Genomic DNA, 57,671 nt, shown 5'->3' with positions numbered 1-57,671 from the left:
TATAAGTTTTAAATTTAAAGCCAGCAAAAGTGGAAGTTACACTAGTTTAGGTAGTGATTGGGCTGTTACTTATAAAGGGGTTGATGGTAGTACTATAACTAAATCCATTCCTACATTTAATTATACTGTAAGTAATTTAGATATAGGATTTGATCTTACAAGAAATATAACAGGTTATAGTGGTCAGACTCAGCTTGGGCAAACGTTGCAAATGAATTATTCTATAAGCCCTAAAAATATTTCTGTAACTAATACTAGAAAGAAAAAGCAAGTAGTACTTTTAGTTGATTCGTCTTATAGTCAAAAAGATAATATTAGAAACTTTTTAAGTAAATTTAATAGTATTACGGATGTATCATTTTCATTAGTTACTTATGATACTGGTGCCGTATTAGCTAATTTTGGGACGGAAACTCAACCTAATTATTTTGTCGGAGCAACAAACTCAACACTGCTAAGTAAAATTAATAGTATTACTAACTCTACCGGAAGTAATTTAGGAGAAGGATTAAGAAAAGCACTTTTTGCGCTTAATAACACCCAAGATGTTAATAGAAGAATAGTTATTTTTGGAGAGAATAATCCAAACTATTATTCATATACTAAAGCAGAAGATGGAACAGTAGATTATTATGAGGAATTAGATAATAATATGGGGAGTCTAACAGAAGGTCAAGTTAATGCTTTAACTTATGGAACGGATGTAACTAAATCTGAAGAATATGCTAAGTTAATAACTCAAAAAATAGTAGATACAAAAAATTTAGCTATTTCAGTAATATCTTCAGGAGATGATACAAATGATGATGTACTAAAGGAAGTATCGTCTATTGCTTCAACAGAGTTTAATAAACTATCTGCGGGTGAAGATATTACAAAATTAAGTAATGTTATTAATTCAGATCTTATAATAAGTGCCAGAGTATACGAAGTGCTTCCAGGAGGAATTAACTTTGAAGGTAGTGCTAATACTTTGAATAGAGGTATAAAGATTTTTTATAACTATGACAATACTAATAAATGCTATGTTGGAATACCGGTTGGAGTTTCAGTTAATATGATACCAAATCAAGTTGGAAGTTTTAATTTAAATAATTCTAAGCTTTATTATACTGATATAGAGGGAATTGAATTAAATAAATCTTTTAGTGACTTAGTTTTAAATATAGGAAGCAGCTATGATATAAAGCAGGGAATGTTCTTTAAACAACAATCTGATAAAGGAAGCTTAGGATTAGGAGAAAGTTATATTACTAATTATAATAGTCAAGACAGGGCTATAGGAATTAATTCGAGTTTAGGTATGGGTGCATTAATAAAAACTAATGGACAAAGTACCACAGTATCTATAGATGTTAATTCATCAAATTTAAGTGATATAAATATATCTAATATTAGTACTATCGTATATAAGGTTAATAAAGATAATACTCTAACATCCATTAGTTTAACACCAACTATAACTAACAATGGTAAGATAGCAACTCTGACATTTTCAATACCAGTTGGAACACTTGAAGAAACTTACTATTTAATAAATTATAACTATAGGATAGGTACTACATTAACTGAGGAGGAATTTAATTCTAAATATGCAGATGGTCTTCCTATATATAATAAATGTTATATAGGAACTAGTAAATCAGACACGTATAACTATTCAATAGTGGGATTGCCAGATCTATTTTAAACGAGAAAAGTGAGTTTTAAGATATTATTACCATAAATTAGAGATAGAGTTTGTAAGTTTGTCAGACCTATGTTCAACGTTAAATAATTCATAATCTCTACAATAAAGAAATCAGTAAGTATAGCACACTCCGCTAAATGAAGATTTAGTGGAGCTTTTTGGAATTTATCCTTAATGTATAATTGAGGGTATATGTTTACTTTGTAATTATTAATTATATCACAGTAAAATTGTTTAGGATATATTTCGCATAAGTACTAAAATAATACTAAATGGATTTATAAGGTATATCTTATTCGTACATCTTTTTGTTTACAAAAGCTACTAAGCAAAATGGATAAAAGAATATTTTGGTTTTTAATGGGTGTAATGGTGGCATTATGAATTAATGGATTCATAGATTAAGATATAATATAGATGACTTTTAGATAAAATATTTTTGAAGATTATGTAAAAAAACATAGGATTGTCCTTCCAAAATTATTCTGGATTTTAGAAATAAAAAGTTGATGGCTTATCTTTAAAGTTATTTTATATGTGTTAACTAAATCTTTTAGCTAAATAAAAGCTTTACTAATAGAAAAGTTGTATTATCATAAAAATGGAACTAGTGAACTCTACGAATAAAAATCACGTTTTAGATTCGGTGGAATCAAAATCTATATATAGCATGTTTTGGTGGCTGGAATTAACAACTATCTAAAATCAAGACCAGCTAATAATAGTCAAGTTAATTTTCAAAAAAATAGTTTTTGGAAAAAGAGTATGGCAAACAAACCGTTTTAAAACACGAACGGTTACAGAAATTGGAATAAAATTAAGCGACTTTGTTTAAAGAGTTATTTTCTAGGAACATTTGCTTATGTATTTTGGGATCTCTTTGCTCAAACGGAGTTTGATTTCGGAGAACAGCAAAAATGTAGTTTATAATTTTATGCATTATAGCGACTAAGGCGATTTTAGGCTTTTTGCCTTTAAGGTTTATTTGATAATAATCTAATAGGACTTTATTTATAGGAACTCCATTACGATTGTTACGGATTGAAGCTAGTGCAACAGAATATAATGCTCTTCGACCGATTCGAGTTCCTCTTTTTGAAATTTTATTATCATCGCCTTTAAAATTACCTGATTGATTAACTGAGCTATCAATACCAAAGAAAGCTACAAGATGTTTGGGCTTAAGAAAACCATCAATATCACCTATTTCAGCTATTATAGTAATAGCAGTTAATTGCCCTATGCTTATGAATTGAATCAATTAGTTCAATATTAGCTCTAATAGATTCAGGAAAAGTTTCAGACTGTATAAAATTGTTAATTTTCTGTAGCAATGTATCAATCTCTGATTGAATAGTTTTTATTAATGTTATAGAGCTGGCTATTTTGACGGCTAAACCGTCTAACGGTAAGCCAATTATTTTAGCTTCATTAGCAACCTTAAATAATTTGGAATATGTATTTTCCGACCAGATAATGCCCTTTTTAGAGCTATTAAGGAAAATCTTAATTATATTTTCCTTAGGTGCCTCTAAAATTGATTGTGGCGTTGGATATTGACTTAAAAGCTCAATTGAACTTTTAGATGTTGAATCTGAAAATATAGTATTATAGCCAGGAAAAATAACTCTTAAATCAGCGGATAATTTTTTCTTAAAAGTAGAGCTAGTATCTGTAAGTTTGTAATACTCTCTTACAAGATTTTTCAGAAGAAAAATATCAAGGCTAAGTTGTTGTGATAACTTAATGTTTTGAAATTTTCCTATTGTTGCAATAGATAAAGCGTCTTTTTTATCATTTTTCACTTTTCTTATGTCACCATTTTTGTTAGACTTAGTAACGAGTGGATTGATAACAAATGTGTTATCGAAATATTTATTAAGATAGTGGAAAAGAGATAAATGGTACACGCCAGTGGACTCCATGAAAATTGCAGTTTTCATGTTAAACTCTTCTTCCACTTTTTTTATTTCATTAACTAAGTGGTTGAAGCCATTGAGATCATGCTTTATTTTAAATGACTTCTTATAAATATCACCATTCGGTGCGAGTATTGCAGTATATGAAAAATCAGCTGAAACATCAATTCCTATTACAGGACTATAAAAAAAATTAGACATTGTATATATCTCCTTAAATTAAATTTTAGATATAGAATAGAACTTCCACTCTGTCAGATAGCTTATAACCTTGTTTGTGACACGGGTAATTCCCGAAGGGAAACCCAACCAGCTAAACATAGAATTCTACCTGATGAAATGATACGCTTTTTTACGGGTATAGGTTCTAAAAGACCTCCCAGGAGGTTTACATCTATCTTCTATTCAGGAGTATTATACTAGACTATATAAAACTTGGTTAGATTCCTTTAAGGAATTTAAATAAAAAACTATTTAAGATATGAAATGCATATTCCCTATCGGGGCGTAGGCAAAGTAATAAATTAGAATATTAAAAATAATAAGAGGTGTAATGTTCGTTAGAAAGATAAATAGTTTTCTATCAAATGTTACAACTAGATTATACAAGGAGGTATTATATTGAAACCAATAACCAAACTAGAAAAAAAGATAAAATATGTTTACAAAGACATACGTCAAATGACTAAAGTTAGTGAACTCATTAATTATATCCCAGAACAATTAATTGAAAGGTCAGCTCTCTTGCTACTTATTTTATGGGTATTATCACCATTAATTGTTATACTTTCTAATAATTTTGTAAATGATGTAGAGAAAACATATATACTTATGTTCAAACAACTATATTGGTATGAAATACTTCAAACAATTGGTTTTCTTGGCTGTATTTTAGGAGTTATCACTTTTTCAAAAAGTATTTTACAAGCAAAAGTAGAAAAAGTATCTTTACAGAACTATATTAAAAGTAACCTATTTCATCTATTTTTGTTTATGATGCTTATTTGGAGCATAATATCGTGTTTGAATTCAGATAATATTAATATTTCGCTTAATGGTACATTGTATAGAAAAGAAGGTATCATTACATATTTCACTTACTGCGGAATTTTTTGTTGTGGATATGTAGTAAGAAATAGACGATTAATAAAGATTATTTTCGAAATTTTTACTTTATGTGCAGTGGCATTATCGATATTGACTCTTGTTGATTCTAAGGAGTTAAATAATACATTAGGATTAACCTCTGATTCGTCTATCTTTTGTCAATTTAATCATTATGCATATTACTTGTGTATGTCTATAATGAGTGCATCGTTGCTATTTATTACAGAGAAAAAATCAATTCAAAAGCTGATTTTTAGAATCATAATATTTTCTGTTATCACAGCTGCCTTAATTAAAAATGGATCTTTTGGACCTTACATTGCTGTTATAGTAGGATTGATTTTTAGCATTATTTTTTCAATTCTGCTAGACAGAAAAGTTTTAAAGCGAGTAGCAATAGTTACAAGTGTTTTCGTAGCTATTACGCTAGGTATGAACATTTCAAATAGTCATACTTACAAGGATTTTTGGACATTAGGCGGAGATATATTTAAAATAGCAGAGAAATCTCCAGATGCTAATAAAGCAGGAACGGGTAGATGGATTCTTTGGGTGAATGGAGTTAGATTCATTTCTGAAAGACCTTTATTTGGTTATGGAGCAGATAATCTTGGGGATCAATATGCTAAAGTTAAAATTAATACGGATCGTGCACATAACGAGATTATTCAATTTGCTGCAAGTCTAGGTATTCCAGCTGCACTTTTATATATTGCAGCACTAGCAACTTATTTTATGTTTTTTATAAAGAAAAGGAAACAATTTTTGAGGCTAGATATCTGTATATTATGCATAGTAATTGCTTATTTAGCGTCATCAATGTTTGGTAATACTATGTATTATACAAGTCCATTTTTCTTTATGATATTAGGAATTTCAAGCGGAAGACAAAAGTTGCTTTTAAAAAGTTTTTCTAGCTATTCAAGAGAATCTGAGAATTTATTTTTAATAAAATCTTAATATCCCTTTACTAAATAATAATGATAGCAACATTGATATTGATTTTTTAAATAAAAAACTTCACTTAATTAAATGATGAGTGAAGTTTCTTATTTTAAGCAAATAGTTTATAGGATATAATATTAAAGAAAGAAAATGTAAATGAGTGGATATGTTTAGTAGGAAAGAAGGAGATTATTATTAAAAAGAAGCTGCCAATTGGAATAGATGATTTTAAAACGTTAATAGAAAATGATTATTATTTTGTAGATAAGAGCTTACTTATAAAAGAATTTATAAATAATTCTGCTAATATAATTTTAACTCCTAGACCAAGAAGATTCGGCAAGACTTTAAATATGAGTATGATTAAATACTTCTTTGATATAAATACTAAAGATGAGTCTAGAACATTATTTGATGAATTAAATATAAAAAAAGATAAGCAAATTATGGAGTTACAAGGAAAACAGCCGGTTATTTTTATAACGCTTAAGGATACTAAATTTGCTAATTTTAGAGATTTTACATCAGCAATAAGAGGTCTTATGTCAGAAGTGTATAAAGAATATATATATGTTTTAGACAGTGATAATCTGTTAGATGCAGATAAAGAAGATTTCAACAAAATACTCTATAGTAAAGGTGATATTCCGCTGTTAACAAATTCAATAAAAAATTTAAGCAGGTATCTATGCAAATATCATGATAAAAAAGTAATATTACTTATAGATGAGTATGATGTGCCAATACAAGAAGCATATATAAATGGATATTATGATGAGGTAATATTATTTATGAGAAATTTATTAGGTTCGGTGCTTAAAGGTAATTTATATATAGAAAAAGCATTGCTTACTGGAATACTTCGGGTAGCCAAAGAAAGTATTTTTTCAGGACTTAATAATTTGGAGGTAGATACAATAATCAGAAACAAATTTAGTGATAAGTTTGGCTTCTTGGAAAATGAGATAGATGAGATTTTATCATATTATGAAAATAACAATGTTAATATAGATAAGAATATGATTAAAGAATGGTACAATGGATATATTTTTGGAAACAATATCATATACAATCCATGGTCAGTACTAAATTATATTGATAATCGGGAAGAGGGATTTAAACCTTACTGGATTAATAGTAGTGAAAATGCTTTAGTTAAGAAAATTCTTTCAAATGGAAACGAGGAAATAAAGAAAGAATTTGAATATTTAATAGAAAATAAAACTATTGAAAAAGTTATAGATGATAATGTAATTATGGGAGAGATTGAAGGATCTAGTGAGAGCGTATGGAGTTTTTTACTTATGACAGGATATTTAAAGGCTGTCAAAAAAGAAAATATAGAAGGTATTTTAAAGTGTGATTTAGCAATTCCCAATAAAGAGGTTTATATATATTTTAAGAATATGATATTAAAGTGGTTTGATGATAGCTTAAGTATGTTAAAGTATAGGACTATGCTTAATGCTTTGGTAAATGGAGATATAAGAAACTTTGGAGCATTATTTAAAGGTTTTGTCATAAATAATGTAAGTTATTTTGATGTCTCAGGAAAGGAACCAGAAAAGGTTTATCATGCGTTTGTTCTTGGAATGTTAGTGTCACTTTCTGATAATTATGAAGTAAAATCAAATAAAGAAAGTGGGTATGGAAGGTATGATGTAATGATAATACCAAAGGATGCTTCAAAATATGGGATAGTAATAGAGTTTAAAAAGATAGATGAATTCTTAAGCGATACAATAGAAGAAGCAACCAAAGAAGCTTTAGAGCAAATAGAGAACAAAAAATATGCACAAGAGCTTTTAAGCAGAGGGATAAATAATATTATAAAACTTGCCATCGTATTTAAAAATAAAGAAGTGGAAATAACTCAAGGCAGTTAAAAATTTTATGAACTACTTGTTAGTCAAAATACACATTTTTTAATAAAATCTTAATTTCCCTTTACTAAATAATAATGTATAATAACCATATGTTATAAATTAATTAATATGTCGAAACATATGGGAGGAAAAATATGAATACAGTTACTTATTTAATTGATATATTCTTGCATCTTGATAAATATCTAGGATTCATAATAAACAATTATGGATTTGAAACATATTTGCTACTATTTTTCATAATATTTTTGGAAACAGGATTAGTAGTAACTCCATTTTTGCCAGGAGATTCGTTAATATTCGCCGCTGCTGCTTTTGCTGCTATGGGAATGCTTAATATATATGCGTTACTAGGACTTTTAATGGTTGCAGCAATCTTAGGAGACACAGTTAATTATGAAATAGGAAGAATTTTTGGCGATAAACTTATTAATATTGCTGGCGGGAAACTTATTAAGAAAGAACACTTAGATAAAACTAATAAATTCTATGAAAAGCATGGTGGAAAAACAATAATATTTGCAAGATTTATCCCAATAGTCCGTACGCTAGCACCATTTGTAGCTGGAATAGGAAAGATGCAATATAGGCACTTTATTTCGTTTAATGCAATAGGCGGAATTCTATGGGTATTAGTAGTTTCAGCACTAGGATTTTTCTTTGGAAACATTCCAGTAGTTAAAAAGAACTTTGAATTTGTAATTATAGCAATCATATTTATATCTATCGTACCAGTTATCGTTGAATTCTTAAGAAGCAAGATGAAAAAGACTAATCAAACAGTATAAAAAAAGCCTAATTAGGGAGTGGAAAGACTCTTTAATTAGGCTTTTGCTTTAAAATGTATTAGTATGTAAGATACTCATTGATTAACTCAATTATGGAAATATGTTACATAATTTGGTTAAAAGCTGAATATAATGGCTCTTACATGATAATACTTCTAAGAATAATAAAAAATTACTGGAGGTAATCATATAATGATTAGAAAGTCAATTCCTTTAATAATAATACTGTGTGTGTTTACAGCTTTATTATTATCTGCCACATTTTATAAAATAGAGAAATCAATAACCTCATCAACTGAAAATAAAAATATTAATACTGATATTCCTACTAAAACTTCTGATGTCAATAATGAAATAAAGCCAGTTTCTAAAAGTGAAAGTTCTAATAAGAGTGTACCTACTAATACATTAGCAAATGAAACGCAAGTTGTTAAAGAGCAAAAGGCTAACAGTGAAATTAGAAAAACTGATATTGATACATCTGATTATTTGAGTAGCTTACAATGCATTAGTTATAAATTGAAACAAGGAGAAACTTTGACTGATATTGCTAGAAAATATGAAAGTACTTGCAATCTAAACAGTACAATTAAGATGATAAAATCAATAAATAAAATTGATGATGTAAATAATATAAATTCTCAAACTATTGTAAATATACCAGAGAATGCACTTAAACGTGGAACAATGTATACAGTAGTGGCAGGTGATACATGGTATAAAGTAGCCAGTGAATATTATCCTAAATACACTACTGAATCTGTAATGAAGTTTCTAGTATATATAAATAATTTACCTAATAATGATTTGCCTTTAGGAGAAAAGATTTTTTTACCAGCTTTATAGAATATTAGAAATATGAATTATTTGTTTATTTATATCATGTATTAAGATTAGCAGTTACTAAGTATAAACCTTTACAGAATTAAATGTCCTAGTAAAGGTTTATACTTATCTTTAAATAGAAATGGCCCAAAATAGAGAATTTAATATATTGCAATATTTATAATAAATTGTTATATACATTTATACCAGAAAGCACATACATTTTTGTGGAACAGGCATTTGAAATTGAGCTGATGAAAGTTATTGATGAGAGGTTGTTACATTTACTGCTTGTCACATTGAATAATGGGAGCATGCAGTTATAGATTAATAATTACATATTAAAATCATACATTATCAGAAAGAAGGATATACTTTTGTGGAGTGTTGCATTGAGAATGTGGCTTTTGGAGTTTCTTCATTAGAACTTGTTCCATTGTTGCTTGTCCTTAGGAACTAAGGATCATGCAGGAATGGGTACAATTTCTAATGTTAGAAATCCAAAGTCATATTCTCTAGCAACCGGAACAAAAGTGTATCCTTCTTTCGGTTATATCTATTTTCTAATTAAATGCGTTATATATTGCAGCAATTCCTTTTTCAAAATCATCATTTTCTATACCAACTAATATGTTCATCTCACTAGAACCTTGGTCTATCATTCTAATGTTGATTTCAGCATTTGAAAGAGCTGTAAATATCTTAGCAGCAGTGCCTCTTTGTTTAGCCATTCCACGTCCAACAGTAGCAATCATAGCTAAATTTGGATGGATTTCTATACTGTCTGGGTTGCATGCTCTTTTAATTTCTTCCACAACAACATCCTTTTTGTTCTTCAATTGAGTGTCTTGAATTACAAAGCATACTGTATCTATTCCAGAAGGCATATTTTCAAATGAAATATTATGCTGTTCAAGTATTGATAAAATTTTTCTACAGAAACCAAGCTCTGAATTCATTGATGCTTTAGATATTGAAATAACTGTGAAATCTTTTTTACCAGCTATACCTGTTACAGTTGTTGGTTTCATTGAGCCATCTGTATTTTTTACGATAAAAGTACCTTCGTCTTGAGGTTTGTTTGTATTTTTTATATTTATTGGAATTCCAACTTCTCTTACTGGGAATATTGCATCTTCATGTAATACAGAAGCACCCATATAAGAAAGTTCTCTAAGTTCTGAATAAGTTATTTTGCTTATTGGTTTTGGATTATCTATTATTCTAGGATCTGCCATTAAAAATCCTGAAACATCTGTCCAATTCTCATAAAGATCAGCATTGATGCTTGAAGCAACTAAAGCTCCTGTTACATCAGAACCACCTCTTGAGAATGTGATTATATTTCCGTCTTTATCTGCTCCATAAAAGCCAGGAATTACAGCCTTAGAAATTTTAGATAATTTATAATGAAGGGCTGAATCTGTCGCCTTAGAATCTAAGGAACCGTCGCTATTAAAAACCATAACGTCTTTAGCATCAACAAATTGAAAGCCAAGATAGTTAGCAAGTATTAATCCGTTTAAGTATTCACCTCTACTTGCAGCATAATCACTTGAAGCCCCTTCTTCAAGATCTTTTTTTATGATGTTTAAATGTTCTGTAATATCAAAGTCTAAATTTAAATCTTTAACGATATTACAATATCTATCTGTTATATGATTAAAAACATCATCAAAAGATATTCCAGTAGAAACGTGAGCGTGGCAAAGATATAATAAATCAGTAATCTTTGAATCTTTAGAATTTCTTTTTCCAGGTGCAGATGGTACTACATATCTTCTTTCTGGATTTGAAAAGATTATTTCTTTAACTTTTTTAAATTGAGTTGCATCTGCTAGTGAACTTCCACCAAATTTTGTTACAATTGTGTTCATAATTATAGCCCCCATATATATGTATTTTTACATATAAGATTGTAGCAATTTATCTAAAAATGTTCAAGCTAATTATTAATAACGTTTGACAGAGTAAATATTGATTTGTATAATAAAAATACCAAGTGAAACTTGATTATTTCTTGTTTTTCATTGAAATTCAACGTTGAATAAATCAAGAAAAACAAAGTAGAAATAAGAGTATGTTAACAATATGGTACTGGTAATTTAATATAAAAATATTTTAATTATCAGGAGTTATATAGATAAGCCAATTATAAGTTATATTTATACTATGAAATATATCCTGACTAGAAATGGGTAATATACTTTTGTGGAATGTTTCATTGGTAATTTTGATGGATGTGATTCTTAATTAAAATTCCAAATCTATGATTTGGTCAATTGAAATTACTCAGTGAACGAAGTGAGTCGAGTTTCCTTTGAACTATTCCAAATGTGCTAGTTCAAAGCTTGTTCTTTGAGGCTAGCACTTTGGGTGCAACTTTGTAGCCTTAGAATCACCCATCAGAATTACCTAGAAACTGGAACAAAAGTATGTTATTCATTTCGGCGAGTTACATGCATAAGTTCAGGTCTTAGTTGGGCTATCTATATGTATTACAAATTTATATATACTTTGACAACGGAGTCATAGAATTAATAATTCAGATTGATTTCGTTTTTTTGTTATAAGTTATAAAATAATTTTCTGCAGAAGTTATTTTTTATATTTATCAATTTGATAAATATAAGCTTTAATTTTTAAAGAATATGGTATTAATTTCTTTAAAAATTAAAGTTTTTACCACAAAAATACTTACTTTTTTAAAAAATCTATTGATTTGTTAGAAATGGTGGTATATAATTTACTTATTAAATGAATTGAGCAAAGGCGTTCAATAGATGGTATACCGCTTCTATTGTGCGTCTTTTTTTAGAAAAAAAGGGGGTTTGTAAAATGGCAAAGTACACAAAGGAAGATATCATTAACTTAGTAAAGGAAAATGGAGTTAAATTTATAAGACTTCAATTTACAGATATCTTTGGAACATTAAAAAACGTAGCAATTACAGACAGACAGTTAGAAAAAGCATTAAATAATGAATGTATGTTTGATGGATCATCTATTGATGGTTTCGTTAGAATTGAAGAATCTGACATGAATTTAAGACCGAACTTAGATAGTTTTGTAATTTTCCCATGGAGACCGCAACAAGGCAAGGTTGCAAGATTAATCTGTGACGTTTATAAACCAGATGGAAAGCCATTTGAAGGTGATCCAAGATATATCTTAAAGAGAGCTATAGCAGATGCAGCTGAACTTGGATATACAATGAATGTTGGACCTGAATGTGAATTTTTCTTATTTGAAACTGATGAAAATGGTAATGCAACAACAAACACTCAAGATAAAGGTGGGTACTTTGATTTAGCACCTACAGATTTGGGAGAAAATGCAAGACGTGACATGACTTTAGCATTAGAAGAAATGGGATTTGAGATTGAAGCATCTCACCATGAAGTTGCTGAAGGTCAAAATGAAATTGACTTTAAATATGGTGATGCATTAACTACAGCTGATAGTATTATGACATTCAAGCTAGTTGTTAAGTCTATTGCACAAAGACACGGATTACATGCATCATTTATGCCAAAGCCAATTTTCGGAATTAATGGTTCAGGAATGCATGTTAATATGTCATTATTCAAGGATGGAAAGAATGTCTTTGTTGATGAAAATGATAAGAATGGCTTAAGTCCAATAGCTTATAACTTTATAGCAGGATTATTAAAGAATATAAAAGGTCTTGCAGCTGTTACTAACCCATTAGTTAATTCATACAAGAGATTAGTACCAGGATATGAAGCACCAGTTTATTTAGCTTGGTCTTGTAAAAACAGAACAGCATTAATAAGAGTACCAGCAGCTAGAGGCGCAGGAACTAGAGTTGAGCTTAGATGTCCAGATCCAAGTTCTAACCCATATTTAGTATTAGCAGCTCTATTACAAGCAGGATTAGATGGTATTAAAAACAATCTACAACCACCAGCAGAAGTTGAAGCAAATATTTTTGCTATGACTGATGAGGAAAGAAAAGCTAACGGAATTGATAACTTACCTAATAACTTATATGAAGCAGTTCAATTCATGAGAGAGAGTGAGTTAGCTAAGTCAGCTTTAGGAGATCATGTATACAACAATTATCTTGAAGGTAAAGCAGCTGAGTGGGATGATTATAGAACTAAAGTACATGACTGGGAATTAGAAAACTATCTTAATAGATATTAATTTAGTAATACCAATTATTATTAATTAAGGTGGGGATTGCAATGGCTCAAGATGGAAGAATTATTATAGCTTTAAGCAATATTGAGACAGCAAAAAAATTAAAGAGTTTACTAATGCAGGAAGGCTATGAAATCATAGCATTATGTGCTTCAGGAAATGAATTAATTAGATTAGTTATGCAACATTCCCCAGACCTAGTCTTAGTAGGATATAAATTCAAGGATATGAGTTTACTAGATGTTTATGAAACACTAGTAGATGTAACTAGTTTTTTAGCTATCGTAAATGAGCCTTATAAATCATTTATAGAAGAAGATACTGATATATATTGTATTGGTACCAAAATCTCTAATGTTCTCTTAACTAATGCTATAAATTTAATTTTTCAAAGCAAAAAGAGAATCAAGAAGCTAAGGGATCAAGTTGAAAAGTTAGAACATACTCTAGAAGATAGAAAGCTTATCGAAAAGGCTAAGGGTCAACTCATGAAAACTTCAGGACTTACGGAGAATGAAGCTTTTAGATATATGCAGAAGATAAGTATGGATTCTGGGAAAAGAATGAAAGATATTGCGAGTTTAATATTAAGTGAAAATGAATAACTTGTAAAATTTAGCAAATACGCGAGTAATTATATTTCAAAAAAGGATGTATTTACTCGTTGTTTGCTACACATAAATGCAATATGATTGTTTTAAGGATAAATAGGTGCCTGATAGATAAATATTTAGGAAGGTACAAATGAATATATTATTATCTCAAGGGGGAATTTTAATGGAAAGAAATAATCCGAATGCACAGGGGTTATATAATCCATGTTTTGAACATGATGCTTGTGGAATTGGGACTATAGTAAACATTGATGGTGAGAAATCTCATGAAATATTATCAGATTGTTTAACTATCCTAGAAAAGCTAGAGCATAGAGGTGGTACAGGCGCTGATGAACATACAGGAGATGGAGCAGGAATATTATTTAATATACCACACAAATTCTTTCAGGAAGAATTGAAATCAAAAGGTATGACTCTCGGAAACGAAGGGGATTACGCTGTTGCTATGGTATTTTTACCACAAGAAGAAAAGGCAAGAAAAGAAGCTATGAGCCTTTTTGAAGATATATCAAAGGAAGAAGGACTTGAACTAATTGGGTGGAGAGAAGTTCAAACAAACCCTTCAATACTTGGAAAAGCATCGCTAGAAGCAATGCCTGCAATAATGCAAGCTTTTGTAAGAAGACCAAATGGAATAAAACCAGGAAAAGATTTCGAAAGAAATTTATATATTGTTAGAAGAAATATAGAAAAAAGAGCAGGATGGATAAGTAAATTCCTAAATGAAACTTTCTACATAGCGTCTTTTTCATCAAAGACAATAGTATATAAAGGGATGTTACTATCTACACAGCTTAGAGAATTTTATAAAGATTTAGAAGATGAAAGAGTTGAAACATCTTTGGCATTAGTACATTCAAGATATAGTACTAATACATTCCCAAGTTGGGAAAGAGCTCATCCTAATAGATTTATGATTCACAATGGTGAAATTAATACACTTCGTGGAAATGTTAATAAGGTTTATTCTAGAGAAACAAATGTTAAATCTAGAGCACTTGGAAAAGATTTAAACAGAGTGTTACCTATCATAAATAAAGAAGGATCAGACTCTGCGATATTTGATAACAATTTAGAATTCTTATATATGAATGGAATGGATTTAACTAGAGCTATTATGATGGCAATTCCAGAACCATGGTATAAGAGTAAAACTATGAGTAAAGAAATGAAAGCTTTTTATGAATATAATGCTACACTAATGGAACCATGGGATGGTCCAGCAGCTATCGTATTTACAGATGGCGAAAAAGTTGGTGCAGTTTTAGATAGAAATGGTTTAAGACCATCAAGATATTATATAACTAAAGATAGAAGACTTATTCTTTCTTCAGAAGTTGGTGCATTGGATATACCAGCTGAAATTGTTGAAAAGAAAGATAGATTAATGCCAGGTAGAATGTTACTTGTAGATACAGTTAAGAAAGAAGTTATAGATGACGAAGAATTAAAAAATTCTTATGCTAATCAATATCCTTATGGAGAATGGTTAAAAGAAAATCTGATTACTTTAGATAAAATGAATGAAAGTAAGAAGTTCAAGATTGAATATGATAAGGAAACTAGAAAGAAATTAGAAAAAGCTTTTGGATATACTTATGAGGAAGTAAAAACAACAATGCTTCCAATGGCTGAAACTGGAGCTGAACCATTAGCGGCTATGGGTGTAGACGTTCCTTTAGCAGTATTATCAAAGAATTCTCAACCGTTATTTAATTACTTCAAGCAGTTATTTGCACAAGTAACTAATCCTCCTATTGATGCTATTAGAGAAGAAATAGTTACAGCTTCTAATGTTTATCTTGGACCAGAGGGTAATATATTAGAAGATAAAGCATCAAATTGTGAGTTGATTAAACTCGATTCACCAATAATTAATGATGAAGAATTAGCTAAAATAAAGGCTTATAATAAAGGAAACTTAAAATCAAAAGTAATTGATATTGTATTTGATAAAGGTGGCTCTTTAGAGGAAGCATTAAATGAAACGTTTGAAAAAGCTCAAGATGCTTATGAAAAGGGATATACTATATTTATATTATCTGATAGAAATATAAGTGAGGCAAAAGTTCCTATTCCGTCATTACTTGCAGTATCAGCACTTCATCAATATTTGGTTAAAAAAGGAACAAGAACTTCAGTTGCTCTAATACTTGAAAGTGGAGAGCCTAGAGAGATTCACCATTTTGCTACATTGCTTGGATTTGGTGCTTCTGCTATAAATCCATATATGGCTTATGAAAGCTTAAGAGGATTAATTGAAGAAGGATTACTTGATTTAGAATATGATAAAGCTGTTTACAACTATAATAAAGCAGTGCTTAAAGGTATAATTAAAATACTTTCAAAAATGGGTATTTCAACAATACAATCTTATCAAGGAGCACAAATTTTTGAAGCTATAGGAATTGGAAAAGAAGTTATTGATAAATACTTTACTAATACTATAAGCAGAATCGATGGAATTGGACTCGCTGAAATTCAAAAAGAAGCAGAGATAAACCACAAAAATGGATTTAAAGAAAAAACTTATGCAGCAGACTTTTCGTTAGATTCTCCAGGATATGAAAAGCTTAGATCAGGAGAAGATAGTGGAGAAGAGCATTTATATAATCCATTAACTATTCATAAACTTCAAGAAGCTACTAAAACATCAAATTATGAATTATTTAAAGAATATACTTCTTTAATTGATGATGAAAAAGCTGAAATCACTTTAAGAGGATTATTAGAATTTAACTATAATTCTAAGGCAATTCCACTTGAAGAAGTTGAGCCAGTTTCAGAAATTGTTAAGAGATTTAAGACAGGAGCAATGTCTTATGGATCAATTTCTAAAGAAGCTCATGAAGCACTTGCTATTGCCATGAACAGAATTGGCGGTAAGTCTAACACTGGTGAAGGTGGAGAAGATAAGGATAGATGGACTAAAGATGCAAATGGGGATTCAAGAAGATCTTCAATAAAGCAAATTGCATCTGGTAGATTTGGAGTAACTTCAGAGTATTTAGTAAATGCAGATGAACTTCAAATAAAACTAGCACAAGGAGCAAAACCTGGTGAAGGTGGTCAATTACCTGGAACTAAGGTTTACCCATGGATTGCTAAAACTAGACATTCAACTACAGGGGTTGGTCTTATATCACCACCACCTCATCATGATATTTACTCAATAGAAGATTTAGCTCAATTAATATATGATTTAAAGAATTCAAACACTGGAGCTAGAGTATCTGTTAAGTTAGTTTCAGAATGTGGAGTTGGAACTGTTGCAGCTGGTGTTGCTAAAGGTGGAGCAGAAGTAATATTAATTTCAGGGTATGATGGAGGAACAGGTGCATCACCTAAAAACTCAATCAAAAATGCCGGACTTCCTTGGGAACTTGGACTAGCTGAAGCTCACCAAACATTACTTCTTAACGATTTAAGAGAAAGAGTTAGAGTTGAAGTAGACGGTAAACTTATGAGTGGACGTGATGTTGCTATAGCTGCCCTTCTTGGAGCAGAAGAATTTGGCTTTGCAACTGCACCATTAGTAACTTTAGGTTGTGTTATGATGAGAGTTTGTAATCTAGATACTTGTCCAGTTGGAGTTGCAACTCAAAATGAAGAGCTTAGAAAGAGATTTAAAGGAAAACCAGAATATGTAGTTAACTTTATGTACTTTATAGCTCAAGAACTAAGAGAAATTATGGCAAGTCTTGGATTTAGAAATATTGATGAAATGGTTGGTAGAGTAGACAAACTTAAGCAGAGAGAAAATATTCATGGCTGGAAAGCTAAGAATGTTGATTTAAGCTCAATACTTTACACTCCAGATAAGTATAAAGGAAAAGTTGTTAAGTTTGATGAAACTAAGAAATACGACTTTAAATTAGAAAGAGTGCTAGATCAAAAAGTATTCTTAAGCCAATTTAAAGACGCTATAGAAAAGAAAGAAAAAGTAAACTTTGAAATTGATATAACTAATACTGATAGAACACTTGGAACTATTCTTGGATCTGAAATAACAAGAGTAAATGGTTCAGATGGATTAACAGAAGATTCTATTACTATTAAGTGTAATGGAGCTGCAGGTCAAAGTTTTGGTTCATTCATTCCAAGTGGATTAACCTTTGAAGTTGAAGGAGATGCTAATGATTACTTAGGTAAGGGATTATCAGGTGGTAAAATTATAGTATATCCTCCAAAGAAATCAACATTTGTAGCAGAAGATAATATCTTGATTGGAAATGTTGCTTTATATGGTGCAACTTCAGGAAAAGTATTTATAAATGGTATTGCAGGTGAAAGATTCTGCGTTAGAAATTCAGGAGCGACTGCTGTTGTTGAAGGAGTTGGAGCTCACGGATTAGAGTACATGACAGGTGGTAAGGTTGTTGTTTTAGGTAAAACAGGAATTAACTTTGCTGCTGGTATGAGTGGCGGAATTGCTTACATTTATGAAGAGGATCCAAACTTTAGAATAAACTTAAATGAAGAAATGATTCTATTAGAAGAGTTAAGCTTAGAAGATGAAGAAGAATTAAAGAACTTAATTGAAGAACATGTGAAAGTTACAGGCTCTCCTAAAGGAAATAAAATATTATACAACTTTGAGACAGAAAAATCTAAATTCCACAAAATAATTCCAAAGGATTATAAGAGAGTATTGGAAACTGTTGAAAAGCATAAGAATCTTGGATGTGATGAGGATGAAGCATTAATTAAAACTTTCCAAGAAATTAAAGGAAATTAGGAGGGTTAGAAAAATGGGTAAACCAACGGGATTTTTAGAGTATGATAGAGAAGTAGGTAAAAATAGAGAACCTAAAGAAAGAATAAAAGACTATAAAGAATTTCATTTAAGTCTTCCAGCAGAAAAGCAAAGTATTCAAGGTGCAAGGTGTATGGACTGTGGTGTTCCATTCTGCCAATCAGGAGTATTATTCTCAGGTATGGTATCTGGTTGTCCACTTCATAACCTAATTCCTGAATGGAATGACTTAGTGTATAGAGGAAAATGGGATTTAGCTTATGAAAGATTAGATAAGACTAATCCATTCCCAGAATTTACAGGAAGAGTATGTCCAGCTCCATGTGAAGCTGGATGTACAGCAGGATTAAATGGGCCTTCAGTTGCTATAAAGGAAAATGAAAGAGCTATAATTGATACTGCTTTTAAAAATGGAATAGTTAAAGCTAATCCTCCAGCTAAGAGAACTGGAAAGAAAGTTGCTGTAATAGGATCAGGTCCAGCAGGACTTGCAGCAGCAGATACATTAAATAAATGTGGTCATAAAGTTACTGTTTTTGAAAGAAGTGACAGACCAGGTGGATTATTAATGTATGGTATTCCAAATATGAAGCTTGATAAAGAAGTTATATTAAGAAGAATAAATCTTATGGCGGAGGAAGGTATTAGATTTGTAACTAACGCTAATATTGGTGAAAATTATGATGCAAATGAAATATTAGATGAATATGATGCAGTAGTACTTGCAACTGGTGCATCTGAGCCTAGGGATCTTGTAGCAAAAGGTAGAGATGGAGTTAAAGGCGTACATTTTGCAGTAGATTTCTTAAAAGCTAATACAAAAAGTCTTCTAGATTCAAATCATGATGATAATAATTATATTTCAGCAAAAGATAAAAATGTAATTGTAATTGGTGGTGGAGATACAGGAACAGATTGTGTTGGAACTTCACTTAGACATGGATGTAAATCATTAGTTCAATTTGAAATAATGGGTGAACCTCTTAAAGAAAGAGGAGCTAATAATCCATGGCCAGAGTGGCCTAAAGTTCTTAAGGTTGATTATGGCCAAGAAGAATTTATAGACCTTTATGGCAAAGATCCAAGAGAATATTTAACTACAGTTACAGGTCTTAATACAGATAAAGATGGAAATCTTGAAAGTGTTGATACTGTAAAAGTTGAATGGAAGAAAGACGAAAATGGAAGATTTGGTCCAGTGCCAGTTGAAGGATCAGAAAAAACTTATCAAGCCGAACTTGTATTGCTTGCAATGGGCTTCACAGGTTCACAAAATTACATTAAAGAAGCTTTTGGTGTTGAATCAGATGCAAGAAGTAACATAAAAGCAAATGAAAAAGATTTTAAAACTAATGTACACAAAGTATTTTCAACAGGTGATGCTAGACGTGGACAATCATTAGTTGTTACAGCTATAAATGAAGGAATAAGAGCAGGAATATCTGTTAATGAATTCTTAAGAAAATAGCATATTGAAATGGGAGTGATATTCTAAGTATTTAGAAGTATCACTCCTATTTTTTATGTAAAATTAGATTTTCAATTTAGAAATAGTAGATAACAATAAGCAAGTACTTGGATTATATGAAGAATATTTTATAACCAACATGTTTATAGATGGTATATATATTGCAAAAATAATCCTTCATGATAATTATAAAAATATTTCAAGAGTCTTAGTCGTAATTGTGAAATGTGCATTGTGAACTGTGAATTGTGAATCGAAATATATATTAGGAAAGTAACGCCACACTCAGTATAGATTCGCATGAAATATATATTTTAATTAATAATTAAGAATATTTTCATGAATTTATATTAACTAGATATATATAATATAGAGGTGAATATTTTTTATTCTTTAGGAATTTATATTGAAGATAAATCTTCAGACATTATGCAAATTGAGGGGATAAATTATGAAAAAGGGTTGATTTAGAGATATATGTTTTAAAAGAGAATAAAATTGTAAAGAGAAATTGATTGGAGGATGTTAATGAGAATTTTTAGTAATGATCGTAAGCAAGTAAGATCTGGTTGGAAGATAATACTTGTTTTCGTATGTTTCTTTGTATCTACAACTATAATGTCGGTTGTCTTCAGTAATATATATAGTGCATTTGTTTTTATGACTAATCCAGCATTGCTGTTAAAGCAAGATGAGGGTATAAGTTATATTACTGAGCAGCTCTTAAGTATGTCTTCTTTTCCAGGCGCATTTTTAAATTTGATACAATGTATACTAATGATATTCTTTGTAGTTTTATTCTGGAAAGTTCTAGATAGAAAAAAAGTGAAAGATATTGGATTAATTAATATAAGAAAAGGATGGAAAGATTTATTTTATGGCTTATTATTTGGCGCAATATCATTTACTATAGTTGCAATTATATTGTTATGTACTAAATCAGTTGAACTAGTGAATGGTTTTAATAATCCAAACTTTTCAAGGACATTATTTTTACAGCTTATTGTTTTTATATTTGTTGGCATTAATGAAGAACTTTTTGCTAGAGGGTATTGCATGACTGTTTTAAAACAAACTAAAATAGCATGGATTCCTATTTTAGGATCATCCATAATTTTTTCACTAATGCATTCATTAAATCATGGAATCAGTTTACTTGCATACGTGAATTTGTTTTTATTCGGGATTTTTATGGGATATTTATTCATAAAGACTAAAAATATATGGATGTGCATAGGGTATCATATAACTTGGAATTATTTTCAGGGTGACATTTTTGGATTTTTGGTAAGTGGAAATGTTACAGATTCTATATACACCATAAGAACTATTAATTCAAATATAATTAATGGGGGAAGCTTTGGACCAGAAGGAGGAATAGTTGTTACAGCATTGCTTATAGTAACAATTTTAATAACATATAAATTCATACCTTATAGAGCATAAAATGCGTAAAAAATCTACACATATGAAAAGAGTGCGAAGCACAATACGGAACTTAAAAAATGAAAAGAGTGCGAAGCACAATACGGAACTTAAAAAATGAAAAGAGTGCGAAGCACAATACGGAACTTAACCAAAGTCGACTACGATTTTGTTATGTACATTGTAAATTTTATATTCATAAGGTATACTTAAGATATGCTTTTAACTAAATGAGAAACTAAGTAATATAGAGGTTGAGTGTAATGAACAGAGAATTTAAAAGATATATGTATATTATAGGAACAATTTGTATAATATTTTTAGTAGGATCATTAATTCTACATATTCTTCCATGGCTTCTGATAGCAGGAGTAATAATATATATTGTTATGAAGATAGTGGGATTTTTTAAAGAAAAAAAGAGAAAGAAGAATTTAAATAACTATTATAATAATGATAGAGATAAGGAAGTCTACAGCACTCCTGTAGATGACTATACAACTGGAGAAATTATTGATGTTGAATATGAAGATGTAGACAAAAAAGAAAAATAATATTTTTATATTAAAGCTCAGTTTTGGTAACTGAGCTTTTTTGCTGTCTAAATAATTACGCATAACTTAGTTAGAAAATTATAATTTTGATAAAAAAATTTGTTAGAACCCTTTATATATTTCTTTTTTTGCGTATATATTAATTGGAAGGATAAATATGCACCGATAAAAAGAGCAGCTATGCACTACTGAAAAGAGCAGCTATGCTGCAATGTGGAACTTTTATGCATATAAGAACGTTTTTTTGAATTAATTAGTGGTATATGAGTATGAAAGTGGATTGATGAGAATGAGAGAAAGAAAGTATGCACATTGAAAAAGAGCAGCTATGCTGTATATAAGAATCTTTTTTTGATTAACTTGATAAGATGTAAATATGAGGGGTAATGATGAATATGAGAGAAAGAAGATACGCACATTGAAAAGAGCAGCTATGCACCTATAGAAAGAGCAGCTATGCTGCAATGTGGAACTTTTCTGCATATAAGAACATTTTTTGGAATTAATTTGTTAAGAAATAAATATGAGGGGAAATGATAAATATGAGAGAAAGAAGATACGTAAAATTTAGAGTTGATATGTATGATGACACAAAATTTAAAATAATAGATAGAATGTCTAATAGAGATCTTATTCACTATGTCTGGAATAGGATGGTTGTTTTAGCTGGAAAGGTAAATCAAGAGGGAGAATTATATATGTCAAGAAATATTCCGTATACAGTAGAGACCTTATCAATAGAATTTAATAGAGATATCAGTGGAGTAAAAGCTGCATTAGATGTTTTAATGAATTTAGAAATGATTGAAATCGTAGATAATAATATATACAAGGTGAAAAATTTTGTGAAGCATCAAAATATCAAAGTTAAGGAAAAAGCTGAAATTGTAAAAAAGGAAAATAATACAGAAATTCTAGAAAAGACTGATATGGATAAAAATAAGAATATAGAAGTAAACTTGAAGAATGTGCTTCCTATAAAAGAAAAACAAGAAATTAGCATTAAAGAGAATAAAGATAATGGAGTAATGCTTTTAAAAGCAAATACCAAAAAATCAAACAATGAAAATAAAGGCAATAATAATAGCAATATGACGGAAGCAAAGAAGGACGAGAGTGATCAACATAATAATTCTCCTGTAATTTTTGAAGTTGAAAAAAATAAAAGTAAGAAGAAGAAAAGAGTAAACAAAAAGAAAAATGAGAGTGATATAGAATCTTATGATGAAGATGTTTCTGATAATATTACAGATAGAGGAAATAAAGATAATGATATCTTTTGGTTTAGTGAAGGCGAAATTACCTTAGGAGAAGGAGAAACTATAATATCTGAGTGGTCTTTTGAGTAATTACAATATATTAAAATTTACAATGTACAATTACGACTAAAACTCCAGCAATATTTTTAGAATTATTATGAAGAATTACTTTTTAATATATATTTCATTGGAAAAACATATATTAAAATTGAGTTTAGATATTCTATCTTAATCTAGCGCTTGGCTTACTATAAGTTTAAATGTAAATTTATTATTAAAACATATATAATAATGCTAATTGTTTGAAAATAGGGCGTTAATATTGTATAATTATTTATAGAAATTAAGATGTCTAAAAGGAAAAAGAAAGTTAGTTTCTAAAGATTTTTAAAGTAAATATAAGCAATATAGGAGGCAATAAATATGGAAAAAATAAAAATGTCAACTCCGTTAGTTGAAATGGATGGAGATGAAATGACAAGAATTATTTGGGGCGCAATAAAAGAGGAATTATTAAATCCTTTTATCGAATTAAATACAGAATATTATGATCTTGGATTAGAGTATAGAAATCAAACTGACGATCAAGTTACTGTAGATGCTGCAGAAGCTATCAAAAAGTATAAAGTTGGTGTGAAATGTGCAACTATTACACCAAATGCAGCAAGAGTTAAAGAGTATAATTTAAAAGAAATGTGGAAAAGTCCTAATGGAACTATAAGAGCAATATTAGATGGAACAGTATTTAGGGCACCAATTATAGTAGAACCAGTTAAGCCATATGTTAGAACATGGAAAAAGCCTATTACGATAGCAAGACATGCTTATGGGGATGTATATAGGGATGTTGAAATGAAAATAGAAGGTAAAGGTAAATGTGAACTTGTATTTACCTCTGAGACTGGCGAAGAAAAAAGAGAGTTAGTACATAACTTTGCAGGTGATGGAGTAGTTCTTGGGATGCATAACCTTAATAAGTCTATTGAAAGTTTTGCAAGAGCTTGTTTTAATTTTGCACTAGATACTAAACAAGATTTATGGTTTGCAACTAAGGATACAATTTCAAAGAAATATGATCATACATTTAAGGATATTTTTCAAGATATTTTTGATGATGAATATAAAATTAAGTTTGATGAGGCGGGCATTGAATATTTCTATACGTTAATTGATGATGTTGTTGCTAGAGTTGTTAAATCAGAAGGTGGAATTATTTGGGCTTGTAAAAACTATGATGGAGACGTAATGAGTGATATGGTTGCTACCGCATTTGGTTCACTTGCAATGATGACATCAGTATTAGTTTCTCCAGAAGGAAACTACGAATATGAAGCAGCTCATGGAACTGTTCAAAGGCATTATTATAAGCACTTAAAAGGTGAAGAAACATCAACAAATTCAATTGCAACCATATTTGCATGGTCTGGAGCCTTAAAGAAAAGAGGAGAATTAGATAATAATTCAGCTTTAGTGGATTTTGCAGATAAATTGGAAAAGGCTTCAATAAAGACAATTGAAGATGGAATAATGACTAAAGACTTATCGTTACTTGCTGAGCATGATAACATTCAAACATTAAATACATTTGACTTTATTAAAGCTATAAGAAAGACATTAGAGGAAATACTTTAATCTTATTTTGTGTGATTTAATATTTAAGAATGAGTGCACACAATGTTATATCTGTGTTTTAATAATAGATTTATATTTAAAGTCTAGCACAACAAGTGCTAAGTTATGTTGAAAATTTAGAAACTTAACTAATATATATAAAGTATAAATGAAAATAGGCTGTGCAAGATAGAATGTTTTTCTATTTTGGATAGTCTATTTTTTATATTCATTTTGAATAAAATGAATATAAAAAATATAGGAAACTTAGTTGATAACATTATGTATATATATGTTGCAATTTAGAATGTACATTTTACAATTCACAATAATTCTAAAAAAATTTTGCAATATTTTTAGAGTTATAATGAAGAATTATTTTGGTAATATATATTGAAATATAAAGCTTATGTTTAAGAATTCTAGTTAATAAAGTTTTTGAATAAGAGTAGATTCTATATATTTAGCTAATAAAATATATGATTCTATAGTAAGAATTCTTATTTTTTATGAAAAAGTCATTTAAATTATTGAAGTTCATAGAATCAAATAATATATTAATAATTATAAATTTATTAAAATAATTAAGTAAATTTAACAAAAAAAGCAAAAATGTAATAATAAAACGTTACCAATTGATGAAAGCATAATTTTTAAAAAAAGTCATTGAAAATCATTTTCAATGAGAGTGAAAAGTGCTATTATTATTTATAGAGAAGTTAATTAAAATCATTATCAATTGATTGTGACTTTAATTGGCGATAAAATATAAGGAATTATACATAAATAATTTATGCAAAAATTAGTGAATCTAATTAAGGGGGAAGCATTATGCCATTAATATTAGCTAATAAGGGAAATGAAATGAATATTAAAAAGATTACTGGAAATGACGAAACAAAAAGATTTTTAAACAGTTTAGGGTTTGTTACAGGTGAAACAGTTAAAATTATTTCTGAACTTGGAGGAAATCTAATAATAAATGTTAAGGATAGCAGAGTTGCATTAGATAAAAGAATGGCAAGTAGAATTATAGTTTAGGAGGATTTTTATAATGAACACATTAAAGGAGATTAAATGTGGACAAACTGTTAAGGTTAAAAAGGTTGATGGTTTAGGACCAGTCCGTAGACGTATTATGGATATGGGAATAACAAGAGGGTGTGAAGTGTATGTTCGTAAAGTGGCACCACTTGGAGATCCAATAGAAGTAACAGTTCGTGGATATGAATTATCACTTCGTAAAGCTGATGCAGAAATGATACTTGTAGAGTAATTCAATACAAAAAAATATATACCATAGTTCAATTTAATAAAGAAAGGTATATATAGTGATGAGGAGGAATAGAAATGTCAATTAAAATAGGGCTTGCAGGTAACCCTAATTGTGGAAAGACAACTATGTTTAATGAACTTACAGGTTCATCACAATATGTTGGTAACTGGCCAGGGGTAACTGTTGAAAAAAAGGGTGGTAAGTTAAAAGGACATAAGGAAGTTGAAATTGTCGATTTACCAGGAGTTTATTCTCTATCACCATATACACTTGAAGAAGTTGTAACACGTAATTTTATGATAAATGATAGACCAGACGCAGTAATCAATATTGTGGATGCATCTAATATTGAAAGAAATTTATATTTAACAACTCAGATTTTGGAATTAGGAATCCCTACCGTTATAGCACTTAACATGATGGATATTGTAGAGAGAAATGGGGATAAAATAGATATTAATAAATTATCAAAAACTTTAGGGTGTCCAGTAGTAGAAACTTCTGCACTTAAAGGAAATGGAGTTAAAGCAGCGGCGGAAAAGGCTATCGAAATAGCTAATTCAAAGAAAAAGCCGAATTTTCAAGTGCCTTTTTCAAAAGAAGCTAGGGATGCTTTCGATGAGATAGAAAAAATTGTCCAAGGTAATATACAAAGTAAAGATACTAATATTAATTGGCTTTCTATAAAATTATTTGAGCGCGATAAAAACATAATAGATAATTTGAAACTTCCAGAAAACATATTAAGTGATATAGAAGCAGTAATACAGAAATATGAAAATGAACTTGATGACGATAGTGAAAGTATTGTTACTTCAGATAGATATGCATTTATAGGAGATGTAGTTTCAAGTGCGATTAAAAAGAGCAGCAATGGAAAAGAAACAACATCAGACAAAATTGATAAAATTGTTACAAATCGTTTCTTGGCATTGCCAATTTTTGTGGTTATTATGTACGCAGTATATTATATTGCAATAACAATAGGGACAATAGGAACTGATTGGATTAATGATACGTTATTTGGAGAGATAATTCAAGGAAGTGCTTCAGATTGGATGGCGAGTGCAAATGTAGCTGACTGGTTACAAGGATTAGTCATTAATGGAATAATTAGTGGAGTAGGTTCGGTAATTGGATTTGTACCACAGATTATACTTTTATTCTTATTCTTATCTGTACTTGAGGACTGCGGATATATGGCCCGTGTAGCATTTATTATGGATAGAATTTTCCGTAAGTTTGGTCTTTCAGGGAAGTCATTTATACCAATGCTTATTAGCTCTGGTTGTGGTGTACCTGGTATTATGGCAACACGTACAATGGAAAACGAGAGAGATAGAAAAATGACGATTATGTTAACTACATTTATTCCTTGTAGTGCTAAGTTGCCAATTATAGCTTTAATTGCATCAGCATTCTTTAATGATTCAGCGTGGGTAGCTCCATCAGCATATTTCTTGGGAATAATAATGATTGTTGTTTGTGGAATTATATTAAAGAAAACAAAATTATTTTCTGGAGATCCTTCACCATTTGTTATGGAATTACCACAATATCATATACCAAGCGCAAAAAGTGTAGTCATTCATATGTGGGATAGAGTAAAAGCATTTATAGCAAAAGCCGGAACAATAATTTTAGTTTCTTGTGCAGCAGTATGGTTCTTACAATCATTTAATTGGTCATTCGAAATGGTAGACGCAGATAATAGTATATTAGCAAGCCTAGGAAATATTATTGCACCTATATTTGCACCACTTGGCTTTGGAAATTGGCAATCATCAGTTTCAACAGTTACAGGACTTGTTGCAAAGGAAAATCTTGTTGGAACATTTGGGGTTTTATATGGAATAGCAGATGCATCTGAAACTGATCCAACATTAATTAATAATGTTGGTGCAATGTTTACAGCAGCAAGCGGGTTTGCATTTATGGCATTCAATTTACTTTGTGCTCCTTGTTTCGCGGCAATTGGTACAATAAGACGTGAAATGGGAAATTGGAAATGGACATTTATTACTATAGGATTCCAGACAGCAACTGCATATATAGTGGCACTTGTTATTAACCAAGTTGGTAATTATATATTGGGAGTTGGAAGTTTAGTTGGAGCTGTAGTTTCAATTATAATTGCAGTAGCTGTAGTATTTATAGTTATAGCAACAGGAAGAAAAGGATCAAAAGAAAAAGTAGTTAATGCTAATTTAAGTTATACAAAATAATGTTTATACAACTAGATTTAAGTATAACGGTTTACTTAGATTAAGATTTGAGGAGTGATAATTATGGTGGCAACAATTATATTAGCTGGTATAATATTTGGATTTATGGCATTTGTGATAGGGAAGCAAATAAAAAAAGCTAAAAATGGAGAAAGTGGCTGCGGATGTGGATGCTCCGGTTGTTCATCAGCTAATGCATGCCACGGAATAAAAATAAAGCAAAAATAAAATGCTAATAATTAAATATGTTGCAATTAGAAACCTATATTTTAGTATTAAATGAGAAATTGGCTTATTAATATATTAAATGTAAATATTGCGGCATATATGTTAAGTAGTTGTTTAAGGCAACTACTTTTTTTATTCTCCAGATTCTAAAGTCTCCTATGATTTTGTTCTTTTCTTGAAGTTTATATTTGTGGAGAGAAAACTGTGGGTACTGTGTTCTATGTTAATGGAATTTTTTTGAATAAATGTATTGACAAAGTGAATAATATAAACTATAGTATAAATCATATAAATCCTATTGAAATAATAGGGATTGAAACACATATCAGTATAACCAATAAAATAATACGAATTATTGATGTTGTTATAAATTCTTTAATTGAGATTTAGATAGGCAATTATAACTAAAAGCCTACTAAACATATATGATAAATAATGGATTTGAAAGGGGCAAATGTTATGAAGAAGAGAAGAATATTAAGTGTTACGCTTTCTATAGCTTTAATAATGGGGGCTTTTATAGGTTGTGGAAAGCAAGAAGCTAATAGTGAAAATTCGGACAGTAAAAAACCTGTAGAGCTTTTGAATGTATCATATGATCCAACAAGAGAATTATATACAAAATTTAATGATAGTTTTATAAAATATTGGAAGGATAAAACTGGACAAGATGTAACAATAAATCAATCTCATGGAGGCTCTGGTGCACAGGCACAATCAGTAATTGGTGGATTAGAGGCTGATATTGTAACCTTAGCACTAGGCTATGATATAGATGCTATAAGTCAAGCTGGTCTTGTAAATAGTGATTGGCAAAGTAAATTTAAAGAAAATAGTTCGCCATATACATCTACTATAGTTTTTCTTGTTAGAAAAGGAAATCCTAAGAATATAAAAGACTGGGATGATTTAACGAGGGATGGAGTTTCGATAGTAACACCAAATCCAAAAACATCAGGAGGAGCTAGATGGAACTACTTAGCAGCTTGGGCCTATGCATCGAAAAAGTATAATGGTGATGAAAAGGCTATAAAAGATTTTATGTCAAAGTTATATTCAAATGTAACAGTATTGGATTCAGGAGCTAGGGGAGCAACAACAAGTTTTGTTGAGAGAGGATTAGGAGATGTACTTATAGCATGGGAAAATGAAGCACTTTTATCACTTAATCAACTTGGAAAAGATCAGTATGAAATAGTAGTGCCATCATTAAGTATTTTAGCAGAACCTCCTGTTGCTGTAGTTGATAAAGTTGTTGATAAAAAAGGAACTAGGGAAGTTGCAGAGGGATATTTAGATTATTTATATACTAAAGAAGGACAAGAAATAGCAGCAGAAAATTATTACAGACCTAGAGATAAAGAAGTTGCTGAAAAGTATAAGAGCACATTTCCAGAAGTTAATTTAGTTACAGTAGACGGTGAATTTGGAGGATGGGCGAAAGCTCAGGAAACTCATTTCTCAGATGGAGGAACATTCGACCAAATTTATATTCCTAAAAAATAATGATTCAATAGTTAAATAATTTAATATTAATTTTATAATCATAGATACAAATTTTGGTGATTTCGAAATATAAATAATATTTTACAAAATAACAATTTCAAAAACTTACTGGATAAAATTTAACATTTTCATTTAGTAAGTTTGATTTTTGTTAAAAATTAATATTTTTGAGTTAATTTTATTGACAAAAACATAAAATTCCCTTATAGTATATTTCATATAAAGTTTATAAAATTAGTAGGAAATAAAAAACTTTATATATGATTAGCTAAACAGTGCAATCATCACATAAAGCATTATTTTATATAATAATTGAGATAAAGTTTTAATAATGTATGATTTAATTAGGTTTCTATACGAAAGTATGAAGTGGATCTTAGATTAATAAAACTTTAAGTGTAAATTTATTACTGCAACGTATACTAAAACTTGTTATTTTCTAGGATGTCATTTGTTTAAAATCCTACTAAACATATATGAATATTGATTTTTTATATATGAGCAATAAATATTTATGAAAAAAGATTGGGGAGAATATTGTGAAAAAAACTGGGATGTTATGTTTGCTGCTTTCTATTACGCTAATTACTGGGGCTTTTGTCGGCTGTGGAAAGCAAGGAACTAATGGCGATAATAGTAAGAAACCAGTGGAGCTCTTGAATGTATCATATGATCCTACAAGAGAATTATACACTAAGTTTAATGAAAGTTTCATAAAGTACTGGAAAGAAAAAACTGGACAAGATGTAACAATAGATCAATCTCATGGAGGATCTGGTTCACAAGCGCAGGCAGTTATGGGGGGATTAGATGCTGATATTGTAACCTTAGCATTGGGATATGATATTGATGCCATAAGCAAAGCTGGTCTCTTGAATAGTGATTGGCAAAGTAGTTTTAAAGAAAATAGTGCACCATATACTTCAACTATTGTTTTTCTTGTTAGAAAAGGAAATCCAAAGAATATAAAAGATTGGGATGACTTAACAAAGAATGGTGTTTCAATTGTAACACCAAACCCAAAAACTTCAGGTGGAGCTAGATGGAATTACTTAGCGGCCTGGGCTTATGCATCAAAAAAATATAATGGTGATGAAAATTCTATAAAAGAGTTTATGTCCAAGTTATATTCGAATGTAGTTGTATTAGATTCAGGATCAAGAGGAGCAACTACTAGTTTTGTTAGAAGAGGATTAGGTGATGTTCTTATAGCTTGGGAGAATGAAGCTATGTTATCACTACAACAGCTTGGAAAAGATAATTATGAAATAGTTACTCCATCATTAAGTATTTTAACAGAGCCATCAGTTGCAGTAGTAGATGAAGTTGCTGATAAAAGAGGTACTAAAGATGTCGCTGAAGGATACTTGAACTACTTATACACTAAAGAAGGACAAGAACTAGTAGCTCAAAACTATTATAGACCGAGGGATAAAGACGTTGCTGAGGAATATAAAGATACATTTCCTAAATTGGATCTTGTAAAAATAGATGATTCACTATTTGGAGGATGGAAAAAAGCTCAAGAGACTCATTTTTCAGATGGGGGAACATTTGACCAAATTTATATTCCTAAAAACTGAGAATATTAGAGTATAAAGTTAAAATTGATTCAGTGGTGGATGCCAAAAAGAATTTTAGTTGAACTTATACAATCAAGGAGAATCAAATCTGGGAGATTGCCAGTTTTATATCTAACTTAGATAAGAGGAAGATAAAAGTGGCTAGGTATCAGAGAAGTTTTTTAATATGGTAATTATTTTTTTAGAGTGGGGGATGAATATGAGCAAGACAAAAAGAGTTATTCCTGGATTTAGACTGACAATGGGTTTTTCTCTTGTTTACCTAAGCCTTATAGTTTTAATTCCTTTATCAGCTTTAGTCATAAAGTCAGGGGGAATGGGATTAGATAAATTTCTTAGTACAGTATTAAATGCTAGAACATTACACGGATACTTGGTGAGTTTTGGGGCTGCATTTATAGCAGCGATAATAAATAGCGTATTCGGGGTTATCTTGGCGTGGGTTTTAGTTAGATACGATTTTCCATTTAAAAGATTTATAGACGGAATAATTGATTTACCATTTGCACTACCAACAGCTGTTGCAGGTATCTCACTTACTACCTTATATTCTGAGAATGGTTGGATAGGAAAAATACTTTATTCATTTGGAATAAAATCATCATTTTCTATTTTAGGAATTGTTATAGCCTTAACATTTATAGGAATTCCATTTGTTGTAAGAACAATTCAGCCAGTTCTTGAAGATTTAGACGGACAATATGAAGAAGCGGCAGCAATGCTTGGAGCTAGTAGATTAAGAACTTTTTGCAAAGTAATATTTCCAGAAATATCAGCACCATTATTAACTGGATTTGGTTTAGCATTTGCAAGAGGTGTTGGTGAGTATGGAAGTGTAGTTTTTATCGCAGGAAATCTTCCAATGAAAACAGAAATTGCACCTCTTTTAATTATGTCAAGATTGGAGCAATACGACTATAGTGGTGCTACGGCTATAGCTTTAGTTATGTTAGGTGCTTCATTCTTAATATTATTCGTTATAAATGGAATTCAACTATACAATAGTAAATTAAAGCAGATATGAGGTGAATAGTAAGTGAAAAAAACATCAATGAATAGAAGTGAAAATAAATTCTTAAAATACGGTTTGATAGGTATAAGCATATTTTTTCTTATACTAATGCTTATTATTCCACTGATATCTATAATTTCTGAAGCTTTGGCTAAAGGGTTTGGTGCATATATTAAAGCAATTTCAGAGGGATATACTCTTAAAGCTATGAACCTTACATTAATATCTACGTTAATAGCAACAATCATGAATACTATATTTGGTATATGCATTGCGTGGGCTATAACAAAATTTAAATTTAGAGGGAAGAACCTGCTAGGAACTTTAATTGATCTGCCATTTGCAATATCACCTGTTATTGCAGGATTAATATTCGTATTAACATTTGGAAAAGGGAGTTTTTTAGAAAATATTTTAGTTCAAAATAATATAAAAATAGTGTTTGCTGTACCAGGGATAATATTAGCAACAATATTTGTAACCTTTCCGTTTGTAGCGAGAGAAATAATACCTTTAATGAACGCTCAGGGAACTGATGAAGAAGAAGCAGCAGCGATGATGGGAGCTAATGGATTTAATATATTTAGAAAAATAACTCTTCCTAATATTAAATGGGGACTTATATATGGAGTAATACTTTGTGCAGCAAGAGCAATGGGAGAATTTGGGGCAGTATCAGTGGTATCTGGTCATATTAGAGGAAAGACAAATACTCTTCCATTACACATTGAAATTTTATATAACGAATATCAATTCTCAGCAGCTTTCGCAGTTGCTTCTATATTGGTAATTATTGCAGTTATGGTATTGATATTACGTAATATTGTGGAATGGAAAACTAAGAAGGGGGTCTAGTATGTATGTATGTGGAACTAAAGAATATTAATAAAAAATTCGGAGATTATAAGGCATCTGACAATGTTAGTTTTAGAATAGAGCAGGGAAAATTGATTGGCCTTTTAGGCCCAAGTGGAAGTGGTAAGACTACTATACTTAGAATGATAGCAGGTCTTGAAACTCCAGATGAAGGAGATATCATTATTAATGGAGTCAAAGTCAATGATATAGAACCAGGAAAAAGAGGAATTGGCTTCGTATTTCAAAGTTATGCTCTATTTCGTCATATGACAGTTTATGATAATGTAGCGTTTGGTCTTGTGGTACAAAAAGCTAAAAAAGATTATATACATGAGAGAGTTATGGAACTTATAGAACTTATTGGTCTTAAGGGGCTTGAAAAAAGGTATCCAGGTCAATTGTCTGGTGGACAAAGACAACGTGTAGCTTTTGCTAGAGCACTTGCCCCTAATCCACAGCTATTACTACTAGATGAGCCTTTTGCAGCAATTGATGCGAAGGTAAGAAAAGAACTTAGAAGATGGCTTAGAGAAACAATATCTAAATTAGGAATAACAAGTATCTTTGTAACCCATGACCAAGATGAAGCGGTAGAAGTAGCAGATGAAATAATAATAACGAATAGAGGGAAAATTGAGCAGAAAGGTAGTCCAGTTGAGATATATAAGAATCCAAAGACTCATTTCGTAGCGCAATTTATTGGTGAATCGAATCTAATAGATGATTATACTAAGCTAAAAGGATTTGAAGTTGTAAACCCTAAAGAAACAAAGGCAATAGTACGTCCTGAATTTATACAAATTGCTAAAAATGATAAGGAGATTTTGACTCCTCTTGCAGCAGAAAAAGGAATTGTAAAAGGTATTGCATTTAGAGGGAATAATCTTGAAATAGATGTACAGGTAGGGAATCAAATATTTTATGGATATCGTAGCCTGGAAGATGAAGAATTAAAAATTGGTGAAGAAGTTTTCGTTTTAATCCATAGAGTTTATGCATTTGATGAAAAAAGTGCAAATGTTGTGGAAAATAAGATTAAAACAGAAGAAATGTCTGTATTTATTTAACACGGCACAATCAAAAAATATGGACCTTAAAAAAGGAGATATGCTATGAGTAAGAACGTTCAAGTAAAACAATTAGAAACTGATATATTAATTATTGGAGGAGGTACTGCTGGGTGCTATGCGGCCTTAACCATACGTGAAAATTCTAATGCATCCGTACTTATACTTGAAAAAGCTAATATTAAGAGAAGTGGGTGCTTAGCAGCCGGAGTAAATGCAATCAATGCATACATAGTTAAAGGAAGAAAGCCTGAAGACTATGTGGATTACGCTAAAAAAGATGCAGATAATATTGTGCGTGAAGATCTACTTCTTACAATGTCACAAGGTTTAAATAAGGTAACAAAAAAGTTAGAGGATTTAGGGCTTGTTATCTTAAAAGATGAAAATGGCGAATATGTGGCTAGAGGAAATAGAAATATAAAAATTAACGGTGAAAACATTAAACCTATTTTAGCAGATGCAGTGCAGCAACTAAACGATGTTACTGTTATGAATCAAGTTAATGTTATTGATTATATTGTAAAAGATAATCAGATACTTGGCGCTTTTGCAGTTGGTGTAGAAGAAGAAATTCTATATGAAATTAAAGCAAAAAAAGTAATATGCGCAACTGGTGGAGCAGCAGGTCTTTATAAACCTAACAATCCAGGCTTTTCAAGACATAAAATGTGGTATCCTCCTTTCAACACTGGTGCAGGGTATGCTATGGGAATAGAAGCAGGGGCTGAAATGACTACTTTTGAAATGAGATTTATTGCTTTGAGATGTAAAGACACGATTGCACCAACGGGTACAATTGCTCAAGGTGTAGGCGCAAAGCAGGTAAATTCAAAAGGAGAAGTTTATGAAACAAAATATGGTCTAACTACATCAGAAAGAGTTTATGGAACAGTAAAGGAAAATCAAGAAGGAAGAGGGCCTTGCTATTTAAGAACGGAAGGTATTACTTCTGCTCAAGATGAAGAATTAAAGAAAGCATATTTAAACATGGCTCCTAGTCAAACTTTAAAATGGATAGAATCAGGAAAAAATCCAAGTGAGCAAAATGTAGAAATTGAAGGAACAGAACCATACATAGTAGGTGGACATACTGCTAGTGGATATTGGGTTGATACCAAAAGAGAAACTACAATAAAAGGTCTTTATGCAGCAGGTGATGTAGCTGGTGGATGCCCACAAAAATATGTTACAGGAGCACTAGTAGAAGGTGAGATTGCAGCAAAGGCAGCAGTTGAAGCAATAAATAATAGTGATAAAGATGTTGTTACTTTATCAACAACTGAAGAAGATTTACTTATAAAGAAAAAGAAATCAGAAGTTGAAAAAGTGCTAAACTCTGAAAATCAGATATTCAATTTTGAACAACTTGAAGAAGCAATGCAGAAGGTAATGGATACTTATGCAGGCGGAATTGGAAGTAGTTATCAGTTCAATGAAAAGCAACTTGAACTTGCAATGGAGAAAATTGAGCAAATTGAGAAATTGAGTGAAAATCTTTATGCAGAAGATATGCATGAATTGATGTTTGTATATGAGTTAAAAGAGAGACTTACTCTTTGTAAATCTGTAATTGCCCATTTAAAAGCGAGAAAAGAAACTAGATGGCACAGCTTTGCAGAAAACCTTGATTATCCAGAGAAAAGCGATGAATGGTTAAAATATGTTAATTCGAAGCTTATAGATGGCAAACTTAAAATGTTATATAGAGATTTAGTGGGAAGAGGTGAAACATATGAGCATAGCAATTAATAAAAATAAATGCATAGGATGCAAAAGATGTTTAGCTGTGTGTCCAGGAAGTCTTATAAAATCAACTGAAGATGGCAAGAAAGTATATATAAAATATCCTAAAGATTGTTGGGGATGCTCTTCTTGCATAAAAGAATGCCCTACAGGTTCCATTTCATTATATCTAGGAGCAGATATGGGTGGAAGAGGAAGCAAACTTACAGTTAAATTTAAAGATGATATTGCAGATTGGAAGATTGAAGAAACTGATGGAACAGAGCATTCTATCGAAATAAACCGTAAAGATTCAAATCAATATTAGAATCAATTCACAATGCACAATTATCAATGCACAATTAAGGAGGAAAAGCCTATAGGCTTTTCAGAAAAAATATACACATATGAAAAAAGCAGCTATGCTGCAATCAAGATCATTTATATGAAAAAAGCAGCTATGCTGCAACCAAGATCAATTATATAAAAAAAGCAGCTATGCTGCAACCAAGATCATTCATATAAAAAAAACAGCTATGCTGCAAATAAAAACACTTCACTTAGAAAAAGCCCAAAGCGTAATAAAGAACATTTGAATAAATTACGAAGTAATTTATTCCACAATTGTGCATTGCGAACTGTGAATTGTGAATTGAAAAGTATATTTAAAAATTTAAATTAGCAAATAGGGGGACTAATATATGAGCGAATTATCACATCTTGATAAATTAGAAGCAGAAGCAATTTATATTATTAGAGAAGTAGCAGCAGAATGTGAAAAGCCAGTAATGCTATATTCAATTGGTAAAGACAGTTCAGTTATGTTACATCTTGCAATGAAAGCATTTTATCCTGAAAAGCCACCATTTCCTTTCATGCATATAGATACAACATGGAAGTTTAAAGAAATGATCGAATTTCGTGATAAGACAGCAGAAAAATTAGGAATTGAGATGATTGTCCATTCAAATGAAGAAGGTATAAAGCAAGGGATTAATCCTTTTGATCACGGATCAGCATATACTGATATCATGAAGACACAAGCTTTAAAACAAGGATTAAGTAAATATGGATTTACAGCAGCCTTTGGTGGAGGACGTCGTGATGAAGAAAAATCTCGTGCAAAGGAAAGAATTTTCTCTTTTAGAAATGAAGCGCAAGCATGGGATCCTAAAAATCAAAGACCAGAAATGTGGAAGCTTTATAACACTAAAATAAATAAAGGTGAAAGTATGAGAGTTTTTCCAATTTCAAATTGGACTGAAAATGATATATGGCAATATATAAAGCGTGAAAATATTGATATAGTTCCTTTATATTTTGCAAAAGAAAGACCATGCATTGAACGTGATGGCAATATAATTATGGTAGATGACGATAGATTAAAACTATTACCAGGTGAGAAAGTTGAACATAAGAAAATAAGATTCAGAACACTTGGATGTTATCCATTAACAGGTGGTTTTGAATCAGATGCAGTTACTTTGGATGCTATTATTGAGGAAACCCTTAGTGCCGTATCATCTGAAAGAACAACTAGAGTTATTGATAGTGAAGCAGCAGGTAGTATGGAAAGAAGAAAGAGAGAGGGGTATTTCTAAGATGAAGAGCTTATTAAAGTTTATAACATGTGGTAGTGTAGATGACGGAAAATCTACTCTTATTGGACATATTTTATATGATTCAAAGCTTTTATATGCAGACCAAGAAAAAGCTTTAGAATTAGATAGCAAAGTTGGAAGTAGAGGCGGAGCAATAGACTATTCTCTATTATTAGATGGTTTAATGGCGGAACGTGAGCAAGGAATTACAATAGACGTTGCATATCGTTATTTTACAACTGATAATAGAAGTTTTATAGTAGCAGATACTCCAGGACATGAAGAATATACTAGAAACATGGCAGTAGGTGCATCCTTTGCAGAGCTTGCTATTATATTAATAGATGCAAAGCAAGGGGTACTTGTTCAAACAAGAAGACATGCAAGAATTTGTTCCTTAATGGGTGTAAAGAATTTTGTATTTGCAGTTAATAAGATTGATTTAGTAGGCTACAGTCAAGAAAGATTTCTAGAAATTGAAGAGCAAATTAAAGAATTAGTAAATGAACTTTCATTAGAAAATGTTCATATAATTCCTGTATCAGCTACGGAAGGGGATAACGTTACTAAGAAGTCAGAAAATACTCCATGGTATGCAGGGGAAGCACTTTTACCATATCTAGAAAATGTAGAGATTGATAGTAAATCCGAAGAAGGTTTCTATATGCCTGTTCAAAGAGTATGTAGACCAAATCATACTTTTAGAGGGTTCCAAGGGGAAATTGAAGCTGGAAGCATTTCTGTAGGAGATGAAATTACAACACTTCCTAGTAATGAAAAAGCATTAGTAAAAAGTATTCATATTACCGATAAGGAATCGCAAAGTGCTGGAAAAGGTCAATCTGTTACAATACAGCTTAATAAAGAAGTTGATGTATCAAGAGGCTGTGTACTTACAAAAGAAACTGATATTACTACAAGTAAGTTAATTAGTGCAAAGATTCTTTGGATGGATGATTCGGAATTAACGGCTGGTAAAGAGTATTTTGTAAAAGTAGGTACTAAGATGCTGACTGGTGTTGTTACAGATGTAAAATATAAAATTGATGTCAACACAGGAGAGCATTTACCAACTGGTTATTTAACAAAAAATGAAATAGCGGCATGTGATATTCTATTATCTGAAAAGATAGTTGTTGATAAGTTTGATGCACATAAAACATTAGGAGAACTTATTTTAATAGATCGTGTTACTAATATGACATCAGCTTGTGGTGTTATAGAAGATGTTCATAATAATGATACTAAAAATGCAAAATTTGCTTTTGAGTATAATGAATTAAAAGCAAGAGGAGATATTTTTGAAGAATTCTATTATGATACAGAAACTTTATCTATATTCAAATATAAACCAGAAGAAAAGACTTATACTGTAGGCGATGAGCTTCCAATAGAAGGTGATAGCTACAAATATCCAGATAACTTTGATTTACTAGTTCTTCGTGACTCAATAGTAATTGAAATACGTGATAAGAAAATTACAGATATTAAATCTATTGTCGATTATAAATATCAAGAAGTTCCAGTTATTAATGGCAGAGGATTTGAAGTTAAGGTAAATTCTAATGAAGAAGTTGTAAAATTCTTGAATGAATATAAAGAAGCTAACGAGAAAACTCTAGGAGATTTCTTAAATAGATGGGTTAGATTTGAAACTTATAGAAGAGTAGTTTTTCATAGTACTAAATAGAAAATGTATAAAGGTGTTGTCTTAAATACAGAATATAAAAAATAAATCAAAGAAGCCTTAAAAATGATTGGTAAATTATTTTTGAGGCTTCTTTTACTAACGTTTATTATTAATAAATGCAATTACTAGATTTTAAATTCGAAGTTATATAATGTATTATTATGTTATAATATAAGGAAAAATATACTATATTTATATTTGTTTTATTGAAAAAGGAATTATTTGATGATAAAGTTTAATGTAGGTAGATAGGGGTGATTAATTTTATGAAACATAAAATATTATTGTTTAATTGTAAACCTGGCATGATTTTGGCTGAGGATATAATATGTAATGGTTTAAAATTAGCGTCTAAGAATACAATACTCAATTCATATATAATAGATAAATTGATTAGTCTTGGAGAATATAGTGCTCATATCTATGTTTCGGGAGAAAACAATAGCTTGGGCAAAAGTAATATGGATAAAATTAAAGAATTTGAAGAGGATTATGATGCAAGTATATTCAATATTAAAGAATTAATAAGAGGATTGATTACAACAAATAAAATGAATTCTGAGAGTATTTCTAAAATATCTAAATCGATAATAAAGTATTTAGATGAGCCTAACATCATAATTAAGTGTTTAGTTGCGTTAAACAAAGCAGATGAGTATACTTATACGCATTGTATAAATGTAGCAATATATTCAATGCTTATAGCAAAATGGATGAATTTATCTTCAGGCACAGTTAAAGAAATTATTGAATCAGGACTTCTTCATGATATCGGCAAGATTAAAATAGATAATGAAATATTGAACAAGCCAGGTCAGCTAACAAGAGAAGAATTTGATGAAATTAAGAAACATACTATTTTAGGATATGATATAATAAATGATTATGATTATTTTAGTAGAAGTATAAAAGATGCAATACTTATGCACCATGAAAGAATTGATGGATCTGGATATCCGTTTGGAAAGTTAGGAATAGATATTACATTAAACGCAAAAATTGTTGCAGCAGCAGATACATTTGATGCAATGATATCAAATAGAGTATACAAGAAAGGCGTAACTCCACTTAAAATATTTCAAATGTTTTTGACTGAAGGAGTAAAATTGTATGATACTTCAGTTATTTTTACACTCTTAGAAAATATAAGCCCATATTATATAGGAATGAAGGCAAGGCTTGAGGATGGTAGGATAGGTGAAATTATGTATATACCTCCAAATGATATACTAAGTCCTATTGTAAAAATTAATGATGAACTTATTGATTTTTCAAGAAGAAAAGACTTGGATATAAGTGATATATTTGTATAACAGTTAGTAATATAGGAATGCGGAAATTTAAAACTTAAAAAAATGCTGTGTGTATATGTCGAATCGTAATTCCATTTTTGGAAATAATATAGATAATAAAATTAGAATATTAGTATATCTAGATGAAAACTTTTATTAATGCAAAAAAAGCAAATATAATATAAGTTGACAATTATATAGAGTATTTTTCGCCAAACATAGACTCGAAGTAGATTTTAAGCTACTTTGAGTCTATTTTTTTGTATAAATTTATAGAAAGGGCAAAATAAAATTTTAATATAAAAAGATTATTTGATTATATAATTTGATAAAAATTATTAGATGATAATACCAATTAATGCAATATATTATTATATTAAACAATATAATATCATTATTGACAAATAAGACCAAAAATTATAATATAAAATTAATAGAAATTAATATTTTTTTATAGTAAAGATAATAAAGTATTGTTTTTTAAAAATATATATAAAATTAAATTATAAAAAGTAAAAAATATAAAGAAATTTGTGCGTGGAGGAGTGGATGCGAAAAGGATTCTTGGAATCTATAATTAATGGAGCTAGAGGATTCATTATAAAACCATATAAAGAAGATTACTTAGTTGATACTTTAAAAAATTATAGTGAATTTTACTAGAATGTTTGTGGAGGAAGATTATATGAATGATTTATTGGATATTCAACATATTGCTTTTGAATTAGCAAGTGAGAAGTATGCTCTTAAGATTAGTGATGTTTATGAAATTATTAGGCTGCAGCAAATATCTCCAACACATAATAGTAAATTCTTTCTGGAAGGCGTTATTAATTTAAGTGGAAAGGTAATTCCGGTAGTTAATTTACATAAAAGGTTTAAACTAATAGAATGCGCTAGAACTAAAGAAACTAGAATAATAGTGGTAAAAAGTAGAGAAGAGATGATTGGTATAATTGTGGACAAGGTTGACTCAGTTATACAATTCAATGATATCCAACCAACGCCAAAAGTTGTTGCAGGTATTGATGGGGAGTACTTTGAAGGAATAGGAATTACGGGGAATGGAGTAATAAGTTTATTGAAGATAGATGTAGTTCTTCATGATTAGGGGGAGGTGTGAAATGTCTAATATATATGAAATGCCTGAAATGGTAAGTGCATTTTTGGATGAAGTGGAAGAGCAGATACAACTTTTAGAACAAGGAATTTTAGAATTAGAAAAGAAAGATGAAGTTAGTAAAGTTATACAAGATATTTTTAGGGTAGCACATACATTAAAAGGATCCTCTTCAGCTATGGGGTATGAAAAGATGAAAACTCTTACTCATGAAATGGAAAATGTACTTGATAAAATTAGGAATAATTTTATGGAAGTAACGGAGCCAATAATTAACGTTTTGTTTGAATGTACTGACTGCTTAACTTTATTAAAAAGAGATTTTATAGAATATAAGAATGATACGGAAGTGAACATTGATGATATCATAGGAAAACTTAGATGTATTCAAAGTATTGACGTGGACAAAACTGAAGGCAATCAATTTATTGGAGTAAAAAGTGAAATTAGTCATGAAGGTGACAATGAGAGGATAGTATTTGAGCTAGATGATGAGAAAAGACATACAATAGAAAATGAAAAGCTAAATGGGTGCTCTTGTGTTGTTTGTGAGATTAAGCTCTCAGAGGATAGTCTTATGAAAGCAACAAGAGCTTTTCTTATACTTAATTCGCTAAATGATATGGGAGAGGTTATAGGATCTAGTCCCAATGTATTAGAACTATTGGATGAAGATGAAAATATTAATACTATAAATTATTTATTAATTTCTGAATTAGGAGCAAAAGAACTTGAGTTAAGAATTAAGCATGAATTAATGGATATTGATGATGTTAGTGTGTTTGATTATGAATTTACGAAATTAGATAAAGAAAAGGTAGTCACTCAGGATAAAAAAAATGTAGCTAATATAAAAAGAGAAATGGCAATGGAAAAAAATGATGAGATAAGCAGTGAAAAAAAAGTTTCACAAGACATAAGAAATGAAAAAAAATTATCACAAACCATTAGAGTCGATATAGAACGTCTTGAACATATGATGAATTTAGTTGGAGAGATGGTTATTGAACAAACTAGAATTGCTCAAGTAAGTAACAATTTACATAATAAATATATAGCTGATGATTCAGTAGAAGATTTAATTGGAATATCAAGTCGTGTATCAAGAGTAGTTAGCGAACTTCAAGAAAGCATAATGAAAGCTCGTATGGTGCCAGTGCAACAGCTATTTAGTAGATTCCCGAGGCTGGTAAGAGATCTTGCTAATTCATTAGAAAAAGAGGTGGAGTTGGTTCTAGAGGGTGGAGAGACAGAAATGGACAGAACTATAATTGAAGATATTACTGATCCTTTGATTCATCTTGTAAGAAATTCCCTAGACCATGGAATAGAAAAACCTAGTACTCGTATAGGCAAAGATAAGCCTTCAAAAGGATCTTTGAAAATAAAGGCATTTCACCAAGAAAACCATGTAATTGTGACAATTGAAGATGATGGTGCTGGCTTAAATTTAGAAAAGATAAAGCAATCAGCAATTAAGAAAGAAGTAATTTCAGCCCAAGAGGCAGAAGCATTATCAGAACAAGAGATAATAAATCTTATTTTTCAAACGGGGCTGTCAACAGCTAATAATGTAAGTGACGTTTCAGGCAGAGGCGTAGGAATGGACATTGTTAGAAATCATATAGATAAACTAAATGGAATTATTGATGTAGAAACAAAAGAAGGAGAAGGTAGTAAATTTACGATTAAATTACCACTAACTCTTGCAATACTCGCAGGATTACTGGTGAAAATTCATAATGAAACTTATGCGTTACCGATGAGCAATATAATTGAGATTGTGAGAAAGCCTAAAGATGAGATTGAATATGTAAAAAATCAATCTGTTGTTGTTATTAGAGATAAAGTTCATCCTCTAGTATGGCTTCATGATTATTTTAAATTGCCGAGGGAAAATAAAAAGAAAAATGTATTCATTGTAGTTTTAGGTATCGCAGAAAAAAGATTCGGTATTGTAGTTGATGAATTAGTTGGAAATCAAGAAATAGTAGTTAAACCCTTAGGCTCTTACATAGGAAAAATTGAGGGGATATCAGGTGCAACAATACTTGGTGATGGAAGTGTTGCTCATATATTTGATGTAGTAGGAATATCGAGAATGATTAGTAGCAAAAACATAAAAGAAAATAATAATTTTAATAGCAGTGAAATTTAATAAGCAAAAGATCAGAAAGTGTGGAGGCGTATATAAATGGGTAGTTTTAAAAGAAATATTGGAATTAAGCTTATAGGAGGTTTAAGAAGGGTAGATAATGCAGTTTTTGCATCTAAAAAGCTTGATGAGAAATTAAAAGAATTATCAAATATAAATGAACAAGTTACAAAAGGAACAATTGATCAATCAGAAGCTGTGAAGTCAGTAAATTCTCTCACAAGTGAAATGGCTAAATCTATAAATGGAGTTGTGATAAATGCAGAGCAATTAACGAATGTCGCTCAAAAGTCGCAAAGCTCACTTGAGGAAATAGCTGTATCATCAAAACAGGTTGCAGGTAATAGCGAAAGTGTATCAGGTTCAATTGAAGAAATATCAAATTCAATTGAGGAAATGGGTAAATCAATTAAAGTGGTCGCAGGAAATGCGGAAGAAATGACTGGATCAGCTAAGGATGTTTCAGAATCAATACAAGAAATGGTGGCATCAATTCAGCAAGTAGCAGGGAATGGAGAGAGCGCATCAAAATCAGTAGAAGAAATTTCTTTTTCAGTAGAGCAAATGGGGAAATCAGTTAAAGGAGTAGCTGGAAATGCAGAAAGTTTAACTTCTTCAGCAAAAGATGTGACTGTATCAATTCAAGAAGTAGTAGCATCAATTCAGCAAGTAGCAGGAAATAGTGAAAGCACAGCAAGTTCAGTAGAACAAATATCGGCATCTATTGAGGAAATGGGAAAATCAATACAAGGTGTTGCAAAAAATGCAGAGGGATTGAAGGATACTGCTGAAAATGCAGAAGCATCGGTGCAATCAATTGTAGTATCAATTGAAGAAGTGGCAAAAAATAGTGAAAGTACAGCAAGTTCAGTTGAAGAAATATCATCATCAATTGAAGAAATGGGTGTATCAATAAAAGGAGTAGCTACTAATACAGAAAGTTTAAAAGTTTCAACAGATGAATCAGCAGCGGCTATACAAGAAATGGTAGCATCAATACAGCAAGTAGCAGGAAATAGTGAGAGCACAGCAAGCTCAGTTGAACAAATATCGTCATCAGTAGAACAAATGGGTAAATCAGTTAGGGGAGTAGCAGGAAATGCTGAAAGTTTAAGAGGCTCTGCAAATGAAGCGGCGGCTGCGGTACAAGAGGTAGTAGTATCTATTCAGCAAGTAGCAGGAAATAGTGAGAGTACTACAAGATCAGTAGAAGAAATATCTGCGTCTATAGAAGAAATGGGAAAATCTATTCAAGGAGTAGCTGGTAATGCTGAAGAACTGCAAAAAGCTTCAAATGAAACTTATAAGACGGTTGAGGACATGGCGGCATCAATAAGTCAAGTGGCTCAAAATGCTCAAAATGTAAATTCATTAAGTGATGTAGTGAAATCAGATGTTAAGGATGGACAAACAGCTGTAGCTAATACATTAGTCGCTATAGGTGAAATATCTGAGGTTATCCACAAGGCAGAAAGTGTAATAACTAACTTAGGAAAGAGTTCTGATAAAATTGGAAGCATTATAGATGTAATAGATGATATAGCAGATCAAACAAATTTACTTGCTTTAAATGCTGCAATTGAAGCTGCAAGAGCAGGAGAACACGGAAAAGGATTTGCGGTAGTAGCTGATGAAGTGAGGAAACTAGCTGAGAGAACTGCTACAGCTACAAAGGAAATATCTGAACTTATAAAAGGAATCCAGGGAGAAACTACCAATGCAATTAAGGCGATAGAAGTTGGAACTGAGAAAGTTGAATATGGATCAAGATTAAGTAATGAAGTTGGCACTGTAATAGAAAAAATAGTTGGTGGAATAGAAAATGTGACTAATGAAATCAAAGAAATAACTTTGGCAACTGACAGTCAAAATAAAGGAAGCAGAGAAATACTCGAATCTATGAGAAATGTTACTAATCAAGCATCTATGGTTACACAAGCTACAAGGGAACAAGCTATAAGTGTAGAAAATGTAATAAAAGGTGTAGCAAATGCAAGAGAACAAGTAGTGCAAATTAATATAGCAATGAATGAACAATCTAAACAAGGACAAAATATTGTTGGAGCTGTCGAAAATGTAACAAATCAAGCCGATGAAGTTGCAATAGCAGTAAAAGAACAAGTTATTGGCATAGATGAAATAATAAAAGGTGTCGAAAATTCAAGAGAACAAGTAAGACAAATAACAGTAGCGGTAAAAGAACAAGCAAGTCAAGGGGGAAATATTAGTAAAGCCATAAATAACGTTGTTAATCAAACAAATGAGGTTACAATAGCAGTAAAGGAACAAGCTGCTGGTGTAGAGGAAGTAATAAAAGGTGTTGTAAATGCTAAGGAACAAGTAAGGCAAATAACAGTAGCAGTGAAAGAACAGGCAAAACAAGGAAAAAATATCGCTTTGTCTATAGAAAATGTTGTTAATCAAACAAATGAGGTCGCAGTAGCAGTAAAAGAGCAAGCAGCGGGAATTGATGAAGTAATAAAAGGTGTGGCGAATGCAAGAGAGCAGGTAAGACAAATTACAGTAGCAGTAAAAGAACAAGCAAAACAGGGACAAGATATTGTTGGATCTGTCGAAAATGTAACAAATCAAGCAGCGCAGGTGACTATGGCTGTTAAAGAACAAGCAAATGGAGTAGAGGAAGTAATTAAAGGCGTTGTAAATGCAAGAGAACAAGTAAGACAAGTAACGCTTGCGGTAAAAGAACAAGCAAAACAAGGTGGAGATATTGTAGCAGCGGTACAAAATGTAACAAATCAAGCAGTTCAAATAGCTGTAGTAACTAATGAACAAACAATAGGCGTAGAAGAAATAGTTAAAGGAATAGTAAATGCAAGAGAGCAAGTAAGACAAATTACTGTGGCGGTAAAAGAACAAGCAAAGCAAGGGGAAAATATTGTTGCTTCTGTAGAAAATGTAACTAATCAGGCAGCACTGGTAACTACGGCTGTTAAAGAACAAGCCAGTGGAGTAGATGAAATTATTCAAGGGGTAGTGAATGCAAGAGAACAAGTTAAGCAGATAACTGATGCCATGATAGCACAGACGATACAAGGAAAATCAATGACTAAGCTAGTAGCAGAGGTTACAAGTCAAACTGCAGAGGTAACACAAGCTATGAAAGAGCAAGCAGCTGGGGTTGGCGAAATAGTAAAAGGTATAGAAAATGCCAGAGAACAAGTAAGACAAATAACAGTAGCAGTGAAAGAACAAGCAAAACAAGGGAAAGACATTGTAGTTTCTGTAGAAAACGTAGCAGAACAGTCGGAGCAAGTAACAAGAGCAGTGAAAGAACAAGCTATAGGAGTTGAAGAAGTAGTTAAGGGAATAACTAATTCTAGAGAGCAAGTAAGACAAATAGCTGTAGCAGTAAAAGAGCAGGCAAAACAAGGAAAGAATATTGTAAATTCAGCAGAAAATGTTACAAAAGTGGCACAACAAGTTACTGAGGTATCTAAAGAGCAGGCATCAGGAGTAGAAAATATTATAAAAGGTGTAAGATGTTCTAGGGAAGATATGAAGCAGATAACTTGGGCCATGAATGAACAAACAAAATCTACTGATAGAATCACAGATAACTTTAAGAATGTTACGGAACAAGCAAATGAAGTAACAATAGCTACTAAGGTACAGGCAAGAGAAGTTGAAGAGCTTAGAAAACATATTGAAGATATAAATAATGTAGTTAACTTAAATGTAAGGGATGTTCAAAAAACTTCAAGTATTACTAGAGAACTTTCTGAGTATACATTAGAAATAAAAAAATCATTAGAGGAGTTAGTTGAATAACTAGATAATAAATTCTATATGAGTATATAAGTTGCTACGGGAAAATTATATTAAGGCTAATTATTAGAATTTTGTAATTCTAAATTTAAAAATATTTAGAGCAACTTATATATTAAAGGAATAAATTGTGGTTTTAAATATAAGGAGGAAATTTTAAATTATGAGTATTATGGCATTAGAACAATTGGCGAGTTATATATATGAATTCTGTGGCATTGACTACTCCAAAAATCTTCCTTCACTTGAAAGTAAGATAACCTATAGAATTAAAGAACTTGGACTTAGTGTTTGGGAATATTGCGGATACGTTAAAATAGAAGAAAAAGAAAGAGATACATTAATTGAACTAATAACAGTAAATGAAACTTATTTCTTTAGAGAAGAAAATTTATTAAGAGAATTGCAAACTAATGTTTTCCCTAAATTTGAAGACTATTCAAAGGAAAAAACTTTTAGAATCTGGTGTGCAGCTTGTTCAAGTGGGGAAGAACCCTATACATTAGCAATGTTAATAAAAGAAACAATGCTTTTTCAAAATGGTTCTGTTGAAATAATAGCCTCGGATATTAATAAAAAAGTATTAGATAAAGCTGAAAATGGGGTATACAGTAGTAAATCTTTGTCCTTTAGGAAGATGCCTTATGGAATGTTAGATAAATATTTTGATAAAATTGAAGATGACTACAAGGTTAAGGATGAAATAAGAAAACTTGTAAAGTTTAAGAATTTAAATATGTTTGATAAAAATATCGAACAAGAAGTTGGAAGAGTTGATATAATACTCTGCAGGAATGTTTTGATATATTTTGATACAGAATTTACTAAAAAAGCTGCTCTTTCGTTTTACAATATTCTTAATGAAACAGGATATTTATTTTTAGGCCATGCAGAAACAGTTACTAATGTCAATCCAGGCTTTGATACTGTTTATACTCCATCGATCTTTTATTATAAGAAGGGAGAGAAAGCATGATGAAACAATATGGTGTTTTAGTTGTAGATGATTCCTCCTTTATGAGGAGATGTATAAGCCTTATTATAGAAAGAGATCCTCAATTTTTTATAATAGGAATCGCTAGAAATGGATTGGACGCAATAGAAAAGATACAAAGATTAAAACCTGATATAGTAACATTGGATGTAGAAATGCCAGAAATGGATGGAATAAGTGCCCTAAAAGAAATTATGAAAACTTGCCCTGTACCAGTTGTGATGCTGAGTAATCATACGGAAGATGGTACTAGGACAGCACTAAAGGCTTTAGAGCTCGGAGCAATCGATATTTTCTTAAAAGGTTCATTAGTAGGGGAGAACATAAAAGAGGAAACAATAAATGATTTTCTTAGTAAACTAAAAGTAATTGCAGGCAGTAGTAAGGTACAAAAGAATAAAGAAGATAGTAATGCAGATTTAGAAAATATTAAATATGATAAACAGCAGATTAATTGTGGTGAAAAACTCATGAAGAGGGAGCTGCTTATTATTGGGTGCTCAACAGGAGGACCATCCGCACTTCAATCAATATTGCCAAGATTTCCAAAGGATTTATGCAGGCCAGTTATTGTAATCCAGCATATGCCACCAGGATTTACTGGACCGCTAGCTGAAAGATTTGATACCATATGTAATCTACATGTTAAAGAAGTAGAGAATGGAGATATACTTGAACGAGGAAAAATATATATAGCACCAGCGGGATTTCAAACACTATTAGAAAAAAGCCAGGATAATAGCATAGTTTTTAAAGTTGAGGATATGAAAAATGTAGACAGCCTATACAAGCCATCAATTAATGTTACTTTAAATTCGGCAGCGCCTATTTTTAAAGATAAGCTAGTCTCTGTAATTTTAACGGGAATGGGTAATGACGGGTTAGCAGGCTGTCAGAATGTAAAAAATAATAATGGATATGTTATAGTTGAGGCAGAAGAATCCTGTATAGTTTATGGCATGCCTAAAGTAGTGTTTGAAGCAGGTCTTGCAGATAGTCAGGTAGCACTAAGCGACATGTTTGAGACAATAATGTTAAACTTATAAATTTAGTTTAGATACATGAAAATAAATATCAAGTCCAATGTTGTCATGAATATTTTTCATTAGATACGGAGAGAAATTGACCTTATAGCGTGCATATTAGGTCAAATTACCGACGAATGATGATGGAAAATAGGTTGGTAAATGGACTTGTTATTTTTTGAATGTGAGTTACTTATTTAATGAAGTAACTTATAGCTTAATATAGAATTAAAGCAAATTTAAATGTTAATAAGCTAGTAATATATATGGCTAGCTTGCTAATATTTAAATTTATTGCTTTTAGACTTGTATATTAAAATAGGTAATTGATATAATGATTTATCAGAAGGAAAGATTTAGTTTATAATGAATTATCATGTAAAGCACTCATATATTTAAAGTCATTTTTAGAACGGAAGGATAAAGTATTATGGAGATTATTTTTACAATAGTTGGACAAGTAAGTATCATGTACATATTAATGGCAATTGGATTTATAGTCTACCGCAAAAAATTAATTAATGAAGATGGAGCCAAACAAATATCTAATCTTTTAGTTTGGGTTATCAATCCAATGATTATGTTAACACGCTATCAAATGGAATTTTCTATAGATAAGTTAAAGGAGCTAGGAATTTCTTTTTTTATTTCGTTATGTGCAATGTTAATAGGCTTTTTTGTGGGTAAAATTGTCTTTAAGAAAGATCAGAGAATAGATAAATTTGCAATCGGATTTGCAAATGCGGGATTTATTGGAATCCCACTAGTTACTAGCATAATGGGGATAGAAAAGGTGTTTTTTTTATCAGCATACCTAGTTTGTTTTAATATACTGAGTTACACTTATGGAATATATACAGTATCAAATAATAAAAGTTTAATTACCTTAAAAAGTGTTTTGTTTAATCCTGGAATAATAGCTGTGGCATTTGGATTGCTTGTTTTTATTTCACCCGTAAAGCTGCCAAAGCTTTTTTATGATGCGTTTAACTTAGTTGGACAAACCAATACGCCTATTGCTATGATTTTACTTGGTACGTATATTGCTAAGTCAAAACTAATTACACTATTTAATGATAAACATGCTTACTTTGTAGCGTTTATAAAACTTATCGTTATTCCAGTTATAATAATGATATTATTTAAATTTTTACCACCGTATTTAATAGAAATAAAAAAAGTTGTATTAATAGCTATGGCTACGCCAGTAGGGCTTACGGTACCAATGTTTTCCCAGATGTATGGAGGAGATTATGAGTATGGAGCTAAATTAGTTGGCTTAAGCACATTGCTATCACTGATTACTATACCAATAATTTTGTATCTGGCAAATGTTATTTGGTAAGCGACTAGTTTATATAACGTAATAGTTAATTATAGTCATTCTTATCATGCTATTAGTCAAGTTTGTATATGAATGTGGCTTGGATGAATCAAACACTATGGAATCACCAGGAGTTAGGATATAAGTTATATTATCCACATTTAAAGATAACTCACCATCATAAACTATTATATATTCTTGAGTCTTTTCGCCATGGGAATTGGATTCATATGTGCTATTGCCATCTAGTTCTACAGTAAAAAGTTCAAAATTCCTATTTGAATTGCTTGCAAAATAGCAATAAACTCTATATTTATTATCAGGAGATTCTTGGTGCTTAGAATCTTCTTTTTTTATTAAAATATCATTTTTTATTGGCTCATCAATAAGGGATGTATATGGAACCCTAAGTCCACCAGCAATCTTCCATATTGTATTAATAGTTGGATTAGATTCACCACGTTCGATTTGCCCTAGCATTACTTTACTGACACCGCAAATATCAGAAAGTTTGCTTAAGCTTAATTGTCTTTCATTTCTTAATCTTTTCAAATTCCCAGCAATAATATTATTTAAATTCATATTTTCACTCCTTGACAAATATAAAGTACAAATGTAAGATATAGCATAATATAAAGTATAACGTACAATGTATATAATATATATTACGGTTTTATACAAAAAGTATCAAGGGGGCATTTTATGGAATTGGGGAAAATACCAAATGATTCTTTAGAAATAAAGAATAAAAACAACTCGTATTATTTTATTCAGGGAGTGAAAGACTGTATTCCAACTATATTTGGGTACATAAGTTTAGGGCTTGCATGTGGAATTTTGAGTAAATCTTGTGGTTTGACAGTTTGGGAAGCAATGGGGATGAGTGCTTTTATATATGGAGGATCATCGCAATTTATAGCTTCGAGTATGATTTTATCATCGTCACCAATACCCAGCATAATATTTACTATTTTCTTTGTTAACTTTAGACATTTGTTTATGAGTGCGTCAGTAGCTCCATATTTCAAAGAGAATTCAGTCTTAAAAAACTTTTTTATAGGGATGCTTTTAACAGATGAAACTTTTGTAGTTGCATCAGCAGAGGGGTTGAGGAATAAGAAAATTAATAATTTATGGATTACGGGTTTAAACATTACTGCATATATAAATTGGATTCTTGCAACAGGAATTGGCGTTCTTATTGGTGGTTTTATTCCAGATTATAAGGCTTTAGGGTTAGACTTTGCATTAACAGCCATGTTTATAGGATTGCTAATTTCATCTGTAAAAGGAAATGTAAAGATAAGAAAAGCTTTAATAATTATTATTGTATCTTCCATAGTGTTAATAGTAAGTGCAATATATGTATCTACTAGTATTGGCGTTATTATATCAGCAATTGCTGGTGCTTTAATTGGGGTGGTGATTAAAGAATGAATTCTTATGTATGGAGTGTTATCATAGGTGGTTGTATTGTAACTATGTTGCCGAGAGTTTTACCAATAACTATATTATCAAAGATAAAATTAAATAAGAAAGTGGAAGAGTTTTTGACATATATACCTATATCTATACTAGCTTCATTAATAGTAGCAGAACTTTTAATTACCGATAATAAATTTTTACTTCAAGGAAAATCTCCAGAATTGCTTGCTACAATACCAACAATACTGATTGCTCTTAAGAAAAATAATTTATTATTAACAGTGCTAACAGGAATTATTTCAATAGCAATTTTAAGATTAATATTTTAATTCGTAAAAACTTGAATTGACTCGATGATAATCTAAGCGTATTATTTTCTATAAATAAATTATAGAGCAATAATGGATTTTATTATATGGTGAAGGAACAAATATAATGATGTATAAAATTAAAATGACAGAGAGAACTAAGATTTGTTTAAAGAATAGTGTATTATTTTCTGTTCTGATAAGTATTTTGGCGCAAATATATATTTATCCATTTAATAGCAGGTTTGTTTTGGGAGTTGGAGTCATTGTAATTGGGCTTATATTTTCTATATCGGAAAATATATATCCTGTTTTAATCGGAATAATCACAGGAACTATAACTGCCTCTATTCGTAGCATTGGATTATTAATGTCATCTTCTAGTTATTCAAATGATATTATAATGCAGTTTATGCCGGCAGCTATTTTTTATATTATTTATGGTATTTTAGGAACTATATTTTCACTAACTAGGAGAAATAAGTCTATAATACATTTATACTTGTCATTAATAAGCTTTGATATAATATGCAACACAGCAGAAATACTTGTTAGAAATATGTTTTCTATATCAACTATAAAAGTTATTATAGTAACAGCACTTGTTAGAGCATTTATACAATGTTCAGCTTTTTTAATATATAAATATCAAAAATTATATATTAAGACACTAGAGCATCAAAAACGTTATGCTGAATTAAATTTAATGGTGTCAAAAATATATGCGGAGGCTTTTTATTTACAAAAATCAACAAATGATTTAAATACTATAATGAGGGAAGCTTACAATTTGTATGAAATGAATAAGGATAAAGAAGAATTTTCAGTTAAGGCGTTATCACTTGCACAAAATGCTCATGAAATCCGTAAAAATAATGACCGGGTTCTTAGAGGAATCAATCAATTAGTACAAAATGTTGAGAAGGCGGAGTACATGTCTATGTCAGAGATTTTCTGCATAATATCTGATAATACAAAAAGACAAATAGATAATGTAAATTCTAATATATTTATAAAATTCAAGCTAGAAGAAGATTATTCGATAAAAAGATATTATGATATATTTGCTATTCTAAATAATTTAATTATTAACGCAATTGAGGCATGCAGTGGCGATAATATGATAAATGTGATTGGGGAAATTTCGCAAAAAGAATTACTACTTGATGTTTCAGATAATGGGACAGGTATTGATAAAGATGTACTTCCGTATATATTTAATATAGGATTTTCAACAAAATTCAATGAGGAGACAGGGGCAATGTCTACGGGGATTGGGTTATGTCATGTAAAAAATCTCTTAGAGAATTTGGGAGGAAGTATAGAAGTTGAAAGTGATATTGATAGGGGCACTAAGTTTTTAGTGAAAATACCGTTATCTAGTATATAAATTATTTTCATAATAAGGGGGCTATTTATGGAAACAACGTTTGTTATTATTGATGATGATATGGCAGTATGTAAAATATTAGAGCAAGCAATTAAAAAAAATAACTTTGGAAAAGTATTATCCATTTTAACGACAGGAAAAGATGCCAAAGATCAAATAATGAAATTAAAACCTGATATCGTATTAATTGATTTGCTACTACCAGAAGTAGATGGAATTGAAATTGTGAAAAGGACATTTAACAGTGGATATACTGGTAAGATCATAATGTTATCCCAGGTTGAAGAAGGAAAAATGATTTCAAATGCTTACAAAAGCGGAATACTTTTCTATATTAACAAGCCAATTAATATGATTGAAACAATTAGCATTATTAATAATGCTAAAAAACAGATTGAATTAGAAAAATCTATATCAATGATTAAAAGTGTAGTTTTTGAGGGCAATATTGAGAAAGATAAAAAAGTTGAGAATGAAGCGGAAATTTATTCTCAGGAAGAAAAGCTATTGCGCATATTTTCTGATATTAACATTATTGGCACCGCAGGAATAGAAGAATTAAAACTCGTAATACTGAATATCATTAATAAAAAGAAAATGAATCCATCTAAACCTTATCAGCTAAAAGAGATTTATATGGATGTGGCACGAGTTCTATATGGAGATTCATTAGCAGCTATTAATTGCAGATCTATGGAGCAACGTATAAGAAGAACTATTATGAAGGCTATGGATTCAATAGCTAGTTTGGGAAGTGAAGATAGCGATAATAGCATATATAGAGAATATTCAGCATCACTTTTTGAGATAAAGCAGGTTAAACAGGAAATCAAGCATTTAAAAAATCCAATATACAGTCAAGGAAAAATAAATACAAAAAAATTTATTGAGGGTATATTAATAAAAATTCTAGGTTAACACATATATAAACTACAGAAAACTACAGAAAACACAGTATGTTAAAATTCATTGACTAGTGAAATGGAAAAATATATAATTTAATAAAGATTTAAAAAAGCAATGGAGCTTTGGTATATATGCCAGGGCTCCTTTTTGTATTTTAAAATTTACAGAGTCGAAATTACTATTGAAATATAAATATTAGATAAACATAATCATCGAAAAAAATTAATAAAGCAAAAGTTGATTGATTTCTATTGAGTTAATATTGTGCCAAAATAGGGGGAGAATAAATGATTAAATTAGAGAATATAGTCAAGAACTTTGGAGATACTCATGTTTTGAAAAATGTGAATTTAAATATAAATGAAGGTGAAAAATTGGTCGTAATAGGGCCGAGTGGATCAGGAAAATCTACTTTGATTAGATGCATGAATTATCTTGAGGAGCCGACATCTGGGAAAGTAGTCATAGACGAATATGATTTAAGTCTGAAAAAAGATTTAGCTAAAGTTAGACAATCTACTGCAATGGTTTTTCAACAGTTTAACTTATATCCACATATGACAGTGCTTGAGAATCTTACTTTAGCACCAATAAAACTTCAAAAGGTAAGTAAAAAAGAAGCAGAGGAATCTGGATTGAAGTATTTAGAAAAAGTGGGATTAAAGGAAAAGGCCGATGCTTACCCTAATCAATTATCAGGAGGACAACAGCAAAGGGTAGCGATAGCAAGAGCACTTAATATGCATCCTAAAATAATGTTATTTGACGAACCAACATCGGCGTTAGATCCTGAAATGATACAAGAGGTATTGGACGTACTAATAGGATTATCTAAGGAAAATATAACAATGGTTGTAGTAACTCATGAAATGGGTTTTGCAAAGCAAGTTGCGGATAGAATTGTATTCATGGATGGAGGACAGATTATTGAAGAGGCTCATCCGGAAGAATTTTTTTCAAATCCTAAGAATGATAGGGCCAAAGCGTTCTTAAATAAAATTATAAGATAAGAAACATAATTCACGGTGCATAACGCATAATTAATGAAAAACTTCTACGAAGTTTTAAAAAAATTTAAATAGGGGGATAAATATATGAAATTGAGAAAATTATTTTTAGCGTTAGGATTAGGTGTATGTATGATGATGGCTGGATGTAGCTCATCAACACCAACAAATACAGGAGGAAATACTGCGGAAGCAAAAGAAATACAAGCAATAAAAGATAGAGGCGTATTAAAGGTTGGGGTAAAAGTTGATGTACCTAAATATGGTTACAAAAATCCACAGACAGGTGAAATGGAAGGTTTAGAAATTGATTTATCAAAAGCAATAGCGAAAAAAATATTAGGAGATGAAAGTAAAGTTGAATTTCAAGGGGTTACAGCTAAAACAAGAGGACCACTTCTTGATAATGGAGAAATAGATATGGTTGCTGCTACATTTACAATAACGGATGAAAGAAAAAAGAGTTATAATTTTTCAGATCCATATATAAAGGATGGAGTTGGATTACTTGTTAAGAAAAGCCTTGGTGCGTCTTCACTTAAAGATTTAGATGGAAAGACTATTGGAGTTGCTCAAAGTGCTACAACTAAAACTGCGCTTCAAAAAGAAGCAGAAAAGGAAGGAATAACTCTTAAGTTTTCTGAGCTTGGTGGATATCCTGAACTTAAGGCAGCATTAGATTCAGGCAGAATAGATTGTTTTGCAGTTGATGCATCTATTTTGAATGGTTATGTTGATGATTCAACAGTAATATTAAATGATAGATATGATCCTCAAGAATATGGTATTGCAACTAAAAAAGATAATACTGAACTTGCGAAGGAAGTAAATGAAGTTATAAATGACATGAAGAGTTCAGGTGAAATAGATAAATTAATTGCAAAGTGGGATATTAAGTAATGAACGGACCTTTTGCAATATTTAAGTGGGAAGCACTTTTTAAAGATTTTAATATATTTCTTGAGGGATTCTTAACAACACTTGAAGTATCAATACTAGGGCTTATACTTGCCTTAATGCTTGGAATTATTTTTGGAGTACTTTCTACAAGCAAAATAAAAATTTTTAAGGTAATAAATAGAATATATGTAGAGGTGATTCAGAATACACCTCTTGTAATTCAGGTATTCTTTCTATTTAATGGATTACCA

The 57,671-nt window shown here is 30.5% G+C and carries 42 protein-coding genes and 1 pseudogene (2 of these 43 running past the window's edge); 40 read left to right on the top strand and 3 right to left on the bottom strand.

Annotated elements, in window-relative coordinates:
* Window positions 1-1,690: the 3' portion of a vWA domain-containing protein gene (locus KEC93_RS21100; protein ID WP_172462686.1), read on the top strand. Its footprint begins 1,157 nt before the window's first position; the window shows 1,690 of its 2,847 coding nt (coding positions 1,158-2,847); the start codon falls outside the window, past its left edge; the stop codon is at window positions 1,688-1,690.
* A gap of 817 nt (window positions 1,691-2,507) precedes the next feature.
* Here KEC93_RS21100 and KEC93_RS21095 read toward each other — a convergent pair.
* Window positions 2,508-3,810, bottom strand: a pseudogene (locus KEC93_RS21095) (IS110 family RNA-guided transposase).
* Between the two features lie 420 nt (window positions 3,811-4,230).
* Here KEC93_RS21095 and KEC93_RS21090 point away from each other — a divergent pair.
* The 4 genes from KEC93_RS21090 (at window position 4,231) to KEC93_RS21075 (ending at window position 9,181) form a co-directional block, all read left to right on the top strand.
* Entirely contained in the window at window positions 4,231-5,676 is a 1,446-nt protein-coding gene (locus KEC93_RS21090; protein WP_077869622.1) for an O-antigen ligase family protein, read from the top strand.
* 179 nt (window positions 5,677-5,855) lie between these two features.
* Entirely contained in the window at window positions 5,856-7,547 is a 1,692-nt protein-coding gene (locus KEC93_RS21085) for an AAA family ATPase (protein ID WP_065418859.1), read from the top strand.
* A gap of 134 nt (window positions 7,548-7,681) precedes the next feature.
* Window positions 7,682-8,335, top strand: a complete 654-nt coding sequence (locus tag KEC93_RS21080) for a DedA family protein (protein ID WP_039769507.1) — start codon at window positions 7,682-7,684, stop codon at window positions 8,333-8,335.
* A 192-nt stretch (window positions 8,336-8,527) separates the two neighbouring features.
* Window positions 8,528-9,181 carry a LysM peptidoglycan-binding domain-containing protein gene (locus tag KEC93_RS21075; RefSeq protein ID WP_077869623.1) on the top strand — a complete coding sequence of 218 codons (654 nt, stop codon included), beginning with the start codon at window positions 8,528-8,530 and terminating at the stop codon, window positions 9,179-9,181.
* A 542-nt stretch (window positions 9,182-9,723) separates the two neighbouring features.
* Here KEC93_RS21075 and KEC93_RS21070 read toward each other — a convergent pair.
* Entirely contained in the window at window positions 9,724-11,037 is a 1,314-nt protein-coding gene (locus tag KEC93_RS21070; RefSeq protein ID WP_039769505.1) for an aspartate kinase, read from the bottom strand.
* A gap of 961 nt (window positions 11,038-11,998) precedes the next feature.
* Between KEC93_RS21070 and glnA the strand changes: the two genes are divergently transcribed.
* The 28 genes from glnA (at window position 11,999) to KEC93_RS20930 (ending at window position 51,505) form a co-directional block, all read left to right on the top strand.
* A complete protein-coding gene (gene glnA / locus KEC93_RS21065; protein ID WP_012060363.1) occupies window positions 11,999-13,330 on the top strand; it encodes a type I glutamate--ammonia ligase in 1,332 nt (443 codons plus the stop codon).
* A gap of 41 nt (window positions 13,331-13,371) precedes the next feature.
* Window positions 13,372-13,932, top strand: coding sequence for an ANTAR domain-containing response regulator (locus tag KEC93_RS21060; protein WP_012060362.1), 561 nt, complete (start codon window positions 13,372-13,374; stop codon window positions 13,930-13,932).
* A gap of 172 nt (window positions 13,933-14,104) precedes the next feature.
* The gene (gene gltB, locus KEC93_RS21055) at window positions 14,105-18,682 is read left to right on the top strand and encodes a glutamate synthase large subunit (protein ID WP_038457919.1); all 4,578 of its coding nucleotides are present in this window, start codon (window positions 14,105-14,107) and stop codon (window positions 18,680-18,682) included.
* A gap of 13 nt (window positions 18,683-18,695) precedes the next feature.
* Entirely contained in the window at window positions 18,696-20,168 is a 1,473-nt protein-coding gene (locus KEC93_RS21050) for a glutamate synthase subunit beta (protein WP_012060360.1), read from the top strand.
* A 528-nt stretch (window positions 20,169-20,696) separates the two neighbouring features.
* Window positions 20,697-21,614: a CPBP family intramembrane glutamic endopeptidase gene (locus tag KEC93_RS21045; protein ID WP_077869624.1), complete on the top strand. Its 918-nt coding sequence runs from the start codon at window positions 20,697-20,699 to the stop codon at window positions 21,612-21,614.
* A gap of 242 nt (window positions 21,615-21,856) precedes the next feature.
* Window positions 21,857-22,147, top strand: a complete 291-nt coding sequence (locus KEC93_RS21040; RefSeq protein ID WP_012060358.1) for a hypothetical protein — start codon at window positions 21,857-21,859, stop codon at window positions 22,145-22,147.
* A gap of 542 nt (window positions 22,148-22,689) precedes the next feature.
* The gene (locus KEC93_RS21035) at window positions 22,690-23,496 is read left to right on the top strand and encodes a putative phage replisome organizer (protein WP_207717948.1); all 807 of its coding nucleotides are present in this window, start codon (window positions 22,690-22,692) and stop codon (window positions 23,494-23,496) included.
* A gap of 333 nt (window positions 23,497-23,829) precedes the next feature.
* Window positions 23,830-25,038 (top strand): NADP-dependent isocitrate dehydrogenase, encoded by a 1,209-nt coding sequence (locus tag KEC93_RS21030; RefSeq protein ID WP_077869625.1) that lies wholly within the window; start codon window positions 23,830-23,832, stop codon window positions 25,036-25,038.
* An 810-nt stretch (window positions 25,039-25,848) separates the two neighbouring features.
* Window positions 25,849-26,058: a FeoA family protein gene (locus KEC93_RS21025; protein WP_012060355.1), complete on the top strand. Its 210-nt coding sequence runs from the start codon at window positions 25,849-25,851 to the stop codon at window positions 26,056-26,058.
* A 13-nt stretch (window positions 26,059-26,071) separates the two neighbouring features.
* A complete protein-coding gene (locus tag KEC93_RS21020; protein ID WP_012060354.1) occupies window positions 26,072-26,293 on the top strand; it encodes a FeoA family protein in 222 nt (73 codons plus the stop codon).
* Between the two features lie 74 nt (window positions 26,294-26,367).
* Window positions 26,368-28,518 (top strand): ferrous iron transport protein B, encoded by a 2,151-nt coding sequence (gene feoB, locus KEC93_RS21015; RefSeq protein ID WP_077869770.1) that lies wholly within the window; start codon window positions 26,368-26,370, stop codon window positions 28,516-28,518.
* Between the two features lie 63 nt (window positions 28,519-28,581).
* On the top strand, window positions 28,582-28,746 hold the full coding sequence (locus KEC93_RS21010; RefSeq protein ID WP_012060352.1) for a FeoB-associated Cys-rich membrane protein: 165 nt from the start codon (window positions 28,582-28,584) through the stop codon (window positions 28,744-28,746).
* 459 nt (window positions 28,747-29,205) lie between these two features.
* Entirely contained in the window at window positions 29,206-30,252 is a 1,047-nt protein-coding gene (locus KEC93_RS21005; protein WP_012060351.1) for a sulfate ABC transporter substrate-binding protein, read from the top strand.
* A gap of 554 nt (window positions 30,253-30,806) precedes the next feature.
* Window positions 30,807-31,835 carry a sulfate ABC transporter substrate-binding protein gene (locus KEC93_RS21000; RefSeq protein WP_172462705.1) on the top strand — a complete coding sequence of 343 codons (1,029 nt, stop codon included), beginning with the start codon at window positions 30,807-30,809 and terminating at the stop codon, window positions 31,833-31,835.
* Between the two features lie 199 nt (window positions 31,836-32,034).
* The gene (cysT, locus tag KEC93_RS20995; protein ID WP_012060349.1) at window positions 32,035-32,859 is read left to right on the top strand and encodes a sulfate ABC transporter permease subunit CysT; all 825 of its coding nucleotides are present in this window, start codon (window positions 32,035-32,037) and stop codon (window positions 32,857-32,859) included.
* 27 nt (window positions 32,860-32,886) lie between these two features.
* A complete protein-coding gene (gene cysW, locus KEC93_RS20990) occupies window positions 32,887-33,702 on the top strand; it encodes a sulfate ABC transporter permease subunit CysW (protein ID WP_172462706.1) in 816 nt (271 codons plus the stop codon).
* A gap of 5 nt (window positions 33,703-33,707) precedes the next feature.
* Window positions 33,708-34,772: a sulfate/molybdate ABC transporter ATP-binding protein gene (locus KEC93_RS20985; RefSeq protein WP_023973167.1), complete on the top strand. Its 1,065-nt coding sequence runs from the start codon at window positions 33,708-33,710 to the stop codon at window positions 34,770-34,772.
* A 45-nt stretch (window positions 34,773-34,817) separates the two neighbouring features.
* Window positions 34,818-36,524, top strand: coding sequence for an adenylyl-sulfate reductase subunit alpha (locus tag KEC93_RS20980; RefSeq protein WP_077869774.1), 1,707 nt, complete (start codon window positions 34,818-34,820; stop codon window positions 36,522-36,524).
* The gene (locus tag KEC93_RS20975; protein ID WP_077869775.1) at window positions 36,508-36,825 is read left to right on the top strand and encodes a 4Fe-4S dicluster domain-containing protein; all 318 of its coding nucleotides are present in this window, start codon (window positions 36,508-36,510) and stop codon (window positions 36,823-36,825) included. The genes KEC93_RS20980 and KEC93_RS20975 overlap by 17 nt, the downstream gene beginning before the upstream one ends.
* 373 nt (window positions 36,826-37,198) lie before the next feature.
* A complete protein-coding gene (gene cysD, locus KEC93_RS20970) occupies window positions 37,199-38,098 on the top strand; it encodes a sulfate adenylyltransferase subunit CysD (protein ID WP_023973163.1) in 900 nt (299 codons plus the stop codon).
* A 1-nt stretch (window position 38,099) separates the two neighbouring features.
* On the top strand, window positions 38,100-39,788 hold the full coding sequence (locus KEC93_RS20965; RefSeq protein WP_077869776.1) for a sulfate adenylyltransferase subunit CysN: 1,689 nt from the start codon (window positions 38,100-38,102) through the stop codon (window positions 39,786-39,788).
* A gap of 266 nt (window positions 39,789-40,054) precedes the next feature.
* Complete coding sequence (locus KEC93_RS20960) at window positions 40,055-41,101, top strand: HD-GYP domain-containing protein (protein WP_039769480.1); 1,047 nt, start codon at window positions 40,055-40,057, stop codon at window positions 41,099-41,101.
* A 664-nt stretch (window positions 41,102-41,765) separates the two neighbouring features.
* The gene (locus KEC93_RS20955) at window positions 41,766-42,191 is read left to right on the top strand and encodes a chemotaxis protein CheW (RefSeq protein ID WP_172462687.1); all 426 of its coding nucleotides are present in this window, start codon (window positions 41,766-41,768) and stop codon (window positions 42,189-42,191) included.
* Between the two features lie 13 nt (window positions 42,192-42,204).
* Window positions 42,205-44,358 carry a chemotaxis protein CheA gene (locus KEC93_RS20950; protein WP_077869485.1) on the top strand — a complete coding sequence of 718 codons (2,154 nt, stop codon included), beginning with the start codon at window positions 42,205-42,207 and terminating at the stop codon, window positions 44,356-44,358.
* Between the two features lie 36 nt (window positions 44,359-44,394).
* The gene (locus KEC93_RS20945) at window positions 44,395-48,144 is read left to right on the top strand and encodes a methyl-accepting chemotaxis protein (protein WP_077869486.1); all 3,750 of its coding nucleotides are present in this window, start codon (window positions 44,395-44,397) and stop codon (window positions 48,142-48,144) included.
* Between the two features lie 160 nt (window positions 48,145-48,304).
* The gene (locus KEC93_RS20940) at window positions 48,305-49,117 is read left to right on the top strand and encodes a CheR family methyltransferase (protein WP_077869487.1); all 813 of its coding nucleotides are present in this window, start codon (window positions 48,305-48,307) and stop codon (window positions 49,115-49,117) included.
* Window positions 49,114-50,181 (top strand): protein-glutamate methylesterase/protein-glutamine glutaminase, encoded by a 1,068-nt coding sequence (locus KEC93_RS20935; RefSeq protein WP_238892974.1) that lies wholly within the window; start codon window positions 49,114-49,116, stop codon window positions 50,179-50,181. The genes KEC93_RS20940 and KEC93_RS20935 overlap by 4 nt, the downstream gene beginning before the upstream one ends.
* 409 nt (window positions 50,182-50,590) lie before the next feature.
* Entirely contained in the window at window positions 50,591-51,505 is a 915-nt protein-coding gene (locus KEC93_RS20930) for an AEC family transporter (protein WP_077869488.1), read from the top strand.
* Window positions 51,506-51,514: 9 nt separating this feature from the next.
* On the opposite strand, the gene KEC93_RS20925 is transcribed toward KEC93_RS20930, so the two are convergent.
* Window positions 51,515-52,066, bottom strand: a complete 552-nt coding sequence (locus tag KEC93_RS20925) for a helix-turn-helix domain-containing protein (RefSeq protein WP_017211411.1) — start codon at window positions 52,064-52,066, stop codon at window positions 51,515-51,517.
* Between the two features lie 120 nt (window positions 52,067-52,186).
* On the opposite strand from KEC93_RS20925, the gene KEC93_RS20920 reads away from it, so the two are divergent.
* The 7 genes from KEC93_RS20920 to KEC93_RS20890 all read left to right on the top strand — a co-directional run.
* Window positions 52,187-52,921: an AzlC family ABC transporter permease gene (locus KEC93_RS20920; protein ID WP_077869489.1), complete on the top strand. Its 735-nt coding sequence runs from the start codon at window positions 52,187-52,189 to the stop codon at window positions 52,919-52,921.
* A complete protein-coding gene (locus tag KEC93_RS20915; protein ID WP_077869490.1) occupies window positions 52,918-53,238 on the top strand; it encodes a branched-chain amino acid transport AzlD family protein in 321 nt (106 codons plus the stop codon). The genes KEC93_RS20920 and KEC93_RS20915 overlap by 4 nt, the downstream gene beginning before the upstream one ends.
* A gap of 124 nt (window positions 53,239-53,362) precedes the next feature.
* Window positions 53,363-54,607 (top strand): sensor histidine kinase, encoded by a 1,245-nt coding sequence (locus KEC93_RS20910; protein WP_242960337.1) that lies wholly within the window; start codon window positions 53,363-53,365, stop codon window positions 54,605-54,607.
* A 27-nt stretch (window positions 54,608-54,634) separates the two neighbouring features.
* On the top strand, window positions 54,635-55,525 hold the full coding sequence (locus tag KEC93_RS20905) for a response regulator (RefSeq protein ID WP_023973149.1): 891 nt from the start codon (window positions 54,635-54,637) through the stop codon (window positions 55,523-55,525).
* 275 nt (window positions 55,526-55,800) lie between these two features.
* Window positions 55,801-56,523: an amino acid ABC transporter ATP-binding protein gene (locus KEC93_RS20900; protein ID WP_012060330.1), complete on the top strand. Its 723-nt coding sequence runs from the start codon at window positions 55,801-55,803 to the stop codon at window positions 56,521-56,523.
* 84 nt (window positions 56,524-56,607) lie between these two features.
* Window positions 56,608-57,420: a transporter substrate-binding domain-containing protein gene (locus KEC93_RS20895; RefSeq protein ID WP_039768354.1), complete on the top strand. Its 813-nt coding sequence runs from the start codon at window positions 56,608-56,610 to the stop codon at window positions 57,418-57,420.
* On the top strand, window positions 57,420-57,671 hold the beginning of the coding sequence (locus tag KEC93_RS20890) for an amino acid ABC transporter permease (RefSeq protein WP_012060328.1). The gene runs 477 nt beyond the window's last position; 252 of the gene's 729 nt are visible here — the first part of the coding sequence; it begins with the start codon at window positions 57,420-57,422; its stop codon lies off the right edge, out of view. The genes KEC93_RS20895 and KEC93_RS20890 overlap by 1 nt, the downstream gene beginning before the upstream one ends.

The organism is Clostridium beijerinckii, assembly GCF_018223745.1.
Taxonomy (GTDB): Bacteria; Bacillota; Clostridia; order Clostridiales; family Clostridiaceae; genus Clostridium; species Clostridium beijerinckii.
This window is presented reverse-complemented; position numbering and strand designations above follow the sequence as displayed.

Bases quoted from the DNA above. Each gene is read 5' to 3' on its own strand.
- KEC93_RS20940 (WP_077869487.1), top strand. From the start codon at position 48,305: ATGAGTATTATGGCATTAGAACAATTGGCGAGTTATATATATGAATTC.
- KEC93_RS20895 (WP_039768354.1), top strand. From the start codon at position 56,608: ATGAAATTGAGAAAATTATTTTTAGCGTTAGGATTAGGTGTATGTATG.
- KEC93_RS21075 (WP_077869623.1), top strand. From the start codon at position 8,528: ATGATTAGAAAGTCAATTCCTTTAATAATAATACTGTGTGTGTTTACA.
- KEC93_RS20910 (WP_242960337.1), top strand. From the start codon at position 53,363: ATGACAGAGAGAACTAAGATTTGTTTAAAGAATAGTGTATTATTTTCT.
- KEC93_RS20900 (WP_012060330.1), top strand. From the start codon at position 55,801: ATGATTAAATTAGAGAATATAGTCAAGAACTTTGGAGATACTCATGTT.
- KEC93_RS20980 (WP_077869774.1), top strand. From the start codon at position 34,818: ATGAGTAAGAACGTTCAAGTAAAACAATTAGAAACTGATATATTAATT.
- cysW (WP_172462706.1), top strand. From the start codon at position 32,887: ATGAATAGAAGTGAAAATAAATTCTTAAAATACGGTTTGATAGGTATA.
- KEC93_RS20975 (WP_077869775.1), top strand. From the start codon at position 36,508: ATGAGCATAGCAATTAATAAAAATAAATGCATAGGATGCAAAAGATGT.
- KEC93_RS20920 (WP_077869489.1), top strand. From the start codon at position 52,187: ATGGAATTGGGGAAAATACCAAATGATTCTTTAGAAATAAAGAATAAA.
- KEC93_RS21035 (WP_207717948.1), top strand. From the start codon at position 22,690: ATGAGAGAAAGAAGATACGTAAAATTTAGAGTTGATATGTATGATGAC.
- KEC93_RS20935 (WP_238892974.1), top strand. From the start codon at position 49,114: ATGATGAAACAATATGGTGTTTTAGTTGTAGATGATTCCTCCTTTATG.
- gltB (WP_038457919.1), top strand. From the start codon at position 14,105: ATGGAAAGAAATAATCCGAATGCACAGGGGTTATATAATCCATGTTTT.
- KEC93_RS20985 (WP_023973167.1), top strand. From the start codon at position 33,708: ATGTATGTGGAACTAAAGAATATTAATAAAAAATTCGGAGATTATAAG.
- KEC93_RS21030 (WP_077869625.1), top strand. From the start codon at position 23,830: ATGGAAAAAATAAAAATGTCAACTCCGTTAGTTGAAATGGATGGAGAT.
- KEC93_RS21020 (WP_012060354.1), top strand. From the start codon at position 26,072: ATGAACACATTAAAGGAGATTAAATGTGGACAAACTGTTAAGGTTAAA.
- KEC93_RS20945 (WP_077869486.1), top strand. From the start codon at position 44,395: ATGGGTAGTTTTAAAAGAAATATTGGAATTAAGCTTATAGGAGGTTTA.
- KEC93_RS21025 (WP_012060355.1), top strand. From the start codon at position 25,849: ATGCCATTAATATTAGCTAATAAGGGAAATGAAATGAATATTAAAAAG.
- glnA (WP_012060363.1), top strand. From the start codon at position 11,999: ATGGCAAAGTACACAAAGGAAGATATCATTAACTTAGTAAAGGAAAAT.
- KEC93_RS20965 (WP_077869776.1), top strand. From the start codon at position 38,100: ATGAAGAGCTTATTAAAGTTTATAACATGTGGTAGTGTAGATGACGGA.
- KEC93_RS20930 (WP_077869488.1), top strand. From the start codon at position 50,591: ATGGAGATTATTTTTACAATAGTTGGACAAGTAAGTATCATGTACATA.
- KEC93_RS20950 (WP_077869485.1), top strand. From the start codon at position 42,205: ATGTCTAATATATATGAAATGCCTGAAATGGTAAGTGCATTTTTGGAT.
- KEC93_RS21005 (WP_012060351.1), top strand. From the start codon at position 29,206: ATGAAGAAGAGAAGAATATTAAGTGTTACGCTTTCTATAGCTTTAATA.
- cysT (WP_012060349.1), top strand. From the start codon at position 32,035: ATGAGCAAGACAAAAAGAGTTATTCCTGGATTTAGACTGACAATGGGT.
- feoB (WP_077869770.1), top strand. From the start codon at position 26,368: ATGTCAATTAAAATAGGGCTTGCAGGTAACCCTAATTGTGGAAAGACA.
- KEC93_RS20905 (WP_023973149.1), top strand. From the start codon at position 54,635: ATGGAAACAACGTTTGTTATTATTGATGATGATATGGCAGTATGTAAA.
- KEC93_RS21000 (WP_172462705.1), top strand. From the start codon at position 30,807: ATGTTATGTTTGCTGCTTTCTATTACGCTAATTACTGGGGCTTTTGTC.
- KEC93_RS21010 (WP_012060352.1), top strand. From the start codon at position 28,582: ATGGTGGCAACAATTATATTAGCTGGTATAATATTTGGATTTATGGCA.
- KEC93_RS20955 (WP_172462687.1), top strand. From the start codon at position 41,766: ATGAATGATTTATTGGATATTCAACATATTGCTTTTGAATTAGCAAGT.
- KEC93_RS20925 (WP_017211411.1), bottom strand. From the start codon at position 52,066: ATGAATTTAAATAATATTATTGCTGGGAATTTGAAAAGATTAAGAAAT.
- KEC93_RS21060 (WP_012060362.1), top strand. From the start codon at position 13,372: ATGGCTCAAGATGGAAGAATTATTATAGCTTTAAGCAATATTGAGACA.
- KEC93_RS21070 (WP_039769505.1), bottom strand. From the start codon at position 11,037: ATGAACACAATTGTAACAAAATTTGGTGGAAGTTCACTAGCAGATGCA.
- cysD (WP_023973163.1), top strand. From the start codon at position 37,199: ATGAGCGAATTATCACATCTTGATAAATTAGAAGCAGAAGCAATTTAT.
- KEC93_RS21050 (WP_012060360.1), top strand. From the start codon at position 18,696: ATGGGTAAACCAACGGGATTTTTAGAGTATGATAGAGAAGTAGGTAAA.
- KEC93_RS20960 (WP_039769480.1), top strand. From the start codon at position 40,055: ATGAAACATAAAATATTATTGTTTAATTGTAAACCTGGCATGATTTTG.
- KEC93_RS21045 (WP_077869624.1), top strand. From the start codon at position 20,697: ATGAGAATTTTTAGTAATGATCGTAAGCAAGTAAGATCTGGTTGGAAG.
- KEC93_RS21080 (WP_039769507.1), top strand. From the start codon at position 7,682: ATGAATACAGTTACTTATTTAATTGATATATTCTTGCATCTTGATAAA.
- KEC93_RS20915 (WP_077869490.1), top strand. From the start codon at position 52,918: ATGAATTCTTATGTATGGAGTGTTATCATAGGTGGTTGTATTGTAACT.
- KEC93_RS21040 (WP_012060358.1), top strand. From the start codon at position 21,857: ATGAACAGAGAATTTAAAAGATATATGTATATTATAGGAACAATTTGT.